This window comes from Pseudomonas sp. B2M1-30, assembly GCF_025447575.1.
GTDB lineage: Bacteria > Pseudomonadota > Gammaproteobacteria > Pseudomonadales > Pseudomonadaceae > Aquipseudomonas > Aquipseudomonas botevensis.
Genome location: NZ_JAOEJT010000004.1, coordinates 57,160 through 112,695 on the forward strand (window position 1 = coordinate 57,160; position 55,536 = coordinate 112,695).

Genomic DNA, 55,536 nt, shown 5'->3' on the forward strand with positions numbered 1-55,536 from the left:
CCTTGCGGCCGAGCCCGGCCAGTACATCGGCATGAAACTGACCCTCGACGGCGAAGAAATCCGCCGCAATTACTCGCTGTCGGCGCTGACCAACAACGGCCAGTACCGTATCAGCGTCAAGCGCGAGCCGAATGGCCGTGCGTCCAATCACCTGCACGACCAACTGCATGTCGGCAGCCGTATCGATCTGTTTCCGCCATCGGGCGAATTCACCCTGACAGAAAGCGACAAACCGCTGGTGCTGATCAGCGGCGGGGTCGGCATCACTCCGACCCTGCCGATGCTCGAAGCGGCGCTGGAAAGCAAACGCCCGGTGCATTTCATCCACTGCGCCCGTAACGGCAGCGTCCATGCCTTCCGCGACTGGATCGACGGTTTGGCCGAGCGTCATCCGCAACTCAAGCGTTTCTACTGCTACGCCGAAGATGACGGCGTGAGCCCGGCGGCGGACAAAGTGGGCCTGCTGAGCCAGGAACAACTGGCGCAATGGCTGCCGGAGCAGCGTGATGTCGATGCGTATTTCCTGGGGCCAAAAGGCTTCATGGGCGCGATCAAGCGTCATCTGAAAGCGCTGGGTGTGCCGGAAACGCAAAGCCGCTACGAGTTCTTCGGCCCGGCCGCTGCGCTGGAATGATCTGAAACCGAGTCGTCCGTTTCGCGAGCAGGCCCGCTCCCACAGCTGTTTTGTGGCAGCGGGCCTGCTCGCGAATGGCTCCCCGCCCTTGCGATTATTAAAAAGTGTTTAAAGGTTAATCGTTTCTTAACCGATTTATCGTTTATTCCCCGATGCTGATGATAGGCGCTCGTTCGTTTACATGATCAGGATCGCCCCCATGTCGCACTTCATCTTCTCCCGTCATTTCAGCCTCGCTGCCCTGGGCCTGTCGGCCACGTTGCTGGTCAGTCCGTTCGCCCATGCCGAATCCGCCCTGATTGAACCGCAGACCCTGATCGTCGATCAGAGCCTGCCCAAGGCGCAGCAGCAAGCGATGGAACTGGCGGCACGGCGCTACGGCAGTTTCTGGAATTCGGGTGAAGAGGCGTTGGCCAACGCTGCCTTGTCGCCGCAATTTGTCGACAAGACGCCGCCCGAAGGACGGGTGCAGGGACCGACCGGGCCGTTGCTGGCATCGAAGTTCTTTCGCACGGCGGTGCCGGACTTGAGTTGCGAGATCGAGCAAATGATCGTCGCCGGGGATCGCGTGGTGGTGCATCTGCACTTTCGCGGGCATTTCACCGGTACGTTCAAGGCTCTCAAAGGGCAGGGCCAGCGTGTAGACTTCCGGGCAACCGATATCTATCAGATCGACAACGGTCGCATCGCGGCCAATTGGCATATCGAAGACAACATCAGCCTGATGGCGCAACTGCAAGCGCAGCCGCCGGCCAGCTGAACCATGGACATGAAAGGGAAACGCGATGAGCGAGGAAACGATTCGATTGGGACGTGAGCGACGCTATCTGGTGCTGCTGGGGATCATCTGCCTGGCATTGATCGGTGGCGCGCTGTACATGCAGATCGTGCTGGGCGAGGCGCCATGCCCGCTGTGCATCCTGCAGCGTTATGCGTTGCTGCTGATCGCGCTGTTCGCGTTCATCGGCGCGGCCATGCGCACCCGCCGCAGCATCACTGTGTTCGAGGTGCTGGTGGTGATTTGTGCGATTGCCGGAGCCGGCGTTGCCGGGCATCACGTCTACACCCAGTTCTATCCGGCGGTGAGTTGCGGCATCGATGTGCTGCAGCCGATCGTCGATGATCTGCCACTGGCGAAGATCTTCCCGCTGGGCTTCCAGGTCGACGGTTTCTGCTCGACGCCGTACCCGCCGATCCTCGGCCTGTCGCTGGCACAGTGGGCGCTGGTGGCGTTCGTGCTGGTGGTGATCCTCGTGCCGATGCTGACCTCGCGCAACCGCAAGGCATTGCGCTGAATCAACTTTGCGGCGCTCGCGCCGATACAACGAAACGCCCCGATTTCCGGGTTCGGAAATCGGGGCGTTTCGCATTTCACAGGGCGTGTGAAAAGAACATGACGAAAGACAAGGAAGGGTGTGGCAGGTGTGCGACATGTTGTCACACACGGGGTGTCGCAGATGATTTCAGGGACGCGGATTGGTGCTCTGTTACACAAAAACATTGGTCTGTTTCAGCGTTTGTCTGCCTTTAGGCACAGTTGTCGGAACAGGCAGTTTCAACAAACTCTGGCAGATGGCCAGAACCCTTTGAAAATCGGGGTTTAGCAGGATCAGCCTGGAGGAAAAAGCCTTCGGAGCTGTCTGAAGTGACGCAGGTAGACCTACATTTTTTGGTGTTTTTGTTGAGAATCAATTTCGATAACATGCGGAACTTTTGCAAAAACGGTGATGGATTGTTGCTGTACCGGATAAAAATTATTTCGGGATAAGACATGGTGTATAGGGCGCTACCTATCTACAATCGCCCGCACTGAATTCCCGGCACTGCTCAGCCTTTAATAAGGAACTGATCAGGAAGTCGGGTGTCGAGCGGTCGGGAGGCTGCAAGACACCCTGGTGTCGGTGCCTTCCAACTTTCCGCGCCAAATGGAATTGGTCTGTAACAGGGCCTTTGACCACGAAATCGAATAAGAACTCACCGCTGTCCGAGGATTTGTCGAGCGTCTGACGCGCGACGGGCGGCCCTTATTCAATCCAAAGAAAATGCCAACCCTTGGCAGGGTGAAGTGTTGGCGATCAAAACCCAACTGCATTGCGCAAGCTGCTTTAGAGGTCGTGAGATGAGTAAAAACAGGTATCCCAGATTACTAGGCCTAGTGCCGCTGCTCGGCACGTTGTTGCTGGGAGGCTGCAACATGACCTTGCTCAATCCAACGGGCCAGGTCGGCCTGGAACAGCGCAACCTGATCATCACCGCCACGCTGCTGATGCTGTTGGTCGTGGTGCCGGTCATCGTGATGACTTTCCTGTTTGCCTGGAAATACCGCGCCTCGAACAAGAACGCCGTCTACACGCCGAAATGGTCGCACTCGACCAAGATCGAAGTAGCCGTCTGGACCATCCCGGTCCTGATCATCATTGCCCTGGGTTACATCACCTACATTTCGACCCACGAACTGGACCCGTATCGTCCGATTGAATCCGACGTCAAGCCGGTGACCATCGAAGTGGTCGCGCTGGACTGGAAATGGCTGTTCATCTACCCGGAACAAGGCATTGCCACGGTCAACAAGATCGTGTTCCCGGCGCACACGCCAATCAACTTCAAGATCACCTCCGACGCTGTGATGAACTCGTTCTTCATCCCGGGTCTGGGCGGCCAGATCTACGCGATGGCGGGCATGCAGACCAAGCTGCACCTGATCGCTGACCGCAACGCTGAAATGGACGGTATCTCCGCCAACTACAGCGGCGCGGGTTTCACCGGCATGAAGTTCAAAGCCATCTCAACGACTCAGGAAGATTTCGACGCCTGGGTAAGTGAAGTCAAGAAGTCACCTAAACAGCTTGATCAAGCTGAATACGCAGCCCTTGCCAAGCCAAGCCAGAACAACCCAGTCGAGCTCTACTCCTCGGTCACGCCGAACCAGTTCCAGATCATCGTCGACAAGTACGAAGGTATGAAGCCGGGCAAGCCGCTGAAGCACGAGAAGAAAGAGAAAGAAGTGGCGGCCACGGAAATTGACTCGAGTTCGCATTCAGCTGCCGGGGCAGAGGAGTAAACGATGTTTGGTAAATTAAGTTGGGAAGCAGTCCCATTCCACGAGCCGATCGTGATGGTGACCATCGCCATGATCGCCCTCGGTGGTCTGGCGCTGTTCGCTGCAATCACCTACTTCAAGAAGTGGACCTACTTGTGGACCGAGTGGCTGACGTCGGTCGACCACAAGAAAATCGGCGTGATGTACATCATCGTTGCCATGGTCATGCTGCTGCGTGGCTTTGCCGACGCCATCATGATGCGTACCCAGCTGGCCATGGCCACCGAGGGTTCGCCTGGCTACCTGCCGCCTGAACACTATGACCAGATCTTCACCGCTCACGGTGTGATCATGATCATCTTCATGGCGATGCCATTCTTCACCGGCCTGATGAACCTTGCAGTGCCGCTGCAGATCGGCGCGCGTGACGTTGCCTTCCCGTTCCTGAACTCCCTGAGCTTCTGGCTGCTGGTGTCCGGCGTCGTGCTGATCAACCTGTCCCTGGGCGTCGGCGAATTTGCCAAGACCGGCTGGGTTGCGTATCCACCGCTGTCGGGTCTGCAATACAGCCCTGGCGTAGGTATGGACTACTACATCTGGGCGCTACAGCTATCGGGTCTGGGTACGACGCTGACGGGGGTCAACTTCCTCGCCACCGTGCTGAAAATGCGTACCCCTGGCATGAAGCTGATGGACATGCCTATCTTCACCTGGACCTGCACCTGGGCAAACGTTCTGATCGTGGCTTCGTTCCCGATCCTGACCGCTACCCTGGCACTGCTGACGCTTGACCGTTACATGGATTTCCACATTTTCACCAACGAACTTGGTGGCAATCCAATGATGTACGTCAACCTGTTCTGGGCCTGGGGTCACCCTGAGGTGTACATCCTGATCCTGCCGGCCTTCGGCATCTTCTCGGAAGTCATCTCGGCGTTCACCGGCAAGAAACTGTTCGGCCACCACTCGATGATCTACGCTTCGGGCGCGATCTCGGTACTGGGCTTCATGGTTTGGCTGCACCACTTCTTCACCATGGGTTCGGGCGCCAGCGTCAACGCCTTCTTCGGTCTGGCGACGATGCTGATTTCCATCCCGACGGGTGTGAAACTGTTCAACTGGCTGTTCACCATCTACCAGGGCCGTCTGCGCTTCACCAGCCAGGTTCTGTGGACCCTGGGCTTCATGGTGACCTTCGCCATCGGCGGCATGACCGGCGTACTGCTGGCCATCCCGGGTGCTGACTTCGTTCTGCACAACAGCCTGTTCGTGATCGCGCACTTCCACAACGTGATCATCGGCGGCGCGGTATTCGGCTACATCGCAGGCTTCGGCTTCTACTTCCCGAAAGCGTTCGGCTTCAAGCTGCACGAAGGCTGGGGTAAAGCAGCGTTCTGGTTCTGGATCTCGGGCTTCTTCGTCGCGTTCATGCCGCTCTATGCACTGGGCTTCATGGGCATGACCCGTCGTCTGAACGCCACCACCAACCCTGAGTGGGTGCCGTACCTGTACGTCGCCATGTTCGGTGCGGTGATGATCGCTGTCGGTATCGCCTGCCAGCTGATCCAGCTGTACGTGTCGGTACGTGACCGCAAGAACCCAGAAAACATGTGCGAACACGGTGACCCGTGGAATGCCCACACTCTGGAATGGTCGACCTCGTCGCCACCACCGTTCTACAACTTCGCCGTGCTGCCAAAAGCAGACTGCATCGACCCGTTCACCGAGGCCAAGGAAAACGGCACCGCGTACAAGGCTCCGGCCAAGTACGAGCCGATCCACATGCCGAACAACACCGCCACTGGCGTGGTGATGGGCGCGCTGCTGACCGTGTTCGGTTTCGCGATGATCTGGCACATCTGGTGGCTGGCGATCGCGAGCCTGGCCGGTACTGTCATCTACTTCGTGATCCACGCTGCACGTGACGACCAGGGCTATATGGTGCCGGTCGACGTGATCGAGCGCATCGAAGCCGAGCAGCACAAGCGTCTGGTTGCGGCAGGGAAAATCCCGGCCACCGCCACCCGTGTTGAAACCTCGTTGGAACAGGCTTAAACCATGTCGAATTTAGTGACCAATGCTGGACACGCCCATGGTCATGACCACGGGCACGATGACCATCACCACGACTCGGGCGAGATGACCGTATACGGTTTCTGGCTCTACCTGATGACCGACTGCATTCTGTTTGCGTCGATCTTCGCGGTGTACGCGGTACTGGTAAACAACGTCGCCGGTGGCCCGTCGGGCCACGACATCTTCGAACTGCCTTACGTGCTGGGCGAAACCGCTCTGCTGCTGTTCAGTTCGATCACCTACGGCTTCGCCATGCTGGCGCTGTTCAAGGGTAAAAAGAATCAGGTCCTGGGCTGGCTGGCCATGACCTTCCTGTTCGGCGCCGGCTTTATCGCCATGGAGATCAACGAGTTCCACCTGCTGATCTCCGAAGGCTTCGGCCCTAGCCGTTCTGGCTTCCTGTCCGGGTTCTTCACCCTGGTCGGCACTCACGGTCTGCACGTGACCAGCGGTCTGATCTGGATGGCGATCATGATGTACCAGGTGCAGAAAAACGGCCTGACGGCGACCAACAAGACCCGTCTGAGCTGCCTGAGCCTGTTCTGGCACTTCCTGGACGTGGTGTGGATCTGCGTATTCACCGTTGTTTATCTGATGGGGACTATGTAAATGGCTAACGCTCATTCCCACGACAGCCACGACGCCAACCACGGTAGCGTCAAGTCGTACGCGATCGGCTTCATCCTGTCGGTGATCCTGACCGTCATCCCGTTCGGGCTGGTGATGTACCCGACGCTGCCGAAGTCGATCACCCTGATGATCGTCCTGGCATTCGCCGTGATCCAGGTGCTGGTGCACCTGGTGTACTTCCTGCACCTGGACCGTTCGGCTGCGCAACGTAACAACGTGATTGCGTTCGTCTTCGCCGCGATCGTGATCGTGCTGCTGGTCGGCCTGTCGCTGTGGATCATGTTCAGCATCCACACGTTCATGATGGCGAAGTGAGGTAGACCCGATGTCGCTCAAGCACTTTATCCAAATCACCAAACCGGGGATCATTTTCGGTAACGTGCTTTCTGTGGCAGGCGGGTTCTTCCTGGCCTCGAAAGGGCATGTCGATCTGGCGGTGTTTCTGGCTGCCATGATCGGCACGTCCCTGGTCGTGGCCTCCGGTTGCGTGTTCAACAACTGCATCGACCGTGACATCGACTACAAGATGGAGCGCACCAAGAACCGTGTGCTGGTTCAGGGCCTGATCTCCCTGAAACTGGCGCTGGTCTACGCGACCGTCCTCGGTGTCGCCGGCGTTGCGTTGCTGTACAAGGTGGCCAACCCGTTGGCTGCATTGTTCGCCGTGATCGGCTTCATCATCTACGTCGGCTTCTACAGCCTGTACCTCAAGCGCAAGTCGGTTCACGGCACGCTGGTGGGCAGTCTGTCGGGCGCCATGCCGCCGGTGATCGGTTACGTTGCCGTGACCAACACCTTCGACATGGCCGCGCTGACCCTGCTGGTGATGTTCAGCCTGTGGCAGATGCCGCATTCCTACGCCATCGCGATTTTCCGTTTCAAGGATTACCAGGCTGCATCGATTCCGGTGCTGCCAGTTGAACGCGGGATCGAAGTGGCCAAGAAGCACATCCTGTATTACATCCTGGCATTCGTCGGGGCAACCTTGATGCTGACCATCAGCGGTTACGCTGGCATCAGCTACTTCGCCGTCGCCGCGGCCATGGGCATGTACTGGCTGTACATGGCCTGGACCGGCAACAAGGCAGCGGACGACACGGTCTGGGCACGCAAGCTGTTCGTGTTCTCGATTTTCACCATCACCGCGCTGAGCGTGATGATGTCCGTGGACTTCAAAGTGCCGGGCGACCTGCTGATGACGTACGCGCAGTAAGGTTTACAGCTGTATGAAAAACCCGCCCATCGAGAGATGAGTGGGTTTTTTTTTGACGACTGTTTAACTGAAGCCGAAATTGTTGATGGTGTGTCTATAGGCAAGTTGCCTATAGTTTTTCGATGCGAACTGTATTCTTTGAAACCACATTATTCACCGCGAATGTTGGTCGTTATCTGACCGACGATGAGTATCGTGAGCTGCAGACCCACATGCAGAACAACCCACTGGCAGGCGATGTCATGCCTCGAACCGGAGGCTTTCGTAAACTGCGTTGGGCTGACGTTCGGCGCGGCAAAGGCAGGCGAGGCGGCTTGCGAGTTATCTATTATTGGCTTATGAATGATGGCCAGTTTTGGATGTTTGCCATTTATGACAAAGATGAGCTTGAGAATCTGACTGCCGAGCAAGAGAAGGCGCTCAAAAAAGCCATAGAGAAAGAGTTGAAAATACGAGGTACCCCATGAAAAAACGCGACCTGTTTGCAGAGTTGATGCAGGGCGTTGATGAGATGGCGGCTCAACGCGAAGGCAAAATAACGCTGCGTAATACGACGATCGAGGACAGGCCCGTCCCTGAGGTTGCTGCTCAGGAAATCGTAGCGTTACGGGAGAAGCTCCATATGTCCCAAGCGGTTTTTGCCAGACGCATCAGAACCAGTCCCAGCACGCTGAGAAATTGGGAGCAGGAGAAATCCAAACCCAATGCTCAGGCTGCTTTATTGATTCGGTTGGTAGAAAAGTTTCCCGATATGGTTGAGCGGCTAAGCGCCGTGTAAAAGCTTTTTCATGCACATCCAAAGCCTCGCACTTCAGAAAGATAGCGGGGCTTTTTCAGTTTTTCAGCTGCCGGTTGCGGCAACCCGGCAAAAGCCCTAGATTTGGATCCAACCATATCGGTGATAGCGCCAGGCCACTTTCGCGGCGCTCAACGTATTCTTCAAGCATCGAACAAGAGGCTGGGCGAAATGACTGAGAGGATGACCTGCGACGAACGCTTCATTGCCCTGGCGCAGGAGCTGAACTACGACATCTATGGCGAGAACAGGGCGGGCGGCAATTACGCTCCGCTGATCCGCCATCATGATGAGTTGTACATCAGCGGTATGGTGCCACGCGTCGACGGCAAGATTCTGTATCCCGGCCGGATTGGTCTGGAGCTGGACCTCAAGGACGCCCAGGCCGCTGCCAGTATCAGTGCGATGCGCTGTCTGGCACTGATCGTCGATGCGGTCGGTTCGCTGGACAAGATCCGTGCGCTGTTGCGGGTGACGGTCTACGTCAAGTCGACGCCGGATTTCGTTGATCTGAGTGAAGTCTCCAACGGTGCCTCGGACGTATTCAGCCATGTGCTGGGCGATGCCGGCCGCCACACGCGCACCACCGTCGGGGTCTATCAGTTGCCGAAGAACGCGGCGGTTGAAGTGGACATGATTGCCGCCCTGCACCCATCGGCCTGAACGCCGTTCGCCGGACAACAAAAAGCCCCGCCTGAATTTCAGAGCGGGGCTTTTTCGTCTGCGTCGGGTTTATTGCATCGCGATGCTGTAGCCATCGAACGCGGTCTGCTGTTGCAGGGCGGTGATGATGTTCTTGCGGTTGATCGCGTGTTCGGTGCCTGAGTTGTCGAGGAAGGTTTCGCCTTCGATTTCGGCTTCTTCGCCTTCACCGGTGAAGGTGAAACCGAGGAATTCCAGCGCCTCGCGATCCACGCTCAGGCGCGAACGCGGTGTGCGCAGCGGCAGGGTCACGCTGATGCCGTCCTTGCTGATGCTGAACACTTCGGCATCTTTCTTCGGGCGTGCGGCCTTGCTTTTGCCGCCACTCGGGCTGGTCATCGCCTGGTGGGTCTGGTTCAGCACTTTCAGCGCCAGACCGTAGACGATTTCCTGGAACGCCGGGTCGTCCTTGAAGCTGGACAGAATGCGGCTGATCGGGAACTTGCTGCTCAGGTCTTCAAGGGCGGCGGTGTCGGCGGCTTCGGCGTCCTTCAGGGCTTTGAGCTGACCCATCAGCTCGTAGGCCTGGTCGTCATCGAAGCGGTCGTGGGCCTGACGGATCGCGGTGCGCAGCTCGCGGATCTGCTCGCTTTCACGGGTCGACTGGAAAGCATCCAGCACCATCTCGCTGATGGTTTTGGCTTGAGGAAGGTGTTGTGAAAGATTGATGGAGTTTTCGTATTCCGCTTTGGACGACAGGGTGACTACGGATTCAGCGGTGTTGAAATCGGACATTGAAATTTCACTACTTCTTTAGCTTGAGTTGAGACGAGAAAGCTCGGGGGGGCTTTTTCAGGCCGACTAATTTAGGGGAGCGGGGCGGTGTTGTCACGGTGCAACGGGCCAGTGGCGTCGATTATTTGTCCGCTGGATTCAGGTTCATCGAGCGCACCAGCCCCTGTTCGGCGCTCTGCTGATCCACCGGCAGCGAAAAGCGAAAGGTCGCGCCGCGCCCCGGAACGTCGACCAGCCGGATCTCGCGCCCATGCAGTTGCAGGATCCGGTGCACGATACGCAGCCCCAGTCCGCCGTCACGTCGCGCGCCGCCGATGTTGAACGGGCGCAGGAAAAGACTTTCGCGCAGTTCCGCCGCGATACCCGGCCCGGTGTCACTGACGGTGATTTCGACCCGTTTGCCCTGGGCGGCCAGGTCGAACTGAATTTCGCCATCCTGAGGCGTATGGCGCAAAGCGTTGTCGACCAGATTGGTCAGCACGCGCTCGATCAGCCCGAGGTCGGCCCAGACGCCGGGCAGATTGGCAGAGAAGTTCGCCTTGAGTTCAATCCGTCGTGCCTCGGCGCCGAGCTCGAATTTCTGAAAGATGTCCTGCACCAGATCGGTCAGGGCAAAGCGCTCCAGCACCGGTTGCACGAAGCCATGTTCAAGGCGCACCAGTTCCAGCAGCGATTGCGCCAGCCCGCCCACCTTGCGGCTCTGATCGAGGGCGATGCCCAGGTAGCGACGTCGCTCGGGTGCAGTCAGCGTTGCATCCTTGAGTGACAGGGTTTCCAGATAACCGTGCAGGGAGGCCAGTGGTGTGCGCAAATCGTGGGAAATGTTCGCCACCAGTTCGCGGCGCTCCTGATCCTGGCGGGTCAGCGAGCGCCACTGTTCGCCGAGGCGGTTCTGCATTTGCCGGAAGGCGACGTCGAGCACGGCGATTTCATCCGGGTCGGCGGTGTTATCCACAACGGTCGGTACGACAGGCGACGGTTGTGGAGCACCATCGATATCGAAGCGACTCACGGTTTCGGTCAGGCGCCGCAGCGGTCGGGTAATCAGGTTGAATGCTGTCAGACCAGCAATCAGACACAACAGCGCAACCAGTCCGATCGACATCAGCGCGGTATTGAGCGCCGCGCTGGTGGCGCCGCGCTCGGCAAAGCGGTCATGCGCTTCGCTGAGCAGCACCACATACAGATAGCCGGCGGCCTTGCCGTTGACCTGCAACGGCGCAGCGCTGAATACCTTGCGTCCGTCGACGCTGCGCGGGTCGTCGCCGAGGATCGGCAGCGGCTGATCGTCGAGCAGGCGCCGGACCGGTGCGAGGTCGACCGTCTGCCGACGCAGGCGCCCTTCGGGAGCGGCGTTGCCGACAATCCGGCCCTCGGTGTCGAGCAGGTACACCTCGACACTCGGGTTGACCAGCATCAACTGGCTGAACAGCTCACGCACGGCGCCGGGCATCAGACCGTTGCTGTCCATCAGCACCGTGTCGTGGGCGATGTGCGTCGCCAGATCCCGGGACAGACCTTGCACGACTTCCAGCTCATGCATCTGACTGGAGCGCACCTGCAACCATGCGGAAGTGCCGCAGCAGATCAGCAGCAACACGGCAAACACCAGAGACAGGCGCTGTGTCAGGGTCAGTTTCATGATGGCTCTGTACCTGTGCCGAACTTATACCCCCGCCCCCATACCGTGAGAATGCGCACGGGTTGTGTCGGGTCGGTTTCGATTTTCGCCCGCAGGCGATTGATGTGGGTGTTGACCGTGTGTTCGTAGCCTTCGTGGCTGTAGCCCCACACGGCATTGAGCAGGTCCATTCGCGAGAACACCTTGCCCGGCTGGCGGGCGAAGAAATACAGCAGGTCGAACTCCCGTGGTGTCAGGTCAAGTCGCTGGCCGGCGAGGGCGACGTCGCGGGTGATCGGATCGATGGTCAGGCCATCGATACTCAGGCTGCCGGCATCCATTTTCAGGTTGCGCGCCATGGCGTCGACCCGGCGCAGCAACGCCTTGACCCGGGCCACCAGTTCCAGCATCGAAAACGGTTTGGCGAGGTAGTCGTCGGCCCCCAGTTCGAGGCCAAGGATGCGGTGCAGTTCGCTGGAGCGGGCACTGGTGATGATGATCGGCGTGTAGCGGGCCATGGCGCGGGCACGGCGGCAGATTTCCAGGCCGTCGACGCCCGGCAGCATGAGGTCGAGGATCAGGGCATCCCAGTGACCTTGTTGCAGCAGGCGCATGCCTTCGTCGCCATCGGCGCTGTGCACGACCTCGAATTGCTCGTCCCGCAGGTGCAGGCAAATCAGGTCGGCGATGTGCAGGTCGTCCTCGACCACCAGGACGCGTTTGGTGTGTTCCATGGAGCTGAATCCTTGCGGCGCAATGAGCGCATTGTGCGGGTTTTCCCTCCGGCGAGTTATCACGAATTGTTTAACTTCCCGTGAGGATTTGGCGATCAACCCAAGCCTAGGCTGTGATCCACGACAGGCATCTGGAATTTTTGGAGAAGGCCATGTTTTCACGACGACAGATTCTGGCAGCGGGCGGCGGGCTGGGCGTTGCAGCGCTGGTGAGCGGTGTATTGCCAAAATTTTCCACGGCCACCGCGCTGGTCAGCGAGGCCCATGCCGAAGAGGTATTCGAAGTGACGCACAGCGACAGTGAATGGCGTTCGCTGCTGACCGACGAGCAGTACCGGATCCTTCGCGAGGAGGGCACCGAACGGGCCTACAGCAGCGCGCTGAACAACGAGCATCGGGCCGGTCACTTCGCCTGTGCCGGATGCGACCTGGCGCTGTTTTCGTCCGAGACCAAATTTGACAGCCGCACCGGCTGGCCGAGTTTCTGGGCGCCGCTGGAGCATGCCGTGGCCACGCGCCAGGATCGCTCCTTCGGCATGTCGAGGGAGGAGGTTCACTGTCGCCGCTGCGGCGGACATCTGGGGCATGTCTTCGATGACGGGCCAAAACCCACCGGCCTGCGCTACTGCATGAATGGCCTGGCAATGACGTTCAAGCCGGCAGCGGTGTGAGTCATGGCCCGCTTGCGATCTTCACTTTCTACAGGACGACATTATGTGGCTCTTGGTTCTCGCTTATCTCGGTGGTGTGCTGACGATCGTCAGCCCGTGCATCTTGCCGGTCCTGCCCTTTGTCTTCGCTCGCACCGGGCAGCCGTTTATCAAGAGTGGCTTGCCGCTGCTGGCGGGGATGGCGCTGGCCTTCGCGCTCGTCGCCTCGTTGGCGGCGGTGGGCGGCGGTTGGGTGGTGCAAGTCAATCAGTACGGTCGCTGGCTCGCGTTGCTGTTCGTAGCGCTGTTCGGGCTGACACTGCTGCTGCCGCGTCTGGCCGAGCGCCTGACCCGGCCTCTGGTCTCGGCCGGCAGTCGTCTGTCGGAAGCCGCCGGTCAAGACAATCGTCCGCGTCCCGGCGCTTCGTTTCTGATCGGCGTCGCCACGGGGCTGCTCTGGGCTCCCTGCGCCGGCCCCATTCTGGGGCTGATTCTGACCGGTGCCGCGCTGCAAGGGGCAAGCATCGCCACCACTTTGTTGCTGCTGGCCTACGCCGCCGGTGCCGCGACATCGCTCGCCGCCGCGCTGCTGCTGGGCGGTAAAGTCTTCGCCCTGATGAAGCGCTCGATCGGCACGGGGGAGTGGATTCGGCGCGGGTTGGGTGCGGCCATGCTGGCCGGTGTCGCGGCAATTGCGCTGGGCCTCGATACCGGGATTCTGGCCCGGGTCTCGACGGCCTCGACCGGCGGTCTGGAACAGGCATTGGTGGGCAAGCTGTCCGGAAAATCACCCCAGGCCAACGGCACGATGATGGCGCAGATTCCTGCGGCGGGTGATGCAGCGAACGGCAGCATGATGGCTGCGGGTGGCGCGATGAAAATGGCGGCCAAAGCGCCGGCCTCGCTGCCGGTCGAGGGCCAGTTGCCGCCGCTCGCGGGGGCGGTGCAATGGCTCAACTCGCCACCGCTGGATGCGCAGGCACTCAAGGGCAAGGTCGTGCTGGTGGATTTCTGGACCTACTCCTGCATCAACTGCCTGCGCACCTTGCCCTACGTCAAGGCCTGGGCGGAGAAGTACCGCGATCAGGGGCTGGTGGTGATCGGTGTGCATGCACCGGAGTTCGCCTTCGAACGGGATGTGGGCAACGTCACCAAAGCCATGAAAGAGCTGGGGATCAACTACCCGGTGGCCATCGACAACGACTACCGGATCTGGCGCGCCTTCAACAACGAATACTGGCCGGCGCATTACTTTGCCGACGCCCAGGGGCGCATTCGTTACCACCATTTTGGCGAAGGAGAATACGCCGAATCGGAACGGGTCATTCAGCAATTGTTGCGCGAAGCCGGTGCGAAAACGGTGGCCGACGGCTTGATCAATGCCGATGCCCAGGGCGTGCAACTCGCACCGGACATGAATCAGGTGCAATCGCCGGAAACCTATGTCGGCTACCAGCGCGCGGAACATTTCATACCGGAAACCAGCCTGGTGCCTGACAAGGTTGCGGCCTACAACCCGCCGTCCGATCTCGCACTGAATGACTGGAGCCTAGGTGGGCAGTGGTCGGTGGGCGCCGAACACGCCACCGCCAGCGCGCCGGCCAGTCGCATCGTTTATCGCTTTCATGCCCGTGATCTGCACTTGGTATTGGGACCTGGCGCGGACGGTAAACCGGTGCGCTTCAAGGTGCTGATCGACGGCCAAGCGCCAGGCGATGCCCACGGTGTCGATGTCGCCCCCGATGGCAGTGGCCGGGTGACGGAACAACGCTTGTATCAATTGGTGCGGCAAACCGCCGAGGTGAAGGATCGAACCTTCAGCATCGAATTTCTGGACCCGGGCGTGTCGGCTTACGCCTTTACCTTCGGCTGATCAGGAGTACCCAGCATGAAAACTCGAAATATCTGGCGACGTGTCCTGTTGGGCGTCGCGACCGTTGGCGTGATCGGGCAGTGCTCGGCGTTTTCCTTCGGTGCCGGGGACGGCGTCGTTATTCCGCCACCCACCCTCGATGAAAACACCCAGGCGCACAGCGAAACGGCGGTATTTGCCGGAGGTTGCTTCTGGGGTGTGCAGGGTGTTTTCCAGCACGTCAAAGGGGTGCAGAACGCTGTCTCGGGCTACGCCGGTGGTGCGGCCAATACGGCGGACTACGAGCAGGTCAGCGAAGGCGATACGGGGCATGCCGAGTCGGTGCAGGTTACTTTTGACCCGACGCAGGTGAGCTACGGCAGCCTGCTGCAGATCTACTTCTCGGTGGCTCACAACCCGACCGAACTCAACCGTCAGGGGCCGGACAGCGGCACGCAGTATCGTTCGGCGCTATTCCCGGTCAATGCCGATCAGCAACGTGTGGCACAGGCCTACATTGCGCAACTGGACGCCACGCATGTCTTCGGCAAACCGATTGTCACGCGGCTGGAGACCTACAACGGTTTCTACCCGGCGGAGGACTATCACCAGGACTTCCTCACCGAACACCCGAGTTATCCGTACATCGTGATCAACGATTTGCCGAAAGTGGCGCAGTTGAAGCAGTTGTTTGCCCAGCGCTATCAGGAAAAACCTGCGTTGGTGAAGAATGGGTCGTGATTTATTGCGCACTTACTCGTGAGGGCTGAGTCAGAAGGGTACGCAGTAGCCGGTAATGCTTCAGCGAGCGAGCGCCGATCAACCCGCAGACAAAGCCCGATGCGGCAGTCTTGAACAGCAGTGTATCCGGGGCAGAGGCCTGTTCCGGATGCACGGCATCCTGATAACCGAAGTAATAGTTCACCGCGAAAAACAGCAGGTACAACACAAGCATTTTCCAGGTGCCGGGCACGACCAGACCGTTTTGCGAATCGTCGAGCACCACTCCTTGAGGCGAAAACAACAGCCATGCCGAGCCACCGCCCAGCAACATCGTGCCGAACCAATAACTCAGTGAAAGGGCTGGATTGAACGTCAGGTCCATTGAAAGCAGCGACCACGCAATCAATGCAGGGGGCGTCACCAGCATCGCGAGCCGGCTCTCATGGCTGGACGTGCGTGCCTTGAGGCCAAAGTAGACAAGAAGCAGAAAAATTGCATAAACCCAGAGCGGGGTGTTTTGCAAAATGGCGAGCATCGCGCAGCATCCGTGCTGAAAAGGAAGCTGGATCATAGCCGTTGTCAGGGTGATCGGCGGTTATTTCAATCTGGGGCGTTCCATCGCAATCACCGATGTTTCAAAACCCAAGCTGGCGAAGAAGGCTTCCGCACCTTCACGTCCGGCGCGCAGCACCCAGGTAATACCGGGGTTGTCGCCCATGACATGCTCAACCAATGCGCGGCCAACGCCTTTTCGCCGGTGCTGGCCGTGAACCACGACCATAGACAAATACCCGTTGGATAAACCGTCGGTAATGCCGCGGGCGAAACCGATGATTTGCTCGCCATTCAGGGCGACGGCGGTTCGTTGAGAGTTGTGGACCAACTGCGAAAAGTATTCGGCAGATCCGATTCGGTGCGCCCAGCCGTGTTGCCCGAGAAAGATCCTCACCGATTCCACTTCGCAGGGCAGAACGTCGCGTATGGTCAGATTGCTGTTCATGGTTGATCAAGTCCTTGAAGGCTGTTTTTGAGCGTAGCTGATGCCTCACGGCAATCAGCTTTTCCCCATGTCTGCACGGCGAACTCAACGAACCGACGCAGTTTCGGCAACCGATAGCGATCCGGTGCGTAAAGCAGATGCATCGGGCGGCTGGGTGGCTGGAAGTCGGGGATTACCTTTACCAGATGGCCTTCGCGCAGATCCTGCTCCACCAGCGCATCGGGCAACATCACGATGCCCATGCCGGTACGTGCCGCCTGATGGAGGCCGGCGGAGCTGTTGATCAGCATCGGCCCGCTGACGTCGACCATGATTTCGCCGTCCGGGCCACTGAGGCGCCACTGCTTTTCCACCGATTGCCAGTCATCGCCGGCGGGGTAGGCGAATGACAGGCAGTCATGCTGTTGCAGGTCCTGCGGCGTATGCGGCATACCGCGCCGGGCGACGTAGGCGGGAGAGGCGCAGACGGTCAGGGTGTAATCGATCAGGGGCCGGGCAATCAGATTGGATTGCTCGAAATTGCCCAGACGGAACGCCACGTCGAGGCCACTTTCCAGCAGATCCGGCCGGCGATTGGTCAGCGCCACATCAAGCTTGAGTTGTGGGCATTGCAGGGAAAATTCACTGAGCGCCGGCGCCAGGCGCTCGACGCCAAAGGTCAGCGGCGCGGTGATGCGCAGGACGCCGCGCGGTTCATCGAGAGCCTGTTCGGCGAGACGTTCGGAGTCGGCCACCAGACCCAGCACTTCGAGGCAACGCTGGTAGTAAACCGAACCGAACTCGGTCAAGCGCTGCCGGCGGGTGGTGCGTTGCAGCAGTTGTACACCGAGTCGTTGCTCCAGCGCCCGCAGGTGGTTGCCGACCATGGTCGTGGACATTTCGCATTGCAGGGCGGCGGCGGTCATGCTGCCGGTTTCCACGACTTTGACGTAGACGCCCATCGACTGAAACAAGTCCATTATCAAGCTCTGCTTTTAAATGATTGAAGTTTTGCCGAGTTTATCCAGTTCAGGTGGCTAACCATACTGCCCGTACACCGACCTTCACTGGAGTTTGACGTCATGACCGCCGCCCTGATGAACACCTACCAACCGCTGGCCCTGAGTTTCACCAAGGGGCTGGGCACCCGACTGTGGGATCAGGCGGGGCGCGAATACCTGGATGCAGTCGCCGGCGTGGCGGTGACCAACGTCGGCCACTCGCACCCACGGATCGTTTCGGCGATCAGCGAGCAGGCCGGTTTGCTGCTGCACACCTCCAACCTCTACAGCATCGACTGGCAACGGCGGCTGGCGCAGAAACTGACCGAACTGTCGGGGATGGGGCGGGCGTTCTTCAACAACTCCGGCGCCGAGGCCAACGAAACCGCGCTGAAACTGGCGCGCCTGTACGGCTGGCGCAAGGGTATCGAACAGCCGTTGGTGGTGGTGATGACCAATGCGTTTCATGGCCGAACGCTGGGTACGTTGTCTGCCAGTGACGGCCCGGCGGTGCGCCTGGGTTTCAACGAATTGCCGGGGGATTTCGTCAAAGTGCCATTTGGCGATCTGGCGGCGCTGGAGCAGGTGCGGCAAAAGCATGGCGAGCGCATCGTGGCGATTCTGGTCGAGCCGATCCAGGGCGAAAGCGGCGTGCAACTGGCGCCGCCCGGTTACCTCAAGGCCCTGCGCGAACAGTGCAACCGCCACGCCTGGCTGCTGATGCTCGACGAGATCCAGACCGGGATCGGCCGCACCGGGCGCTGGTTTGCTTTCCAGCACGAAGGCATCGTCCCTGACGTGATGACCCTCGCCAAAGGCCTGGGCAATGGCGTGCCGATCGGTGCCTGCCTGGCGCGGGGCCGGGCGGCGGATCTGTTCACCCCCGGCAGCCATGGCAGCACGTTTGGCGGCAATCCGCTGGCCTGCCGGGTCGGCTGCACCGTTCTCGACATCATCGAAGACCAAGGCCTGCTGGAAAATGCCCGGCTTCAGGGCGAATGCTTGCTGACCCGGCTGCAGGCGGAACTGGCGGACAACCCCAATGTGCTGGCGATTCGTGGACAAGGGTTGATGATCGGGATCGAACTGAAACAGCCGATTCGCGATCTCACGCTCATCGCTGCGCGGGATCATGGGTTGTTGATCAACGTGACGCGGGGCAAGACCATACGGCTGCTGCCACCGCTGACGATTGATGAGCGGGAGGTGGGGATGATTGCCAGAGGTGTGGCGCGGGCGTTGGGTCGTGATTGACTTTTGTTCAGTAGTGATACTTGCACGAAATGATGCAGACTTCTGGGCCATCGACTGCATAGACCAAACGATGCTCTGCAGTTATTCGCCGTGACCATAAGCCGCTCATGTTGTGCTTGAGCGGCTCAGGTTTGCCTACCCCCTCGAATGGTTGGCGTTGGATCGCCTTGATCAATAGATTGATGCGCTTAAGACCGGTTTTATCGTTTTGCTGAAACCATAAGTAGTCTTCCCAGGCCGTTGGCGTGAACTCGATATTCATTCTTCGATCAATTGCCTGGCTTTGGCTTTTCCAGCACGCATTTCGCCAATCGACTTGATTAACCGTTCGGCATTGGCTGGAGAGCGCAGCAGATACGCCGTCTCTTCGAGTGCGTTGTATTCAGCCAGAGACATCATCACAACAGGCTCGCCTTTTTGGCGCGTTACCAATAGAGGTGCTTGATCCTCATTGACCCGATCCATGGTTTCAGCCAGATGTGCACGGGCTGTGGTGTAGTTGATGGTGTGCATATTGTAGTCCTCGCCTGATGCGAAGAACGTACAGAAATGAGTACATGATGACAAGACGATACCTACCAGTGGTTGTGTCACAGACGGGCTATCTACGATGCACTGAGTATCACCGAAGTCTCTTCGAGACGTTTCTGCGACTTTTGTAAGCTCTTTCCGGCAAGTCTGCCATCCAATACAGGCTGATGTAGGACTTGTGCCTAATCTGGATAATCCGTCAAATCCGGCGCCAGCATCCGTGTCTTCGGCGTGCCGTTCGCGTTGTGCTGGATGATGTCCTGCGGCTGCCCCCGATCATTGAAAAAAACCTGGCCGATACCCGCCGAATTCCACAGCCGTTCGCCTGCTTCGGCATGCTCGGGAGTGTACGGCACGATGCGCATGCGTCGGCGTTTGGTCAGCCAGTTGAGTGGCGAACGAGGCGAGTAGAGCCAGCGGTTGAGGCGGTCGAACCACTCCAGCAGGGTCGGCGGGAATTCGTTCTTGATCCCGCTGCTGGTGATCTGCCAGATCCGTGGGCCGGCCTTGCGGTGTCGGATAAGCACTTCGTAAACAAAGGAATAATGCACATCGCCTGACAGCACCACGTAACTGCCGGGTGTACGCGAGTGTCGGAAAATGTTCAGGATGACCTGGGCGGCGCCACGATGGGCCATCCAGTTTTCCGCATCCACCAGCAGCGGATAACCGCACCAACTGAAGACCCGTTGCACGGTCTCAATCAACTTCACACCGAAGATTGGCGCTGGCGAGACGATGATCGCCGAAGGGTGATCGAGCAGTTCCTGTTGCAGCTCACACAGGGCTTCCCAATCCAGCAGGCCTGACGGTTGCTTGAGCGCCATCTCACTGCGCCAGCGGCGGGTGCGGGTGTCGAGCACCACCAGCGCCGGGCTGGTGGGCAACACGAAATGCCAGTGTTGAAAGCGCAGCAGGTCATCGATCAGTTCATTCTGCAGCGGGTTGTCGAGGTATTGGTCGTCGCCGCTGGCACTCAGTTGACGGGTTTTCTCCAGCACCTCGCTGAAAGCCTCCGGGTTATTGCCCCAACCCTGGCACAACATATAGGCGATCAACGCATTACCGATGATCCGCCGGGAGAACGGATGGCTGTAGGCCGTTTCCTCCCATTGCGCGGAAAGATTCCAGTCATCGGTGATGTCGTGGTCGTCAAAAATCATCAGGCTGGGCAAATGCGCCAATGCGCGGGCGACGTTGCCCAGGCCAGCCTTGAACCCGTCGAGCCGGGTCTGTTCGAGGCGATAGCGCTTGTGCCGCTCTGGCGTCAGCACTGGCGCTTGCGGATTGATCAGTGTCCACGCGGTCGGCGACCACACCAGCAGGTACATCGCCACGACTTCGGCAAACGTCACCAGATGATTGTCGGCGCTGCTGCTGGTGAAGATCGGCTTACGCGCGCCACCGAAAAATCGCTCGCGCAATGTCTCGTTGCTCTCGAGCGCCGGTAACAAATCCGCGCGGTGGTAGTAACTGGCCGGGTGTTCGTAGAGTCGGGCGCTGTCGCTGACCACTGCGCCTTCGAGGTGTTCGTCGAACAAACCCAGGCGCTCGATCAGCGCGTGAATGGCCCGCAGCATCGGACCGGCCACATCGTCGGCGTAGATCTGATCACCGCTCATCATCAGCAGGGCGGGGCGTTGTTGCGGATCGGATTCAGCGGCGAGCAATTGATCGACGCATAACAGACCGTCCGCCGCCGGGTGATGGGGCTTGCGGCAAGAGCCATGGAGCAACTGGTCGATCCGCGAACGCAGAACGAAGTTCGGACTTGCGGTCTCCCCGTAGAGCAGGTGTGGCGCCCAATCGGCGATGGGGGTCTGGCCGTCAATCAGCAGGTCATAGTCGATGCGGGTGTCGCAGGGCAGGGCGTTTTCGAGACGGACATCAATCAGATGGATGAACGCTTGAGTGCCTACGGGAATGACCGTGCATGTCGTCGTGTCGAGAGGGAACTCTCCTGCACCTTGCAGGCGCAAGGTCAGCGCCAGCGGTCGCGTGCCGACCAGCCACAGCACCAGTCGTGTTGGCTCCAGCCGTCGCAACAGCGGGCCGGCCAATACGGCTGGCAACGGATGGAGGTCAGGGGAGGGTCGAGACATCAGCGGGCAAGGCTCAAGGCGCACAGGCCGGCGATGATAGCGCAGCCGGCGCCTTCAACCCTTAAACGAGGCTTAAGAACCGGCTTTTTCCAGTTTCAACCCCAGCAGGCGCCATTCGGCATAACCGGAATCGTTGGCCGGCAGTCGCTGAATCGAGCAATCGAAGCGGTAGAGTTCGTCGTCACCGAGCATGTTGCGGGCGGTGACTGTGTTGCTGATGGTGTAGGTCTGATCCTTGAACCGCGTGCTGTTGGTCTTGGCTTGAGGTGTCACGACCGCCGCTGCCGGAAAACGCATGGCGCCCTGGATGAACGGCAGGCACATGACCGAGGCCAGTATCGCTTTGTCGCCATTCGGATCGCTGCCGATCGCCTTGCGCAGGGCGACGAAATTGGCGCCGACAGTCTCCTCGACCTTCTTTTCCGACACCGAGGCTGTCAGACGTTTACTGAAGTTGGGCAGGAGAGCGGAGTCGGGCGGTGAAGGCTGATTCTGCGCTGCGCTGGCGACAAATACCGGCAGGTTGTCGGATGCCACAGCGGGAGCGGACTCGGAAGGTGGGATCAGTACAGGAGCAGGCTCGACCTTCGTCACGGCTGGCCGGGCTTCCGAGGTCACCGCCCTCTCTGGTTGCTGTTGTTCCGTTTTATGCGCAGACGGAAACAGCGACAGGGTAATGGACAACACCACGACACCGACAATGAAACCGCCCACCGCACCGATCAGGTTGCCGATGAACAGATTCCAGCTGCCGCGATTCTTCACCACCCAGCGCCACATGAAACCCCAGGCCGCGACAAATGCCAGAAAACGCAGAAACTCCATTCGATCCTTTCCTTTAACCTTCAAAATTGCTCAAGTCAGCACGCGTCGAGCCCGCTGCAATAGTGGCCAGCAAGATAGCAAAAACCCGCTAAAAATTGAGAGAAATGAAAAGCAGAGTCGAACAGGATCGACTCCACCATGATCGTGACCAGACCGGCACCCGCCTCGGCGAGATTGGCGAGAAACAGATTCCGGTCGTCACAGGGTTTTCATCGAGCACTTTCCTTAATCCGGCGCGAGTGCGGAGCAACCGTCCAGGCACTCCGTTCTATTGGACGGCCAGATGACAAAATAGTAGCGTCGCGCCATTCCTCATCACCGTAACGGATTACACATGCCCATTTTCACCGCGGCCTTTCGCCTGCTCTGCGCGACCACCCTCGCTGTCGTGATGACCCCGGCGTATGCCGACGACTGGGAAGAAACGCCGGAGTACGCCTGGAAGACCTACCTCTCCGATTGCCAGCACCTGCAGCGGGCGATAACCAATCTGCAGAACGGTAGCCAGTCCGCAAGGAATTCCATGCTCTATATCGAGAGTCCGCTGCGAACCGTTTCGGTACACCGTAAACACCTCGCCCCGTCAAAACTCGGTTCCCCCGATTACGCACGCTGCGAAAAACTCATCACCCGGGCGCAAGATATCGTCACCAAGGAGCGCGCGGTATACGACGACGAGATCGATCAACATCTCCGACAAGCCCAAGCCGCTCACCTGAGCTCCCCGGAGTACAAACGCGCTCGGGCTCTGGGTTTCAGCGACGTCGGCGAGATCGGCCAGCTCGACCAGCACGCAGAGCTGGATGGCGAAGCGAATCTGAAGACGTTGATGATCACCGTCGATTTCGGATGCGGCCGACATTTTCGCGCCGCGCAATACGTCAAACCCTATGTGATCTACACCGTCGGTGCGTCGGATGGCGCTTGTGCCGTCCATAAAAACGTCGCGGTACTGAACGGAAAAATGGTGGAAAGAGGCGACAACATTGACCGGGACGGGATCTTTCAGTATGTCGGGTGGAAGACGCTGGCGGGAGCGGGTGGGTTTCCCGTCGACATTCGAGTCGTCAAGGCGCTCGACTGAGCATCAAATATTGTTCTTTATCCGGAGGATGCTCAGATGATCGACTTCAACAATAAAGGCTTCTTCAAACTCAAGCAGAACGACGAGTACGCCGAACGCGTGACCGCGCTGTTACTGGATGGCGAAGAGGTGATCGACTCCTACAAGGCCATGCGCGATGGCGTGGTGTTCACCAACAAACGCATCATTGCGGTCAACGTCCAGGGCATTACCGGTAGCAAAAAGGATTTCACCTCCTTGCCGTACAAGAACATCGTCGCGTACTCCGTCGAAACGTCCGGGACGTTTGATCTGGACTCGGAACTGGAAATTTACTTTTCGTCGCTGGGGAAGGTGAAGTTCGAATTCACCGGGAAGACGTCGATGGTGGAGATTTCGAAGCACATCTCCCGGCATCTTCTGTGAGGTCTTACAGCACGTCTTTCAAATAACGCTTGAGGGCGAGGAGCGGCGCATCCAGCAGCTCCATCGACCCTGCCTGGCTGAAGTCGATGGACAGTTTGTGCAGCTCACGCCCCAATGGTTTGTCCACGCCGCCCAAGGCATCCAGCGCCAGAGTCAGACACTCTTTCATCTTGAGCTGAATCGTCTCGACATCTCCCCGGCGCACCAGCAGTTCGAACACGTCTCTCTCGTAATCGCCCATGACCAGATCGTCCCGCAGGATCGGGCTCAGGCCTTCTTCCTCATAAGCGAGTTTGAGGGAGAAAAGAGCGACTGTTTCCAGGGACGATTCCATGGGGTGAACCTTTGTGAGATCTCGCCGGATGGCCATCGGCACTTTCCGGCAGACGAAAAAAAAGGCCTTGCAAAGCAAGACCTTTCTTGATTTTGGTGCCCGAGGGAGACTCGAGTGTTCCATAAGGGCCGTGATTTGCAGAGCTATTTTAAACGAAGGGATACAAGTCGGGATACAAAATGCTTGTTTCTGCATGAAGACATGCCCTTCGATACCTTGCATATACTACGGGAGCTTCGCATCAGCACGGCTCGTTTCTGCTCTGCGACATGTACTTTTTTCTCTAGGGAGCGGTTCGATGACGGGCGAGGAATACCTTACGCAGCAACTGGAGGATGAGCCGCAACTTCCTCCCAGTCACGAGCACCATGCAGCGCTGGACGCCTTCGAGAAAGCAATGGCTCCTACCCGCAAGTATCAGGCAGCACTGGACGCTTTCGAGAAAGCGATGGCTCCTACGCGCAAGTATCAGGCAGCACTGGACGCTTTCGAGAAAGCGGTGGCTCCTACCCGCAAGTATCAGGCAGCGCTGGACGCCTTCGAGAAAGCGATGGCTCCTACCCGCAAGTATCAGGCAGCGCTGGACGCCCTCGAGAAAGCGATGGCTCCTACGCGCAAGTATCAAGCAGCACTGACAGCTGTAGAGAGGTTGCTACAACCGTCAGACTCGCTCAAAGCGATGATGGCGGTGGTAGACCAAACCCACTCTTCAATCTCTTTGAGGTCAATTTTAGGTAGCTTTGAGACCCTCCAGACATCTCCAATATTCAATTTACTGGTAACAACGGACCCGAAAAAAATTGAGTCCCTGATTGAGGAGTATGAGGGCGAAGGTATAACTACATTCGATGGTCTCAGCCAAGCGGAATATGGTGGTGCTGGTACTCTTTCTGCTTCAAAGGACGTTGAGGCTGAAATTGTTCAGTCGCTGCAGAGCGAAGGTAGTAATCAAAAACTTACCGTCAAAGCAATGGCATTTTTGATTTTGTTTTTTGCTGCTCTACATACGCTCTACTCTGAAATGGCAAAGTGGAATGATTTTCGCGAATCAGTATGCGATATGCAGCAACGGCTCCAGGCGTTCCAATCATTAGCGCAGGCACGCAAGGTTGTGCGCAGTGCAATGTGCGATATGCCTGCAGACTTGAAGCGCAGCTTTCGTCTGACAAAGGTACAAGGGGTAAATCTCCGTGAGGCGCCTGGCATCAAAGCCGATGTAATTTTAGCCCTTCCGAAGTTTGCTACTCTCGAGGTAGTCGATTCGAATAACCGGGACTGGTTGCTCGTTACCTACAAGCATGAGGGGCTAGAAATCGAAGGGTGGGTCTCAAGGAAATTTGTCCGGCCGGCCTCAAGGTGATGTGCCGGGAGCATTTGAACCAGATGGGTGTAGCGCTTTTTTTATTAGCGTTAAAGAAATTTTTTATTTATTGGAATACAGTAGTGATACATAAAAGGAATGCTTGCAAGCTTTCGCGAATAAAGCGCTCTCTGCTCAAGGTTGTTGTGCAGAAAAAATATTTCAGCTGCGTATCTAAAATTTTGTTTGGTGTTCACTTGCGTGGGGTGATATCAAAACTTTATGAAAGACAACGCCTTTGCTGGTTATGCGGATGAAAAATAAAATTTTGTAGAATGAAATGTTTATACAATTTATACAATAAAGAATTAAAAAATGACAAAAACAATGGAAATTAAGAATATTCAGGAATCTATAGCTAAAGATGAGCTGGTAGTTATTGTTGGGACTGGGGTTAGCATCTCTTTAACAAATAATGAATATAAGCAATTGTCTTGGGCTGGGCTAGTTGAAAGTGGCTTTTCTTTTGGCGGTACAAAAGGGAAAATTTCTACTAATCAAATTGACTTCTGGAAAAATCAGCTGCAATCCGATGACATAGATGACCTTTTAAGCGCTGCTGAATTTGTTGGGAGAAAGCTGGGAGCTCCTAACGGTGATCTTTATGCTCGCTGGTTGAGCGAGTCCTTCGCGGGTGTCGTACCAAAAAACGCGGAGGTAGTTAATTCTATAGAATCTATAGCGCGCATGGGCATTCCCATATGCACTTTGAATTATGATTCGCTGCTGGAAAGTGTAACTGGCCTGCCTTCAATTGCCCTTACCGATACGCGAAAAACTACAGCGTGGATGAGGAGGGAGGAAACAGGTATATTGCATTTACATGGGTGTTGGCAACAGCCTGATACTTGTGTTCTTGGGATTAGGGATTACGATGGAGCATTGAATAGCGAGGCTCGTGATCTTTTTCAAAGGCATTTGAGCTCGTTTAAGCGTCTTCTTTTTATAGGGTGCGGAGACACCTTTGCAGATCCAAATTTTTCAGCCTTAATAGGTTGGCTGAGAAGCCATATGGGAGCTTCAGCTCTTCAGCATTATGCGTTGGTATCTGAGCATCAATGCGAGCTAAGACACGCTGATCCAGCTTGGATAGGCTTTGTTGATCCTCTGAGTTTTGGAGCTAAATATACTGATCTTCCAATTTTTCTTAATCATATTTTTGGTGGGGGGATTAGGCCAGCCACCTCCTCATCAAAAACGAAAAGACCTCCAAAAGTAGATAGGAGCAGTAAGCTACTAGAAAACTATCGAGAATTTCTCGTAAGAGATTGTGGGCAGATGACTATTGAAGGCGTTAGAGCTGATATGGATACAGCTCAACGTCGATTCGACCTTGAACGCTTATTTGTTCCACTCGAGTTAGTTCCATGTCCTCCCGACGTTTCTTTAGATGATCCTTCCCGCCTGGCAAAGTTAACTTACTGGAAAAGGAAGAAGAGTGAGGACCCACAGTCATTCGGGAATATCTTTAGTAAGACTAAAGGCTTGGCTCTTCTAGCATTACCTGGTGGAGGGAAAAGCTTGCTTTTGAAGAGGCTTGCGGTTGCATATGCTAGTCCCGATAGACGATCAAAAAGTGATGATAATCTGCCTGATATTGATCTGACCCCTGTTTTGATAAGATGCCGAGAATGGCGCGCATATATAAAACTTCCGATTGCGACTCTCTTAAAGAGTTTACCAGACATTACAGGTCAGCCAGATCTAGCAGGGTTGAACTCAGCATTAATTCCTCTTTTTAAACAAGGGAAGGTCTTACTTTTAGTCGACGGGTTGGACGAGATTCATGATGATGCTGATCGAACAGTTTTCGTAGAAAATCTTCGGGCGTTCTTAGATCAATACCAAAGAACGAAGCTTGTGGTGACGAGTCGCGAGGCGGGGTTCAACTTAGTGGCGCCATACTTAGCTGAGTATTGTGAACAATGGCGAGTAGCTCCATTGAGTTCCGATGCAATACGGTCGCTCAGCAGTCATTGGCACAAACTTATGGTTGGAGGCTCTCCAGAGGCAATAGAGGAGGCTCATTCACTCTCGCAGGTGCTGACTTCAAATGATGCCTTGAGAAGACTGGCAGAAAATCCACTGCTCCTCACGATGCTTCTGGTAGTTAAACATGGTGCGGGTAGGCTTCCGCCTGATAGGGTTAGTCTATACGGTCGCGCCGTTGAAGTTCTTTTAGATACTTGGAATATTAAAGGGCACGAGGCGCTTAATACTAAAGAGGCTATTCCCCAGCTTTCATATATCGCCTATGAGCTTATGAAGGAGGGTAAGCAGACAGCAACCGAAAGGGAGCTTCTCTTACTTTTAGAAAAGGCGAGAGAAAATGTTCCCCAGATTAGTCGCTATGCGAAAGACACCCCATTTCAGTTTCTCAAGAGAGTAGAGCTTCGCTCCAGCCTCTTGTTAGAGGCTGGCCATCAGGTTGAAAATGGACGGGCAGTTCCATTTTATCAGTTTAGGCATTTAACATTTCAAGAGTATTTGGCAGCGCTTGCAATTGTTGAAGGGCATTACGACGGATATGATTCCAAATCATCAATTCTAAAAGTTATAAAACCACGGCTTGTTTCCGACGAATGGAAGGAAGTTGTACCTATGACCGCTGTGTTGGCGCGTAAGCGCGCGGATCCTTTAATAAGAGAACTGGTTAATAAAGGAGCGGTGTTAAAACGAAAGATGGATTCTGGTAAGGGATTTTCAGGTAAAAAGGAGTGGCTAAGTCATCCTAATTCTCTGCCTGCCGCCATTGCTAGATTAGTTCAGAGTTTGATTGAGGAGGCGGAAGCAAGCCCTGAGACTTTAACGGAGGCATTGAGTCTCGTAACTTATTTTGCGAAAGGTTGTAAGTCTGCGGTTGATTGGAAGGCCTTGTGTCGAGGTCCATATGCGGGTGAGCTATTACACCAGGCTTGGCTGCTTTACAAAAATCTAGACACCCCTGTAGATGCGTGGGTGAGAAATAGCTATGCGTGCTTCGCGGCCTTTAGAAATATTCGGGACTATTGGTTCTCATCTGCTGGGCAGAAGGAAATTAATGATTTGTTGGTCGATACTAGTGAAGAAAAAGTTTGTCTTGGACTAATGACCGCGGTTGGCGTGTTGTGGAATAGCGGTGTGCGTAGGTCTAATAATAATATCGTAGGCAAACAAATGGCTGCCCAGTTGGAGGTTTTATTATTTAGTGATAGTAAAGCTATTGCGCATGTCGCCTTGTGGACGTGGGGTCTTAATGTTCATTATAAAGGCGTAGCTGAAGGCGTTTCTGAAAAAGTTCTGAATTTTTTGCTGGATAGTTATTTAAAGTTGGATTTGAGTGTAAGGCACAGTTTGTTCTCTTTCGCGTTACATGGCTGCATAGGTTTGCAGCGAAATTCTTGGAGTCCTATTCTTTCAGATGAGGAGGTGGCACGCATTAGAAGTATCTCTAGTCCTCTTGTCTTAGATGGTAGAAGCCAGCATGCCAGCGCTGCTCTCACTGTCGCTTTTCACTCTGGCCGTATTTGGTCCGACTCTGAGCTTGTTTCTAGAATTATTGATTTTAGAGATCTTTCCGTGAAGTTCAATATTAAGAGGGATTGGGAGCGTTTTGATAACATGCTGGCTCAAATACATCCATTTGGTACGGACTACTTATTAAGACTTGCTGAAAAAGAGGCTTTGGAAGATGAATCGACAATGGACGAGTTAGTAGACGATTTGGAAAGTTTCGAAGAGTCTTCAGACAGCCAAGCAATCGCTATATAGATAGCCTCGGCTAGCATGGGATGCCACTTCTCCTTTGCTAGCCAACTTCAGTTTTAGGCTAAGAGTGGAATCGAGATGTTGATTTGGCGGGGCGACGCGAGACAAATGATAGTAAATTTTCTAAGTCCTGGCGAACCGCGCCAATAAAAGCAAATAATCCGACTGGCGTAATTTGAATTAAGCGAGAATCCTCCTCAATGAGCTCTGTAAGTACTAGTCGACAAATTTTTAGCCAGCCAGGGTGTTCCTTCTTTGCCTCTTCACGGATTTCAATCGCAATGTTCTCCCGTTCTAAAAGTGTTACTAAAGCCATCTGTGATATATATACATTGTCGCTTAGTGTTAGTTTATAGTGTGCAGCGCCTGCAGGGCTGATACGTACCAAAGTTTCATCGCTGAGATTTTTTTCTGATGGGTCGTAACATTCAAGTAGTCCTTTTGCAAATAGCCTATCCATAAAGTGTCTGAAAGTTTCTCTTGGGATGAGCAGTGCCGAGAAAATAGACCAAAGTTCTGAGATTCTAACAAATTTGTCTCTGGTGTTAGATGCGTGCTCGTCAATATTCATCAAGTAGCGAAGAATGTAGAGAGCCATAAAAGGAGATGAGGCAGTTCCAGGTGGGCGTGCGAATATGTTGAGCAGGAAACTGTGTTTGTCTTCATCAAATAAGGTTCCTTTCTGTAAGATTAATGCGTTTAGCAATCCGGTTCGACGTAATGTGGTTTCCCCTTTGGCTACATATAATCTCAGAAGTTCTTCTAGTCCGATCCATGGGGATGCTAGCAGCGAACCAGCTAGCTCTAAGCTTCTCCTGACATCATAGTTGCAAAGTTTTCCGATGAGTGTAGTAACTTCCGAGCTAGATACGAATATTGCTTCAACAGATGTGCAGAATGATTCAAGGTCCGTAATTTCGAGTTTCCATCCTTGTCCTACTACGCCGCTCACTTTCTTTCCTGCCGCCCCAGCGAGCGAAGGTGTTGCCCTCAATATGTCGAGGCGCTTAGAAAATACCTCCCTTAAGCTCGGGACAGGAAGGAAAAATGCTCTTGAGTGGAGACTTTGTAGTGGACCAGCTTTAGTCAGAGACCATACCGTGGTGTCCGTAACAGGACAAACTATAAAAGATGCAACGCTGCTGGATATTCCGATAGCGTATTGAAATACGGAGTCTTGTATAAGCCTGGGGAGATGATCGACATTGTCTATAATGAGGACGGGCAAGCGCTTTCGGCCCGCTAAGGAATTTTTAAGCAATGACAGAAGGTATTCACGAGGGTGCGTCAGTCTTAGACTTCTAAGTTCTTCTCCGAAACGTTGTCTGAAGGCATCTCTGTCTCGTTCATATAAGGGCGCTAGTTCTCCAACCCTCATGCGTTGGTACCGATTCCAAAATGCACCTCTTAAATCGTCAAAGCTCGGTGTAGAGGTACCGAATAATGCGCGCTCCGCTTGGTCGATTAAGTTATTTGATAGCCAGTCGGTTAGGCGATCTAGTGAACCTTCAATTTTTAATAGGTTTGCACTAAGTATCGTTGTTTGGTCTTTAGTGGCTTTGGGGATTTTTTTTTGAAAAAAACGCTGTAGAAAGGTTGTTTTTCCAGATCCTTTGTTCCCAACTAACAAAACGAACTCACCCGTTTTTAGCTCTACAGATGTTTCTAATAGGGCTTGTAGTTCTTCCGGTTCTGCACTATCGATTTGTTGAACTCGTCTTACCTGACCCAAGAGCTCTTCAAGTATCTTCTCGAAAGCAATATCTGTTTCCTCGCTTGCTTTGGTTTCAACAAAGCAATCTACCAAAATATCCATGGAGTGATTGTTCATCTTTATAAATGAATTTCTGAAGATTTCTTCAAGTGCATAGCCCAGATCGCTGACCGATGGGATGCGCTTGTAACTCCTGTCAAAAGCTTTGAAATAATTGACGGAAATTGGAGAGGCGCCTATTTCTTTTTCTCTTATATAGGAAGAAAGACGTTCTTCCTCCAGTCCGATGTCAGAAAAAAACTCATAAAATCTTGACCAGTTATTTACTAGCGAATCGATGGTTGGAAAAACTACCGCCAATCCTTGCTGAGGAGACAGCCCATCAGCTCGAGATGCGAGAAATCCGATCCACTGATTACCATTCGTGACTATGCCAATCGGTGCTCCTAGCTTAGCCGCATAGCGTAGTGCCTGCTCAATTCCTTCTTGTGCGCCGTTCAATGCGATACTTGTTAATGGTAATACGGAAAGCTCTGTCTGATTTGATGAAACTAGGCTAATAGTGTCGCGTTTTGCTTCTAAAATCGCTCTGCAACGCAGTCCCTTTACTAGAGCATAATCGGCGTACCCTGCTCTTGGTATATATGGCTCTACCCTTATCGAATCTTTTTTCCAATCTAATTCGTTGTTTAATAAAGAATCTATAACGTGAAATCTAGTTTGGGCTTCGTTGTCATCATTATCTAATGCGGTTCGGTAATTATTCAAACGAGCGCCTAAGCCAGATTCCTTTAAGGCGGATTGTGCAAGAATGTCCATAATCTGGTCTCTATCATTAAGGCTGGGAGGGCGTGGTTAAGCTTGAACTTAAAGCGGTCGCGATTTTCTAGTTTTTCGTTTTCTTATAGTCATATTAATACGGGTGGTCTTAAACCTGTCTATTTGGAGTTATAGGCTAGGACAAGCGGCTGTCAACGCAACATCGAAACTAGGATAAAAAGACGGACATTCCTGCAGAAAGCTCAGCTGGAGGAAAACCGCGAGTCTGATAACCCGTGTAGGGGGCCCCCTTTAGGGAGGACCCATAAAATCTGAACGTACGACTCCTTCGCCTGGGAGGAGTCGGACACATCAGATCGGCGGATCTGGAGCGATCCGTCGCGTCCGTTCGCGCTGAAGGTTCACGCCGTGAAAAGGGGCGAGGGGAACGCCAAATCCGTAGGTAGCGAAAACGCGGTGTTCCATGTGTTCCATGTGTTCCAGAAACACTAGACGCCAAGTAAATAAAGGCTTTCAGAGGTGGAACACCAAATGCGATAAACCGGAACACCAGTTACGCGGAACACCTTTGGTGTTCCGCGAGTGATGTTCCGGTTTAGGGGGAGGAGCGTCACGACTGATAGTCGCGACGCGGGCAATCAAGCGGCGATCAGTTGCTCAATGGAGATTGCACCTGCCTTCGCAGTGACCGTATCTACATTGATTGACCTCGGTCCGAACGGTACATGCAGTGGCACGTAGAGGTCAGTCAGAGAGCTCGAACGCCCCATCGCCTTTTCCGTCGCGTGCAGGTGTGCTGCGATGGCGGCGAAGTCCTGAGCTGCCTTGTCTAGGCGATCGGCCCACATGAACCGTGCTGCACGTAGCTGCTGGTGTCGCAGATCTTTCAAGGTCTGGTTACTCTCTGCAATGGCTGCTTCGAGCTTCTCCACTTCATCTTTCAAAGCTTGCGTTGCAGTTGCAATGCCCCGCTTGTCACGGGTTGCCTCTGCAAGCGCCTCTGAAGCTTGTCTGAGCGCCTTTTCCGCTCGTTGTTCTTCCGCGTCATCCCCATCGCTCAGCGCTACGGAGTAGCTCGCAGCCGCTTGTTTTTCGACATATTGAGCCTTTTCAATTTCAGTACGTTTCTCTTCTTCCAGTCTTTCGAGTTTGTTCGAAAGCTTGGCGCGTTTGTCTTGCTGCTTTCGCAGATCGTTTTGCACCTGGCTGATTTCTTTCTGTGCCTTTTTAATGTTGCTACTGGCAGATCGAATTCCGTCTTCCCAATCGACCAACGTTTGCAGGCGTCTGATCTCGGAAGCATGGCGAGCTATTTCGGATTTCGCGTTGCTGAGAGCATTGATCACATCATGTGGGTATGGCGCACGATTGTGGCGCGTATGTTCATACAAGCTCTTTGCTTCTTTGGCCGCTGTAGTGAGTTTCGGCAGCTGCTTTTCGAGTTGTTCCATCTCGATTTGATGTTGCTTGATTTGCTTTTGGTAGTCGCTCATTTGAAGTCTTCCATTTCAGTTTTTGATATTCATTCGATTGGATTCCGGGCGGGCCAGACCCGAGGCGGCCGGCAGCTCTCCTCGATCCGCCTACTTCACGCGGCTTCGGTTTCAGAGGAGAGGAGGGCGTTGGCATGCACCACGTACGCTCTCGTTTTGGCGAGCCCGGGGAGCCGCACCGATTGCGCAGCACGACCTTCCGCGCTGGCTTCCAGAATCCCGCGCTCGATCAGTTCCCGGTTGACCAAGGTGAGGCTCATGCCCTTGAACACTTCCGCCCTCCACGCGGTGGGCAAGAAGTAGTAGGTGACTAACGTGTAAACGCCATCGCCCATGCCGTGTTCAACTGTGCGCCGGAAGCCGAGGCGGTCGGTGGTCCGTGGTGCGTGATCGTCGGTTTTGGCGGCAAGACCGTCCCAGCGGGTGAAGCGGCTTTCACCGAATCGCTCGATGACCTGCTGCAATCGACTCACAATGGCGTCGCCTTCCATGTTCCCGGCACCGCCGCGCTCTTCGAGCCAAGCATTGAGGCAAACCTGCGCCGCTGTGGTCGCAGTACCTTCCGGCCAGCCAGTAACACCAAGTGCCGTCGCCAGTTCACCGGCTGCAGCGGCGAGACCGAAGCGAGCAGCGGCTCGATGCGCCTGTCCGCTGGCGGATGCAGGAAGCGCTTTGGCGATAAAGCGCTCTACCGTGCGCCGCAACATGGCTGTCCAGCCGAGCATTTCACCGGGCTTGCACAGCGCTGACAGGAATGCGGTAAGCGGCGTACCGTAGTATTTGCCTACTCGTGCTTTGAGTGCGTCCGACAGGGCGGCGGCGTCTTCGAACCCGTTCAGCACGTCGAACATGCCCAGGCCTTTGCTCGCATCCGCAGGCACCGCCAGCATGCGGATTTCCATCCCTGCCTTTAGCTCTTTGTTCGCGTCGGCCATGTGCTGCGCCAGTGTCTTTTCGCCGGTCGAAAGAAACAGCAAACGCCACTCTTGCACTTGACGGCCCGCTAGCCCTCGATCATTGGCGCGAGCTTTGCCCGTGCCGTTGCCGAGCATGTACACCGTTTCACCGATGATGCGCGGATCACACATACCGATTTCGTCGAGTACCAAGACGCCGTCCGAATGCGCGGCGGCAATAGACTCCAACGCGTTGTCGGTAGAGCGCCACGACCGGACCAATCTCGGCCCGCCGTAGACCGACGCGGCAACCTGTAGGTGAGTCGTCTTGCCGCCGGAGCTGTCGCCATACAGATGGAAGCCACCTGATTCATGCCCTAACAAGTGCAGCAGCGGCCCGGCAAAGGCCACGCTCACAACAAACGCTAAGCGGTGATTGCCAGCACACAGCGCACCGATTTGCTGCTGCCATTGCTCTAGCGTCCCTGCCTCGCTGATAGGTGGCAGCTGCGCCCCGGAATCGCAAAAGAACAGATGCTCATGACTGTTGCCAATTTGCTGATCAGGTAGCAGGTATGCAGGCCCGTGCCATCCAAGGCGATTGACCAACCGTGCCCGCTCGTTGCTATCGAACCCTTGCAGGTAGCTTTGAAGATCGTTGCGCGCATTGCGACCGGAGCGCGTTCCAGGCAAGCGCAATCCCATATCCACCAGCGGCCCTAATACGTCTTTGCCGAAGTCGCCGGTCATGTTGCGAGCAGGAATGTTCCAACGTTTTTTAGCACCGTCCGGGTCGTCGAACTCAACTAGAAGACCCCAGTTGTGGCCTTTGTCGTCCCGAGTACGGGCGAGGATCTCCAAGGAGGAACACACAGGCCGTGATTCACCATCATCGCCGGTATAGAACACACCTTCGGGGGCCAACCGAAAACCACCGGGAAGCAAATCGGTTTTCGATTTTGCAGGTTGTTCGGCTGCTGCTTTCGGCTCTGCAGGTTCGTCGGACTGCTCGTGGTTGAGGGAGACGAAAAGCTCACCGCTGCGCTCCAGCTCGGCGACGTGTGCTGCCGTCCAACCTTTGGCCAGCGCGTCGGCGGCATCGTCGCCGTCGTCCCACTTGCCACCTTTGGCAAAGGCTGCTTGATCGTCCTTCAAAGTGGGCTTGCGTTTGAACACAGTGAGCGCGACGAACCGGACCGATTCGACGCCGATTTCGTGCAGTTTTTTGGCGACTTCTTCCATACACGACTTGCCGCTGCTGTCGTTGTCCGGCCAAAGCACAACCGAGCGCCCTTTGAGTGTTGTCAGGTCGGCCTTGTGCCAAGAGTTAGATCCGTTCGGCCAGCACGTTGCCACGTAGTCCAGCATCAATTCGCCTGCCGCGTCGGCGGCTTTTTCGCCTTCGCACAACACGACAGGTGCGGCATCGCGCAGTGCCAACTCTTCCAAGCGCAGGAGCGGGCGCGGGTCAGGCAATCCCTGCCATCGCCATTGCGTGGTTTCGCTGTTGGAGCGCTGGCACCAAGTCAGTGGCGCGAAGACTTTTTTGGGCTTGCCGTCTTCATCTGGACCGAGATCAAAACGGTAAAGCGCCATGAGTGGCTGACCGTTGGCGTCACGGTAGATCCAGACTTTCGACGGAGCGCCGTGATCTCGATGGCGGACAGGGCAACGTTTCATCGCCTCGGCCGGGATCGGCTGTATGGCAGTCCATGTTGGCGCTTTGGCTTTTCCTTGAGCGGGAGCCGATTGCGCGGCACCGACGCTTACGTTCAGCAGTTCGGTCAGCTTCGCGCACGCCTCGACATCGGTGCCGCCGTCCAAGTAGCGCACCAAGTCGATAAGGTCTCCGCCCTTGTCGCCGGTGGCGAAGTCAGCCCAGGTGCCTTTGTTTAAATTGACCTTGAGCGAACCCGCTCGTTTGTCAGTGCGAGTCGGATTGGGAGCGGTGTATTCCTTGCCGCCGTCGACACGCTTTCCGTTGGGCAGACAGTGCGCGAGGACACGTTCAATGTGCTTCAGTGAGGCGGCTTTTACGTCGGCGAAGCTTGGACGTTTCACTTTACTGTTCTGGCGCTGGCTCATGTGTTGGCCCTCGGCACGAACAGGGTGTGAGTCACGTCATCGAGCAGTGCTTTTGCCATTTCACCCAAGTACAGGGCAGGCCAACTAAAGCGCTCGCCTTGATCGTTCATTGCAGCATCGCGGATAAGCTGGTTAACGTGCTCTTGGAGTTGCGAAGCGATCTCCAGCGCGTCTTCGACGGGGATCCCTGCGTTTACCCGGAACAGTTTCAAACCGCGTGCGTTTGCGAGCGAAAAATCCGTGCGGCCAATTGTGGTCAATGCGCTCATAGCGCACCGCCTTTCAGATCTGCTGGTACAGAAGTGTTATCGCCGTGCATCGCTAGGGTTTTGATCAGACCGAGAGTGCCCCGAACATCCCAAATGACGGCGGCGATCACACGGTTAGAGAGGCGCGACTCACCTTCAAAATGGTCTTCGAGCAATGTCAGCACCGAGTCGGCGCGCTCGATTGCGCAGGCGATAGCGTCAATCGGTACACCGGCTCCGGCGCGCTGGCTTACGCTAAGAATATCTTCGGGCAGGGCAAAGCTGAGGGCGTTGTTCATTGGGCACCGCCTGCGGCTTCGAGAGCGCGAGCTTTGGCCATGTGTGCGTTGTAGCGTGCGAGACGAGTAGCAAGACTGGAGTTGGCGTGTAGAGCGGCGAGAGCCATTGCACGGTGTGCAGCGGCGCGATTTTTGGACGGAATGAGGGCGTGCATGGGTGAGGCTCCTACTTTCTGACTGGAGCCGCCACCGTCCTTCCTACGGGATTGGGTGGCAGCTGTGCGCGGGGTAGGAATACCGGGATAGTAGGCACCCGGCCAGGCCGAAGCCTGCCCACACACAGCCGCCATAACACGATACTGCGGGCGAAAAAAAACGCCTGCAGTTGTGATCTGGGCGCTGATGCGCCTACTAATTCTCGGGTTCCTACGCCCGGTCGCTGAATTTGCAGCGACGGCGGCAGGATAACTCCGAGTTTTTACAAGCGCAACCGGCACGAAGCCTTGCGCATTTTTTTGATGCGACATAAATTGACCGGGCATAAAGATTGATCTCAAACGCCCCCGGTTGCCGCCGGGGGCGTTTTCGTTTCAGGCGTGGGCTTCCCAGCGCAGATTGAGCAGGGGCAGGAAGCCGTCATCGAGCATCGAACGGGCATCTTCGTAGGCATCTATTTGCTGGCCTTCGTCGACGATCACCGCACCGATTTTTTCGCAGTTGAGCGTGAGGGCGCACCAGGTGCCATCGGCCCAGCTTAGTACGCTGACTAAGCGGCCCTGTTTGTCCTGTCGGCTGCGATAGCGCTCAAGGCGCTTCATCGTGGCGGATGAAAAACCGATTTGGTGCAGCACTGAAAAGGGATGCATCAAGGCTTGATTGGCAATTGAACGGCTCATGCTGCCTCCTGTACGTTGGCGAACAACGGGGGCGGAGTTTCACCTTTGAGCCACGCGGCGATCTTGCTGTCTTCTGCGCAGCGGCGGCGGTGCTGCTCGGCGAGCACATTGCGCCGTTCGTTCAGGCACGTTTCCATGTATTGGGTGAGATCGGACGTGATGCGTAGGTCTGCATAGAGCCGTTCGTTGATGATCTTTTCTTGCTCGATGTCCTTCTCCACGATGTGGCTCCAGACGTGAGGATCATTCGAGTAGCCGTCCTTCTGATCGATCAGCCAGTAGGTGACCCAGTTGTTCAGTGCTGATTGACTCAGCCCAGCGCGGCGGCCTTCTTTCATCGCGAAATGACCGTGACCGTGAACGCTTGAAAACTCGCGGCGAACAGCGTGTTTGCGGATGATGTCTGGCAGTTCCCAGGCATTGGGAGTGAGCGGCATAACGAGGCCGTCAGGATTGAAAAAGAACGCCTCTTTTTCTTCACCGTTCCAGCTCACGCCGGCGATGGTGCGATGCCGCCAATTGATGCCGCCTTGAGTGTAGAGCTGAAAGCCAACGCTGTAGGAGTCGTGGAAGGGACCTTTGAATGGGCAGTAATTACGCTTCATGCGGCCACCTCATCACGGGCTTCAATGCGACCACGTGCCCACGCTTGGACTTCGGACAAAACCCAGGCGACCGGGGCGCCGCGAGCGTTGCTGTTTGTGAGCTTTACGGTTTTTGGAAAACCACTTTCAGGCTCATTCATCAGCTTGTAGATAGTCGGGCGGGCGAGACCGACGATACTCATGACCTCGCCAATACGGATGAGCGTCAGCGATGGGGCGATTGGCGTGGAGTCGTTTGCAGAGGAGTGGAGGCGAGAGGTTTTCATTTCTCGTTCCTCACACTTGCGGCAGAGCGGTGTGTGCGGCTTTCGAGCCACGTGGAAACATCTTTAGGCCGATAACGCACTCGGCTTCCGACTTTCACATACGGCAGCGGATTGCGGCGAGAACTGCGCCAGGCGGCGAGCGTGCGGTGTGACAGACCGAGAGTGGCCGCGACTTGATCGGGAGTAAGCAGATCAGTAGTGGAGGTTGAAAGTGGGGTGATAAATTGGAGCGTTGTCGCAGTCATTCAGCGTTTCCTGTAGTCGTGGAGAGTTACAGGGCTAACGCTAAGGTGGGAAAGGGAAGTTAACGGTGGCTCACTTCCCTTTTAGCAATGGAGACCAAGCATTCGCGCTGACCCGATCAGCAGGCGTCTTGGTCGAGTGGACGGTAGGTAGGAGCAGCAATCGGTCGGAGACGGACGTTGCTCGCAGTTATTAGAGTCCCATAACCTGCCATTTTTTTGAGGCAATAAGACTGAGCGTCGTTATTAATTGCCTGTTGAATCTAGGGATTAACCTTTTTTAACCAGTAGCGAATTAAAGTAAGCTAATACTGTACTTGCGTTGTGGTTATGTATCGGCATGTGCCCTTTATATGTGATGCGGTTATTCATGCTGATTTTTTATAGGGTATTCTTCTCCTGTGATCTGCTCATAAATGGCTGAGATCATCTTGTAAGCCTCTGTTCGGTCGGGGACCTCATAATTCGCTTTCGGTTCTATGTGTTTAGTTTCTCCGGTAGCTTGCAAAATAAATGTCAATAAAGCCATTACCGAGCGTCTGAATTTAGCCCCAGGGGTGCTTTTTTCATTGATTCCGTGAAAATTTAGTTTGTCACACAATTTCTTAATAGCAGTATCTTCAAATTGCAACGGTAAGGCGCTATGTGCAAAAATATTTCTGATGTTGCGAATGTTGTGCAAGTCTGTTCTTGCATTTACAGGCAGAAGACCTAGTAAGTATGAAAAATTAATTCGTGACGAGAATGTGCCGAGCGCACCGTTGAAGTCAAATACTGGCGTGACAATGGTATTGTTATTTACCAGTTTTGCTTTCAATAATCCCTTGAGGCGATCATCAAGGAAGGCCGCAGCCATTAGCACTGAGCCTCTGGCGGTCTCTTCAGTGATGGATCTTCGAAAGTCCAAAATTTCTTGTGCGCGTCTGGCCACCTCCGGATCGAGTACCGATAGCATCTCGTCAGTAATTAATTTTACTTGCTCTTGTACTGCCTCGAGCTTTTTTTCTTTAGTGATTTTATCCATTTATTATGAGGTCCTTTCGAAGTTTAATGTCTGATTTTTATTTTAAATCAGCGAGTGCGAGATGCGCTTCGGGTTGATGCTGCCTCTGCTGATCGGCAGCGGCGTGATATCATAAGTCTTGTCGCATCGATTTACGGTTAGTCAAACCATTTGCATCTTAGTGAGGCTGTAAAAATGGATACTCAAGTCGATATCAAATACATGGTTTATTGAGATGCTACTTCGCGAAGCACTCCTCCCGCTACAAGAATGTTGCGGATTTGTTTTGTGGATAGCTTAACTGCACCACCGGAAGTTTTAAGGGCGGAATCAGTGCCGCTAATGATGCCAACGATCTCCCTTTCTGACCGTCCACCACCGAGCAGCCTTCTAGCGTGCGCGCAAATGCTTTGATTTCGATCTATCGTGGCTTCACGGCGTATGGCTGCCGAGCTGTTGCCCGCTTTGCGCGCAGTTGCACTAATCCGGATCTTATCTGCGCTGCTCAAAAGCGGAGAGGCGTAGACGTTCGCCAAGGTCATGTAATACCGGGCTGTACCCATCAAGTCAGCGGCCGCCTCACGTGCTTCGATTTCCAGATGAGGTTGCTCGTGACGTACCTCTTCCACAAGCTCCATAAAGTCGTCTGACGCATCTGCAATGAGAGCCGCTAGATTCTCAAAGTTTCCCGCACATAGATCCTTGTCGAAGCCACTCAACCATCTCTCTAGTGTCTCAATGACACGACAAGCTCGATCAATCGCCAGCGCGGCAATATATTGGCTATCAGTAGTAGCTGGGTGTGATGATTCCCCTATTGTCCAGCGGATGCATCGTGGTAAGTCGTCTCTGGAACGCTCAAATTGTTTGCGTATGTGGTAGGAGAGCCGTCTGACATCCGCCATCACTCGGATGGACTCAGCAGACCATTCACCATCTGAAAGATGGCTCGCCCAATGCTCTTGGCCCTCTTGTATGAGTTCGAGAGCAGCATCGATGCGTTCTGCAAATTCGTCGTATAGCGTGAATCGCTCAAACGTTTCGACAATTTCCCATCCCTCAATGTTGAGGGGAGAGCTCAAGTAAAATTCTCTATCCAATATTCACCCCTCGCCCCATTTCGTGATTGAAAAAAAGCGGGCGCTTGCGCTTGGCGAAGCTGTGAGGCCACCAGTGAAGAGCGGGGGAGTCCTGCTTGCCGGTGTCACCGATTCTGGAACACCTTTTGTGTTCCATCGCCCATGTGTTCCACCTGCAGGCCATTTGTGTTCCACCGCTGAGATCCCCGAAATTAAAGGCTTTCAGCCGTTTCGGAACACATGGAACACGCGGAACACCGCTTTTTTGAGGGTTCGAAGTTTGCACGGTCAAATCGCCTTTCCAAACTGGCCTGGTACAACGTTCCCTGTCTGTAGTTTGTCCAGATGATCGGCATACCACTGCATCATTGCTGTCCGTTGCTCGAGGTACTGAGCTTTGTTGTAGACCCCCGAAATACCCTCTTCTTTGTGGGCCAATTGGGCCTCCACATGTTCCTTTGGCCATCCGTGTTCACGGAGCAGGGTGCTCGCCGTATGCCGTGTGCCGTGGCCAACAAGACGTCCTTTATAGCCAATGGTCGCGAATACCTTATTTATCGTGTTTTCACTGATCGTAGGATTCTTCGCGCCCACTCCAGGAAATAGCCAGCGGCTGCGCCCTGTTAAAGAGTGCAGCTCTCTAAGGGCGATCAGCGCTTGGCGCGGAAGGGGACACACAAAGTCTCGGCGCATCTTCATCTTCGATGCAGGTGTAGTCCAAAGAGCTCTATCGAGATCAAACTCTTTCCACTCCGCTAGACGAACCATTCCCGGCCTTGAGGCTGTCCATATGCAAAGCCATGCCGCCGTTCGGGCGGTCAGTCTGCTGGGGGTGTTCTTTAAGGCGGTCAGAAACTCGCCAATTTCGGGCTCTAGCAAATGAGGGTGTTGTTGAGTCTTCGGTGCTTGAGCTGCGATGTCGCGTAGACGGCTACCGGGATCGTTTTCTGTCAGTCCTAAGCCGATTGCTCTGCCGAAAATCTGATTGACCCATGTCCGACATTTTTCAGCAACGTTATGCGCCTCCCGAGCTTCTATTGAGGCCTGGAGATTTGCACAGTCGGTTCGGGTTATTTCGTCCAGAGGTTTATCACCAAGCGCTGGAAGAATGTCTTTGTCGAGGTAGGTGCGGATTTTATTGAGAGTGGAGGAGGCGAGACCTTTTTCCTCCTTTGCCTTAAGCCAAGCTTCCGCAGCCGCTCTGAAAGTTCGGGTTCGAGCGGCATCGATTGCCGCTTTTGCCGAGCGTTTTTGTTCCAGAGGGTCCGCACCGCTGCTGACGACCTTTCGTAGCTCAGCTGCTTTTTCGCGGGCAAGTGCGCCGCTGACTTCTGGATAGCCTCCAAGGCCCATCCATGCCCAATTGCCTGCAGGACGCTTGTACCGGAGTTGCCATGATTTGCCCCCGTCCGGTTTGACCCGGAAATATAAGCCGTTTCCATCCAGCTCCCGGTATTCCTTTGTTTCGGGCTCAAGTCCTGCAAGGGTGGTATCGGCGAGGGGGCGGCGCTTGATGTCTGCGCGTTTCATCCTTGTATCCCAAAGTTCGGTATTTTTCTCAGGATACAAGTAGGGATACAGGGATACAACTGATAAGGGGAGACAGGGATAAACACGTAGGCACAAAAAAACCGGCCAAGTGGCCGGTTTCTCTGGGTCTGAGAGGCTGGTAGAGACTCTCAGATACTGCTATGTGGTGCCCCGAGGGAGACTCGAACTCCCACTCCTTTCGAAAACGGATTTTGAATCCGCCGCGTCTACCAATTCCGCCATCAGGGCTCAATGGCGGCGAAGTATAGAGAGGTGCCTACCGTTGGTCAATCACGTTTCATGGTCAATTTTCGATATTTCCGCTAGACTTTCCGGCCCTGCTAGACGAACCCCATCATGCGCGTTGCTGACTTTACCTTCGAGCTTCCTGATTCGCTGATCGCCCGCCATCCACTGGCCGAGCGTCGCGGTAGTCGCCTGTTAACCCTTGATGGGCTCAGCGGCGCCCTGGCACACCGTCAATTCACTGATTTGCTTGAGCATTTGCGCCCGGGCGATCTGATGGTGTTCAACAATACCCGGGTGATTCCGGCACGGCTGTTCGGCCAGAAAGCATCCGGCGGCAAGCTGGAAATTCTCATCGAACGGGTGCTCGACACGCATCGCGTGCTGGCCCATGTGCGCTCCAGCAAGTCGCCGAAACCGGGTTCGAAGATCCTCATCGACGGCGGCGGCGAAGCCGAGATGCTGGCGCGTCACGACGCGCTGTTCGAACTGGGGTTTGCCGAAGAAGTGCTGCCGTTGCTCGATAGCGTCGGGCACATGCCGCTGCCTCCTTATATAGATCGCCCGGACGAGGGCTCGGATCGCGAGCGCTATCAGACCGTGTACGCCGAGCGCCTGGGCGCGGTGGCGGCGCCGACGGCGGGGCTGCATTTCGACCAGACGCTGATGGAAGCGATTGCCGCCAAGGGCGTCGAGACCGCTTTCGTCACGCTGCACGTGGGCGCGGGGACGTTCCAGCCGGTGCGTGTCGACAAGATCGAAGATCACCACATGCACAGCGAATGGCTGGAAGTCGGCCAGGATGTGGTCGATGCGGTCGCTGCGTGCCGTGCGCGCGGTGGTCGGGTGATCGCGGTGGGCACCACCAGTGTGCGTTCGCTGGAAAGCGCCGCTCGCGATGGCGTGCTCAAGCCGTTCAGCGGTGACACCGACATCTTTATCTACCCGGGCCGGCCGTTTCATGTGGTCGACGCTCTGGTCACCAATTTCCATTTGCCTGAATCCACGCTGTTGATGCTGGTTTCGGCATTCGCCGGTTATCCGGAGACCATGGCGGCCTACAAGGCAGCGGTCGACAACGGATACCGCTTTTTCAGCTACGGTGATGCGATGTTCATTACCCGTAACCCCGCACCACGTGGCCCTGAGGAAACAGTATGAGTCGCCAATGCCGTATGTCGTTTGAGCTGCTTGCCACCGATGGCAAGGCTCGTCGTGGTCGCCTGACCTTTCCCCGTGGCACCGTCGAGACCCCGGCCTTCATGCCGGTCGGCACCTACGGCACGGTCAAGGGCATGCTGCCACGGGATATCGAGGCGATTGGCGCGGAAATCATTCTGGGCAACACCTTCCACCTGTGGCTGCGTCCTGGCACGGAAGTGATCAAGGCCCACGGCGACCTGCACGATTTCATGCAGTGGAAAGGCCCGATCCTGACCGACTCCGGTGGTTTCCAGGTGTTCAGCCTCGGCGCGATGCGCAAGATCAAGGAAGAGGGCGTGACCTTCGCTTCCCCGGTCGACGGCTCGAAGGTGTTCATGGGCCCGGAAGAGTCGATGCAGGTCCAGCGTGACCTGGGCTCGGACATCGTGATGATCTTCGACGAATGCACCCCGTACCCGGCCGACGAAGACGTCGCCCGTGTATCGATGGAGCTGTCGTTGCGCTGGGCCCAGCGTTCGAAAAACGCCCATGGCGACAACACGGCGGCGCTGTTCGGTATCGTCCAGGGCGGCATGCACCAGGACCTGCGCATGCGTTCGCTGGAAGGCCTGGACAAGATCGGCTTCGACGGCCTGGCCATCGGCGGTTTGTCGGTGGGCGAGCCGAAGCACGAAATGATCAAGGTGCTGGATTATCTGCCTGGGATGATGCCCGCTGACAAACCTCGTTACCTTATGGGCGTTGGCAAACCGGAAGATCTGGTTGAGGGTGTGCGCCGCGGTGTGGACATGTTCGATTGCGTGATGCCAACCCGTAATGCCCGCAATGGGCATCTGTTCATTGATACAGGCGTGCTGAAGATCCGTAACGCGTTCCATCGCCATGATGATTCGCCGCTGGATCCGACCTGCGATTGCTATACCTGCCAGAACTTCTCCCGCGCTTATCTGCATCATCTGGACAAGTGCGGCGAAATGCTCGGCAGCATGCTCAATACCATCCACAATTTGCGCCATTATCAGGTGCTGATGGCTGGTTTGCGCGAGGCTATTCAACAGGGTACATTGGCCGCCTTTGTCGATGCCTTCTACGCCAAACGCGGGCTCCCCGTTCCGCCTTTGGACTGAGTTTTCTGACCCCAAGATTCAACATTTGCAACTGGAGTGCTAAATGAGCTTTTTTATCTCTAATGCCATGGCTGACGCGGCTGCACCGGCTGCAGCGCCTATGGGCGGCGGTTTTGAGTGGATTTTCCTGGTCGGCTTCCTGGTCATCTTCTACCTGATGATCTGGCGTCCGCAGGCCAAGCGCGCCAAAGAGCAGAAGAACCTGCTGAGCAGCCTGCAAAAGGGTGACGAAGTGGTCACCACCGGCGGTATCGCCGGCAAGATCACCAAAGTGGCCGATGACTTCGTGGTTCTGGAAGTTTCCGACACCGTGGAAATGAAGTTCCAGAAGGGCGCCATCGCCGCCACGCTGCCAAAAGGCACGCTGAAAGCGATCTAAGTTTCAACTTCTACTCAATCGACGGGGCGCGCAAGGCGCCCCGCGTCATAAACGGGCGGCGTGATGCTGAACAAATATCCTCTGTGGAAATACATTCTGATCCTGGCGGTGCTGGCGATCGGTCTGATTTATTCCGCTCCCAATCTATACCCCGATGACCCGGCCATTCAGATCAGCGGTGCCAGCACGGCTCTGCAGGTCAATCAGGCCGACCTGGATCGTGCAAGCACCGCGCTGCGTGAGTCCGGGATCAACGTCAAGGCGTCGAGTCTGGCGGCCAACGGCAAGGGCGGCCTGATCCGTCTGGTCAAGGCTGAAGACCAGTTGCCGGCCAAGGACGTTGTGCGCAAGGCATTGGGTGATGACTACGTCGTCGCGCTGAACCTGGCGCAAACCACCCCGCAATGGCTGCGCAGCCTGGCCGCGCACCCGATGAAGCTGGGTCTGGACTTGTCCGGTGGTGTGCACTTCCTGCTCGAAGTGGACATGGACAAAGCCCTCGACGCACGTCTGAAAGTCTACGAGGGTGACGTCAAGAGCCTGTTGCGCAAAGAGAAACTGCGTTATCGCAGCCTGCCGCAACTCAACGGTGCCATTCAGTTGGGCTTCAGCGACGCTGACTCCCGCGAACAGGCCCGTGCGCTGATCCGCAAGAATTTCAACGATTTCGACATTGTTCCGGCCGACCTCAACGGTCAACCGGTGCTGCGTCTGGCGATGACCCCGGCCAAGCTGGCGGAAATCCGTGAGTACTCCATCAAGCAGAACTTGACCACGGTACGTAACCGCGTCAACGAACTGGGTGTTGCCGAACCGATCGTCCAGCGTCAGGGCGCCAACCGCATCGTGGTTGAGCTGCCGGGCGTGCAGGACACTGCCGAAGCCAAGCGAATCCTCGGCAAGACCGCCAACCTGGAATTCCGTCTGGCCGCCGAGCCGGGTGCTTCGAAAGCCACTTCCGAAACTTTCGAGTTCCGTGAAGGCAAGCGTCCGCCAGCACAGATCGAGCGTGGCCTGATCATCACCGGTGACCAGGTGACTGACGCCAAGGCCGGTTTCGGCGAGCACGGCACACCTGAAGTGAACATCCGCCTGGATGGTCACGGTGGCGAGTTGATGAGCCGCGCGACCCGCAGCAACGTCGGTCGCAGCATGGCGGTGATCTTCATTGAACAGCGTCCGGTCACCACTTACGTCAAGCAAGTGGTCGACGGTGTCGAGAAAGACGTCGCCGTTCAGAGCTTCAAGGAAGAGAAGAAAATCATCAGCCTGGCGACCATCCAGTCGCCGCTGGGCGCGCAGTTCCGTATCACCGGTCTGAACGGCCAGGGCGAGTCGTCCGAACTGGCGCTGCTGCTGCGTGCCGGTGGTCTGGCCGCTCCGATGTACTTCGCTGAAGAACGTACCATCGGCCCGAGCCTGGGTGCCGACAACATCACCAAAGGTATCGATGCATCGCTGTGGGGCATGCTGTTCGTCTCGCTGTTCATCATCGCCATCTACCGTTTCTTCGGTCTGATCGCTACCGTCGCACTGGCGGTGAACATGGTCTTGCTGCTGGCGCTGATGTCGCTGCTGGGGGCAACGCTGACCCTGCCGGGTATCGCCGGTATCGTGTTGACCATGGGTATGGCGGTCGACGCCAACGTGCTGATCTTCTCGCGGATCCGTGAAGAGATCGCCGCTGGCATGACTGTGCAACGTGCAATCAACGAAGGCTTCGGCCGGGCATTCACTGCGATTCTCGACGCCAACCTGACCACCTTGCTGGTCGGCGGGATTCTGTTCGCCATGGGCACCGGCCCGGTGAAAGGCTTCGCAGTCACCATGTCCCTCGGGGTTCTGACTTCGATGTTCACGGCCATCATGGTCACCCGCGCGATGGTCAACCTGATCTTCGGCGGTCGTGACTTCAAGAAGTTGTGGATTTAAGGGGCTGCCATGTTACGTACAATCAATTTCATGGGCGTCCGCAACTTTGCGTTCGGCGTCACCGTGTTCCTTACGCTGCTGGCCGTTTTCAGCGTGTTCCACAAGGGCATGAACTGGGGTCTGGACTTCACCGGCGGTACGCTCATCGAGCTGACCTACGAGCGTCCGGCCGACGTCACCAAGGTGCGTGAGCAACTGACCACGGCCGGTTATCACGAAGCCATCGTGCAGAACTTCGGTGCGACTACCGATTTGCTGGTGCGTATGCCGGGTGAGGATCCGCAGTTGGGCCATCAGGTGGCTGATGCGCTGCAGAAGGTCGGCGGCGACAACCCGGCGACCGTCAAGCGCGTAGAGTTCGTCGGCCCGCAGGTCGGTGAAGAACTGCGCGACCAGGGTGGCATGGGCATGCTGCTGGCACTGGGCGGCATCCTGATCTACCTGGCGTTCCGCTTTCAGTGGAAATTTGCCGTCGGCGCCATTGTTTCGCTGATTCACGACGTGATCGTGACCGTGGGTATCCTGTCGTTCTTCCAGATCACCTTCGACCTGACGGTGCTGGCGGCGGTACTGGCGATCATCGGTTACTCGCTGAACGACACCATCGTGGTATTCGACCGGGTTCGTGAGAACTTCCGCGTGCTGCGCAAGGCTTCGCTGATCGAGAACATCAACATCTCGACCACCCAGACGCTGCTGCGGACCATTGCGACCTCGGTGTCCACCTTGCTGGCGATCGCGGCACTGCTGTTCTTCGGCGGTGATAACCTGTACGGATTCTCCCTGGCACTGCTGGTGGGTGTTCTGGCGGGTACTTACTCGTCGATCTACATCGCCAACGTGGTGTTGATCTGGCTGAACCTGTCGACCGAAGACTTGATTCCGCCGGCCAATACCGAGAAGGAAATCGACGACCGTCCTTGAGGTAAAACTTTTGAACGGTGTCACATGAAAAGGGCGCGAGTTGAACTCGCGCCCTTTTTTTTGCTCCAAGGCTGGGAGAAGCGCGGGCGCGTCCCGCATGTGATGGTCAGGAGGTTCATGTGAACAAGTCGTTACTGGTTGGTGCGGTATTGGGTGCTGTCGGTGTGACTGCCGGGGGTGCTGTTGCCACCTACAGCCTGGTTAAAAGCGGCCCTGAGTATGCGCAGGTTTTGGCCGTCGAGCCGGTCAAGACACAGATCAAGACTCCACGTGAAGTGTGCAAGGATGTCACCGTGACCCGGCAGGCGCCGGTCAAGGATCAACACCAGATTCTCGGTACGGCCATCGGTGCCGTGGCGGGTGGCTTGCTGGGTAACCAGATCGGCGGCGGCACCGGCAAGAAGATTGCCACGGTGGCCGGTGCGGTCGGTGGCGGCTATGCCGGTAACAAGGTGCAGGAAGGCATGCAGAATCGCGATACCTACACCACCACGCAGACTCGTTGTAACACGGTGAATGACATCAGCGACAAGGTAGTCGGTTACGACGTGCGTTATTCGCTGGATGGCAAGGAAGGCAAGGTGCGGATGGATCGTGATCCGGGCAACCAGATTCCGGTCGACAAGGAGGGCAAGCTGATCCTGTCGCAGAATGAGCCGGGTCAGTAATCGGTTGATTGCTGGAAGAAAAGCACTCTTCGGAGTGCTTTTTTTATGCCTGCGATTTCTGTTTTGCCAAACGAGGGCTTTTCTTCAGGCATAAAAAAACACCCCGAAGGGTGTTTTTTGGACTCGCGGGACGCTTAACGCTTAACGCTTCAGCGAGGCCGGCAGGTGCGGCTGGATTGCGGTCAGCACAGCCTTGAAGCATTTGGTGTTGCCGGCAACGACGTGGCCTTTTTCAAGGAAGTCGTGACCACCGGTGAAGTCGCTGACCAGGCCGCCTGCTTCCTGGATCAGCAGGGCGCCGGCAGCCATGTCCCACTCGGACAGGCCCGATTCCCAGAAGGCGTCGAAACGACCGGCGGCGACGTAAGCCAGGTCCAGGCTCGCCGAGCCGGCGCGACGGATGCCGGCGGTCTGGCCGACCAGGGCGCGGAACATGCCCAGGTAGTTGTCGAGGTTGTCCATCTGGTCGTCGCGGAACGGGAAACCGGTGCCGAGCAGGGCGCCGTCGAGGCTGGTGCGACCGCTGACGCGCAGGCGGCGACCGTTCAGTTGAGCGCCGCGACCACGGCTGGCGGTGAATTCTTCCTGGCGAACCGGGTCCAGAACAACGGCGTGCTCCAGGCGGCCACGGTATTTGCAGGCGATGCTGACAGCGAAGTGAGGAATGCCGCGCAGGAAGTTGGTGGTGCCGTCCAGCGGATCGATGATCCACAGGTATTCTTCGCCTTCGATGCCGGAGCCAGCGTGCATGCCGGTCTCTTCACCCATGATCGAGTGATTCGGGTAAGCCTTGCGCAGGGCGTCGATGATTTTCTGTTCGGCGGCGCGATCCACCTCGGATACGTAATCCTTGGCGTCTTTTTCGTCGACCTTGATGGTATCCAGGCGCTCGATGGAGCGGAAGATCAGTTCACTGGCGCTGCGGGCGGCGCGCAGCGCGATATTCAGCATGGGCTGCATGGATGTGTCACCTAAGGTTGTTAAAGAAAGCCGCGCATTCTATCAGAACTTTTCTTCAGGTGAAGGACGCTGTTCGCTTTCATAGCTTAACGGTAGGCTGTTCTGTAAGATTTGCGCCCCATTTCCGTGTTCGAGAGCCCGTGCCGTGCTGCAAAACATTCGTGTCGTCCTGGTCAATACCAGTCACCCGGGGAACATCGGCGGGACTGCGCGCGCCATGAAAAACATGGGGTTGTCGCGGCTGGTGCTGGTCGATCCACGGGTGTTTCCGCACCATGAAGCGGATGCGCGCGCCTCTGGCGCCAACGATATCCTTGAAAAAGCGCAAGTCGTCGCCACCTTGGAAGAGGCTTTGGTCGGGTGCAATCTGGTGCTTGGCACCAGTGCCCGTGACCGACGCATTCCCTGGCCGCTGCTGGATCCCCGCGAATGCGGCAGCAAAGTGGTCGAGGAAGCCGGGCAGGGTGCGGAAATCGCCCTGGTGTTCGGGCGCGAAGATTCGGGCCTGACCAACGACGAGTTGCAACGATGTCACTTTCACGTACACATCCCTTCCGACCCTGAATTCAGTTCGCTGAACCTGGGGGCGGCGGTGCAGGTGTTGAGCTACGAAGTGCGCATGGCCTGGCTGGCCGCACAGGGTCAGCCGACCAAGTTCGAAAAGGAAGAAGTGGCCTCGGTGAAAAGTACCGAGCTGGCGACCATGGATGAGTTGGAGCGATTCTATGAGCACCTGGAGCAGACTCTGGTGGCCATCGAATTCCTCGACCCGGAAAAGCCACGGCACTTGATGGCGCGCCTGCGCCGGTTGTACGGACGCAGCTCGGTCAGCCGGGCGGAAATGAATATTTTGCGTGGCATCCTCACGGAAACCCAAAAAGCGGCCCGTGGTGAGCTTCTTAACCGGAAGGACTAATGATGTTCGAGCGTTTGCGTGAAGATATCCAAAGCGTATTCCACCGAGACCCGGCGGCGCGTAACGCTTTTGAAGTTCTGACTTGCTATCCCGGCATGCATGCGATCTGGCTCCATCGATTGTCGGCCATGTTGTGGCGCGCCGACCTGAAATGGCTGGCGCGGCTGGTGTCGAACTTCGGTCGCTGGCTGACCGGGATCGAGATTCACCCCGGTGCGAAAGTCGGGCGGCGGTTCTTCATCGACCACGGCATGGGCATCGTCATTGGTGAAACCGCTGAAATCGGCGATGACGTCACGATCTATCAGGGCGTGACCCTGGGGGGGACGAGCTGGAACAAGGGCAAGCGTCACCCGACTCTGGGGGATGGCGTTGTGGTCGGCGCCGGCGCCAAAGTGCTCGGGCCGTTTACTGTCGGTGCCGGTGCCAAGGTCGGCTCCAATGCCGTAGTGACCAAAGAAGTGCCGCCCGGTGCCACGGTGGTGGGCATTCCGGGGCGGATCATCGTCAAATCCGACGAAGGGCAGGACGCCAAGCGCAAGGCCATGGCGGAAAAGATCGGTTTCGATGCCTACGGCGTCAGCGAAGACATGCCTGACCCGGTGGCGCGCGCCATTGGTCAGTTGCTCGATCATCTGCAAGCGGTGGACGGGCGTCTGGAAGGGATGTGCGGCGCGCTGAAGGATCTGGGCAGCAATTACTGTGCGAAAGATCTGCCTGAGCTGCGTGAAGAGGACTTCGCCTGCGTCAAGGGCAAGGAAGAGCCCAAGGTTCACTGATACCTGTAGAAGTGCCTGGCAGGGCTGCGTGCTGACCGGTATGCCATTAAGTTGCAGACCCTGCTATCATTCGCGCGCTCTTTTGCGGGTAAACCTGACTAAAGTACTAGGTCTTAAAGTTGACTTAAATACTCGGGAATTGCATACTCGCACCCATTCCGAACTCCGTGGTAATTGTCCATGCGACTGACTACAAAAGGCCGATACGCCGTGACCGCCATGCTTGACCTGGCGTTGCACGCGCAGCACGGGCCGGTGTCCCTGGCCGATATCTCCGAGCGCCAAGGCATCTCCCTGTCCTATCTCGAACAGCTTTTCGCCAAGCTGCGCCGCAGCAACCTGGTTTCCAGCGTTCGCGGTCCGGGCGGTGGCTACCAGTTGTCCCGCGACATGCAGGGCATCCAGGTCGCTCAGGTGATCGATGCGGTGAACGAATCGGTCGATGCAACCAAATGCCAGGGCCAGGGCGATTGCCACTCCGGCGACACCTGCCTGACCCATCACCTGTGGTGCGACCTGAGCCTGCAGATTCACGAATTTCTCAGCGGTATCAGCTTGGCCGACCTCGTAACTCGCCGTGAGGTGCAGGAAGTGGCCCAGCGTCAGGATCAGCGTCGTTGCAATGGCAAGGCGCCGCGCCTGGACAAGATTGAAGCGTCCGCCGTCGAATGACAGCCAGAGAGCTAGCGGCACGCCAGCCAGCCTGATTTAGGAGATAGTCCATGAAATTGCCGATTTACCTTGATTACTCTGCGACCACCCCGGTCGACCCGCGCGTTGCGCAAAAAATGAGTGAATGCCTGCTGGTCGACGGAAACTTCGGTAACCCGGCGTCCCGCTCCCACGTGTTCGGCTGGAAGGCCGAAGAGTCCGTCGAGAACGCCCGCCGTCAGGTGGCCGACCTGGTCAATGCCGATCCGCGTGAAATCGTCTGGACCTCCGGTGCCACCGAGTCCGACAACCTGGCAATCAAGGGTGCGGCACATTTCTATGCCTCCAAGGGCAAGCACCTGATCACCTCCAAGATCGAGCACAAGGCTGTCCTCGACACCATGCGCCAACTGGAGCGCGAAGGTTTCGAAGTGACCTACCTTGAGCCGACCGAAGACGGTCTGATCACGCCGGCCATGATCGAAGCCGCGCTGCGCGAAGACACCATCCTGGTGTCGGTGATGCACGTGAACAACGAAATCGGCACCGTCAACGACATCGCAGCGATCGGCGAACTGACCCGTTCCAAGGGCATCCTGTTCCACGTCGACGCCGCTCAGTCCACCGGCAAGGTCGACATCGACCTGCAGAAGCTGAAAGTCGACATGATGTCGTTCTCCGCCCACAAGACCTATGGCCCTAAAGGCATCGGTGCGCTGTACGTCAGCCGCAAGCCGCGTGTGCGCATCGAAGCGACCATGCACGGCGGCGGTCACGAGCGCGGCATGCGCTCGGGCACCCTGGCGACCCACCAGATCGTCGGCATGGGCGAAGCGTTCCGTGTGGCCAAGGAAGACATGGCGGCCGAGAACGTTCGCATCAAGGCCCTGAGCGACCGCTTCTACAAGCAGGTCGAACACCTGGAAGAGCTGTACGTCAACGGCAGCCTGACCGCCCGCGTTCCGCACAACCTGAACCTGAGCTTCAACTACGTTGAAGGCGAGTCGCTGATCATGGCGCTCAAGGATCTGGCGGTTTCGTCCGGTTCGGCCTGCACATCGGCGTCCCTCGAGCCTTCGTACGTGCTGCGCGCCCTGGGCCGCAACGACGAGCTGGCACACAGCTCGATCCGTTTCACCTTCGGTCGTTTCACCACCGAAGAAGAAATCGACTACGCCGCGCAGAAAGTCTGCGAGGCCGTTACCAAGCTGCGCGCTCTGTCGCCGCTGTGGGACATGTACAAAGACGGCGTCGATATCTCGAAGATCGAGTGGGCGGCACACTAAATATAGAAGCCGCCGAATACAGATCCTGTAGCGACGCGGTGTTTGACGCAGCTGCAGGGTCTCAAGAGCGGCCCTGATGAGTGAGGATTGAGAATCATGGCTTACAGCGAAAAGGTCATCGACCACTACGAAAACCCGCGTAACGTCGGCAAGATGAATGCCGAAGACCCGGATGTCGGCACCGGCATGGTCGGCGCGCCGGCATGCGGCGACGTGATGCGTCTGCAAATCAAGGTCAACGAGCAGGGCGTGATCGAAGACGCCAAGTTCAAGACTTACGGCTGCGGTTCGGCCATCGCTTCCAGCTCCCTCGCCACCGAGTGGATGAAGGGCAAGACCCTGGACGAAGCTGAAACCATCAAGAACACCCAGTTGGCCGAAGAACTGGCGCTGCCGCCAGTGAAAATCCACTGCTCGGTACTCGCCGAAGACGCTATCAAGGCGGCCGTTCGCGATTACAAGCAGAAGAAAGGCTTGATCTGACTTTCAAGATTTGGCGACGAGTAAGGAGTCAACGATGGCTATCAGCATGACAGAAGCGGCTGCTCGACACATTCGCCGCTCCCTCGACGGGCGCGGCAAGGGTGAAGGGATCCGTCTGGGTGTTCGCACCACAGGCTGTTCCGGCCTTGCCTACGTGCTGGAGTTTGTCGATCAGGTGGATACCGAGGATCAGGTGTTCGAGAGTCACGGCGAAAAAGTGATCATCGACCCGAAAAGCCTGGCCTACCTGGACGGCACCGAGCTCGATTTCGTCAAGGAAGGGTTGAACGAAGGCTTCAAGTTCAACAACCCCAACGTGCGCGGTGAGTGTGGCTGCGGCGAAAGCTTCAACATCTGAGGCTGCTCGTGGGTATTCCTTGTCATTTCGCTTTGTTCGAGCTGCAACCGAGCTTCCGCCTGGATCTCGAGCAGTTGGGCGCACGCTACCGTGAGTTGGCGCGCGGTGTTCATCCCGACCGTTTTGCCGACGCTTCCGAGCGTGAGCAGCGGTTGGCGCTCGAACAGTCTGCGCGACTGAACGAGGCCTACCAGACACTCAAGAGTCCCCCGCAGCGCGCACGTTATCTGCTCGCTATGGGCGGGCGTGAGCTGCCGCTGGAAGTCACGGTGCATGATCCCGAGTTCCTGCTGCAACAGATGGCGTTGCGCGAAGAACTCGAAGACTTGCAGGACAGCGCCGATCTGGCTGGTGTCGCGACCTTCAAGCGTCGTCTGAAAACCGCCCAGGACGAGCTGAACGAAAGCTTCGCAGCCTGTTGGGATGATGCAGCGCAACGCGAACAGGCCGAACGCCTGATGCGGCGCATGCAGTTCCTCGACAAGCTCACCTACGAAGTGCGCCAGTTAGAAGAGCGCCTCGACGATTAACCCAGTGCCGCTCCGGTCGCACGCCTGATATACAGATAAGTCCTGATCACGATGGCCCTACTGCAGATCGCCGAACCCGGCCAAAGTCCTCAACCACACCAGCGTCGTCTGGCTGTGGGGATCGACTTGGGCACTACCAATTCGCTGGTCGCTGCGTTGCGCAGTGGTCTTTCCGAGCCGCTGGCCGATGCCCAGGGGCAGGTCATTCTGCCGTCCGCCGTGCGTTATCACGCCGACCGCGTCGAGGTTGGCGAGTCGGCCAAACTGGCGGCTTCCGCCGATCCCCTGAATACCGTGCTGTCGGTCAAGCGCCTGATGGGTCGCGGTCTGTCCGACGTCAAGCAATTGGGCGAGCAACTGCCATACCGCTTTGTCGGCGGTGAATCGCACATGCCGTTCATCGAAACCGTACAAGGCCCGAAAAGCCCGGTTGAAGTGTCCGCCGACATCCTGAAAGTGCTGCGCCAGCGCGCTGAAGCGACATTGGGTGGTGAGCTGGTCGGCGCGGTGATCACCGTGCCTGCGTACTTCGACGATGCCCAGCGCCAGGCCACCAAAGATGCGGCAAAGCTCGCCGGCCTGAACGTATTGCGCCTGCTCAACGAACCGACCGCTGCGGCGGTGGCGTATGGTCTGGATCAGCATGCCGAAGGTCTGGTGGCGATCTATGACCTGGGCGGCGGCACTTTCGATATTTCTATTCTGCGTCTGACCGGCGGTGTCTTTGAGGTTCTGGCGACCGGTGGCGACAGCGCCCTGGGCGGCGATGACTTCGATCACGCCATTGCCGGCTGGATCATCGAGAGCGCCGGTTTGTCCGCCGACCTCGATCCGGGTGCGCAACGCAATCTGCTGCAGACCGCCTGCGCGGCCAAGGAAGCGCTGACCGATTCCGCTGCTGTTGAAGTCGTCTACGGCGACTGGAAAGCGCAGTTGACCCGGGACGCCTTCAATGCGCTGATCGAGCCAATGGTCGCGCGCAGCCTGAAAGCCTGTCGCCGCGCCGTTCGCGATTCCGGTATCGAGCTG

The 55,536-nt window shown here is 56.4% G+C and carries 57 protein-coding genes and 1 tRNA gene (2 of these 58 cut by a window edge); 33 read left to right on the top strand and 25 right to left on the bottom strand.

Translation table 11 applies throughout. The features are described from left to right. The 11 genes from hmpA to N8H74_RS09830 all read left to right on the top strand — a co-directional run. Positions 1 to 634, top strand: the 3' portion of a protein-coding gene (gene hmpA, locus N8H74_RS09780) for an NO-inducible flavohemoprotein (protein ID WP_262147209.1). It extends 548 nt beyond the left edge of the window; only the last 634 of its 1,182 coding nucleotides appear in the window; its start codon lies off the left edge, out of view; its stop codon occupies positions 632 to 634. Positions 635 to 833: 199 nt separating this feature from the next. Continuing rightward, positions 834 to 1,394, top strand: a complete 561-nt coding sequence (locus N8H74_RS09785; RefSeq protein WP_262147211.1) for an ester cyclase — start codon at positions 834 to 836, stop codon at positions 1,392 to 1,394. A gap of 25 nt (positions 1,395 to 1,419) precedes the next feature. Continuing rightward, positions 1,420 to 1,929 carry a disulfide bond formation protein B gene (locus N8H74_RS09790; RefSeq protein ID WP_262147213.1) on the top strand — a complete coding sequence of 170 codons (510 nt, stop codon included), beginning with the start codon at positions 1,420 to 1,422 and terminating at the stop codon, positions 1,927 to 1,929. 824 nt (positions 1,930 to 2,753) lie between these two features. Further along, positions 2,754 to 3,695: a ubiquinol oxidase subunit II gene (gene cyoA / locus N8H74_RS09795; protein ID WP_008084799.1), complete on the top strand. Its 942-nt coding sequence runs from the start codon at positions 2,754 to 2,756 to the stop codon at positions 3,693 to 3,695. Positions 3,696 to 3,698: 3 nt separating this feature from the next. Next, positions 3,699 to 5,729 (top strand): cytochrome o ubiquinol oxidase subunit I, encoded by a 2,031-nt coding sequence (cyoB, locus tag N8H74_RS09800; RefSeq protein WP_217833974.1) that lies wholly within the window; start codon positions 3,699 to 3,701, stop codon positions 5,727 to 5,729. Positions 5,730 to 5,732: 3 nt separating this feature from the next. After that, on the top strand, positions 5,733 to 6,359 hold the full coding sequence (locus tag N8H74_RS09805; protein WP_217833973.1) for a cytochrome o ubiquinol oxidase subunit III: 627 nt from the start codon (positions 5,733 to 5,735) through the stop codon (positions 6,357 to 6,359). After that, entirely contained in the window at positions 6,360 to 6,695 is a 336-nt protein-coding gene (cyoD, locus tag N8H74_RS09810) for a cytochrome o ubiquinol oxidase subunit IV (protein ID WP_262147216.1), read from the top strand. It begins immediately after the preceding gene. 10 nt (positions 6,696 to 6,705) lie between these two features. Further along, positions 6,706 to 7,593 carry a heme o synthase gene (gene cyoE, locus N8H74_RS09815; RefSeq protein ID WP_217833971.1) on the top strand — a complete coding sequence of 296 codons (888 nt, stop codon included), beginning with the start codon at positions 6,706 to 6,708 and terminating at the stop codon, positions 7,591 to 7,593. A gap of 122 nt (positions 7,594 to 7,715) precedes the next feature. After that, entirely contained in the window at positions 7,716 to 8,060 is a 345-nt protein-coding gene (locus tag N8H74_RS09820; protein ID WP_262147218.1) for a toxin, read from the top strand. Continuing rightward, positions 8,057 to 8,371: a helix-turn-helix domain-containing protein gene (locus N8H74_RS09825; RefSeq protein WP_217833969.1), complete on the top strand. Its 315-nt coding sequence runs from the start codon at positions 8,057 to 8,059 to the stop codon at positions 8,369 to 8,371. The genes N8H74_RS09820 and N8H74_RS09825 overlap by 4 nt, the downstream gene beginning before the upstream one ends. Positions 8,372 to 8,560: 189 nt before the next feature. Continuing rightward, positions 8,561 to 9,052 carry a RidA family protein gene (locus N8H74_RS09830; RefSeq protein ID WP_217833968.1) on the top strand — a complete coding sequence of 164 codons (492 nt, stop codon included), beginning with the start codon at positions 8,561 to 8,563 and terminating at the stop codon, positions 9,050 to 9,052. Positions 9,053 to 9,121: 69 nt separating this feature from the next. On the opposite strand, the gene N8H74_RS09835 is transcribed toward N8H74_RS09830, so the two are convergent. The 3 genes from N8H74_RS09835 to N8H74_RS09845 form a co-directional block, all read right to left on the bottom strand. Then, positions 9,122 to 9,826 carry a hypothetical protein gene (locus N8H74_RS09835; protein WP_262147220.1) on the bottom strand — a complete coding sequence of 235 codons (705 nt, stop codon included), beginning with the start codon at positions 9,824 to 9,826 and terminating at the stop codon, positions 9,122 to 9,124. A gap of 121 nt (positions 9,827 to 9,947) precedes the next feature. Continuing rightward, positions 9,948 to 11,468 (bottom strand): HAMP domain-containing sensor histidine kinase, encoded by a 1,521-nt coding sequence (locus tag N8H74_RS09840; RefSeq protein WP_217833966.1) that lies wholly within the window; start codon positions 11,466 to 11,468, stop codon positions 9,948 to 9,950. Next, on the bottom strand, positions 11,465 to 12,181 hold the full coding sequence (locus N8H74_RS09845; protein WP_262147222.1) for a response regulator transcription factor: 717 nt from the start codon (positions 12,179 to 12,181) through the stop codon (positions 11,465 to 11,467). The genes N8H74_RS09840 and N8H74_RS09845 overlap by 4 nt, the downstream gene beginning before the upstream one ends. A 152-nt stretch (positions 12,182 to 12,333) precedes the next feature. On the opposite strand from N8H74_RS09845, the gene msrB reads away from it, so the two are divergent. From msrB to msrA, 3 genes are read left to right on the top strand one after another with little or no spacing between them, the layout of a single operon-like run. Then, positions 12,334 to 12,852, top strand: a complete 519-nt coding sequence (gene msrB, locus N8H74_RS09850; RefSeq protein ID WP_262147224.1) for a peptide-methionine (R)-S-oxide reductase MsrB — start codon at positions 12,334 to 12,336, stop codon at positions 12,850 to 12,852. 43 nt (positions 12,853 to 12,895) lie between these two features. Then, positions 12,896 to 14,704 carry a cytochrome c biogenesis protein DipZ gene (locus N8H74_RS09855; protein WP_262147226.1) on the top strand — a complete coding sequence of 603 codons (1,809 nt, stop codon included), beginning with the start codon at positions 12,896 to 12,898 and terminating at the stop codon, positions 14,702 to 14,704. Between the two features lie 15 nt (positions 14,705 to 14,719). Continuing rightward, on the top strand, positions 14,720 to 15,424 hold the full coding sequence (gene msrA, locus N8H74_RS09860; RefSeq protein WP_262147228.1) for a peptide-methionine (S)-S-oxide reductase MsrA: 705 nt from the start codon (positions 14,720 to 14,722) through the stop codon (positions 15,422 to 15,424). Between the two features lies 1 nt (position 15,425). Here msrA and N8H74_RS09865 read toward each other — a convergent pair whose 3' ends face one another. The 3 genes from N8H74_RS09865 to N8H74_RS09875 are packed head-to-tail and all read right to left on the bottom strand — an operon-like array spanning position 15,426 to position 17,365. Next, positions 15,426 to 15,941, bottom strand: a complete 516-nt coding sequence (locus N8H74_RS09865) for a hypothetical protein (RefSeq protein ID WP_262147230.1) — start codon at positions 15,939 to 15,941, stop codon at positions 15,426 to 15,428. A gap of 60 nt (positions 15,942 to 16,001) precedes the next feature. Further along, complete coding sequence (locus N8H74_RS09870) at positions 16,002 to 16,406, bottom strand: GNAT family N-acetyltransferase (protein WP_262147232.1); 405 nt, start codon at positions 16,404 to 16,406, stop codon at positions 16,002 to 16,004. Continuing rightward, entirely contained in the window at positions 16,403 to 17,365 is a 963-nt protein-coding gene (locus N8H74_RS09875) for a LysR family transcriptional regulator (RefSeq protein WP_262147234.1), read from the bottom strand. The genes N8H74_RS09870 and N8H74_RS09875 overlap by 4 nt, the downstream gene beginning before the upstream one ends. Before the next feature lie 102 nt (positions 17,366 to 17,467). Here N8H74_RS09875 and N8H74_RS09880 point away from each other — a divergent pair, with 102 nt between their 5' ends. Then, the gene (locus N8H74_RS09880; protein ID WP_262147236.1) at positions 17,468 to 18,640 is read left to right on the top strand and encodes an aspartate aminotransferase family protein; all 1,173 of its coding nucleotides are present in this window, start codon (positions 17,468 to 17,470) and stop codon (positions 18,638 to 18,640) included. A 7-nt stretch (positions 18,641 to 18,647) separates the two neighbouring features. On the opposite strand, the gene N8H74_RS09885 is transcribed toward N8H74_RS09880, so the two are convergent. The 4 genes from N8H74_RS09885 to N8H74_RS09900 form a co-directional block, all read right to left on the bottom strand. Next, positions 18,648 to 18,902, bottom strand: coding sequence for a Txe/YoeB family addiction module toxin (locus tag N8H74_RS09885; RefSeq protein ID WP_217833957.1), 255 nt, complete (start codon positions 18,900 to 18,902; stop codon positions 18,648 to 18,650). Beyond that, complete coding sequence (locus N8H74_RS09890; RefSeq protein WP_217833956.1) at positions 18,899 to 19,153, bottom strand: type II toxin-antitoxin system prevent-host-death family antitoxin; 255 nt, start codon at positions 19,151 to 19,153, stop codon at positions 18,899 to 18,901. The genes N8H74_RS09885 and N8H74_RS09890 overlap by 4 nt, the downstream gene beginning before the upstream one ends. A 200-nt stretch (positions 19,154 to 19,353) precedes the next feature. Beyond that, a complete protein-coding gene (locus tag N8H74_RS09895) occupies positions 19,354 to 21,273 on the bottom strand; it encodes an alkaline phosphatase D family protein (protein WP_262147238.1) in 1,920 nt (639 codons plus the stop codon). A gap of 72 nt (positions 21,274 to 21,345) precedes the next feature. Next, positions 21,346 to 22,098, bottom strand: a complete 753-nt coding sequence (locus N8H74_RS09900) for a hypothetical protein (RefSeq protein WP_262147240.1) — start codon at positions 22,096 to 22,098, stop codon at positions 21,346 to 21,348. 334 nt (positions 22,099 to 22,432) lie between these two features. Here N8H74_RS09900 and N8H74_RS09905 point away from each other — a divergent pair, with 334 nt between their 5' ends. Both N8H74_RS09905 and N8H74_RS09910 read left to right on the top strand, forming a co-directional pair. Further along, complete coding sequence (locus N8H74_RS09905; RefSeq protein WP_262147242.1) at positions 22,433 to 23,182, top strand: hypothetical protein; 750 nt, start codon at positions 22,433 to 22,435, stop codon at positions 23,180 to 23,182. A 36-nt stretch (positions 23,183 to 23,218) separates the two neighbouring features. Continuing rightward, positions 23,219 to 23,587 carry a PH domain-containing protein gene (locus N8H74_RS09910; protein WP_217833952.1) on the top strand — a complete coding sequence of 123 codons (369 nt, stop codon included), beginning with the start codon at positions 23,219 to 23,221 and terminating at the stop codon, positions 23,585 to 23,587. A 4-nt stretch (positions 23,588 to 23,591) separates the two neighbouring features. On the opposite strand, the gene N8H74_RS09915 is transcribed toward N8H74_RS09910, so the two are convergent. Further along, positions 23,592 to 23,921 (bottom strand): hypothetical protein, encoded by a 330-nt coding sequence (locus N8H74_RS09915; protein ID WP_262147244.1) that lies wholly within the window; start codon positions 23,919 to 23,921, stop codon positions 23,592 to 23,594. Between the two features lie 298 nt (positions 23,922 to 24,219). On the opposite strand from N8H74_RS09915, the gene N8H74_RS09920 reads away from it, so the two are divergent. Beyond that, positions 24,220 to 25,281 carry an SH3 domain-containing protein gene (locus tag N8H74_RS09920; RefSeq protein WP_262147246.1) on the top strand — a complete coding sequence of 354 codons (1,062 nt, stop codon included), beginning with the start codon at positions 24,220 to 24,222 and terminating at the stop codon, positions 25,279 to 25,281. A gap of 327 nt (positions 25,282 to 25,608) precedes the next feature. Further along, positions 25,609 to 29,031 carry an SIR2 family protein gene (locus tag N8H74_RS09925; protein WP_262147247.1) on the top strand — a complete coding sequence of 1,141 codons (3,423 nt, stop codon included), beginning with the start codon at positions 25,609 to 25,611 and terminating at the stop codon, positions 29,029 to 29,031. Between the two features lie 58 nt (positions 29,032 to 29,089). Here the strand turns inward: N8H74_RS09925 and N8H74_RS09930 are convergent, their stop codons facing one another. From N8H74_RS09930 to N8H74_RS09990, 13 genes are all read right to left on the bottom strand, one after another. After that, the gene (locus tag N8H74_RS09930; protein ID WP_262147250.1) at positions 29,090 to 31,561 is read right to left on the bottom strand and encodes an AAA family ATPase; all 2,472 of its coding nucleotides are present in this window, start codon (positions 31,559 to 31,561) and stop codon (positions 29,090 to 29,092) included. 599 nt (positions 31,562 to 32,160) lie between these two features. Beyond that, the gene (locus tag N8H74_RS09935; protein WP_262147251.1) at positions 32,161 to 33,015 is read right to left on the bottom strand and encodes a hypothetical protein; all 855 of its coding nucleotides are present in this window, start codon (positions 33,013 to 33,015) and stop codon (positions 32,161 to 32,163) included. A gap of 95 nt (positions 33,016 to 33,110) precedes the next feature. Then, positions 33,111 to 35,996: a DUF927 domain-containing protein gene (locus N8H74_RS09940; RefSeq protein WP_262147253.1), complete on the bottom strand. Its 2,886-nt coding sequence runs from the start codon at positions 35,994 to 35,996 to the stop codon at positions 33,111 to 33,113. Continuing rightward, a complete protein-coding gene (locus tag N8H74_RS09945) occupies positions 35,993 to 36,265 on the bottom strand; it encodes a DUF3077 domain-containing protein (protein ID WP_262147255.1) in 273 nt (90 codons plus the stop codon). Before N8H74_RS09945 ends, N8H74_RS09940 begins: the two co-directional genes overlap by 4 nt. After that, entirely contained in the window at positions 36,262 to 36,543 is a 282-nt protein-coding gene (locus N8H74_RS09950) for a hypothetical protein (protein WP_262147256.1), read from the bottom strand. Before N8H74_RS09950 ends, N8H74_RS09945 begins: the two co-directional genes overlap by 4 nt. 530 nt (positions 36,544 to 37,073) lie before the next feature. Further along, a complete protein-coding gene (locus N8H74_RS09955) occupies positions 37,074 to 37,379 on the bottom strand; it encodes a hypothetical protein (protein ID WP_262147258.1) in 306 nt (101 codons plus the stop codon). Next, complete coding sequence (locus N8H74_RS09960) at positions 37,376 to 37,984, bottom strand: hypothetical protein (protein ID WP_262147260.1); 609 nt, start codon at positions 37,982 to 37,984, stop codon at positions 37,376 to 37,378. Before N8H74_RS09960 ends, N8H74_RS09955 begins: the two co-directional genes overlap by 4 nt. Continuing rightward, on the bottom strand, positions 37,981 to 38,250 hold the full coding sequence (locus tag N8H74_RS09965; protein WP_262147262.1) for an AlpA family phage regulatory protein: 270 nt from the start codon (positions 38,248 to 38,250) through the stop codon (positions 37,981 to 37,983). The genes N8H74_RS09960 and N8H74_RS09965 overlap by 4 nt, the downstream gene beginning before the upstream one ends. Then, positions 38,247 to 38,495 (bottom strand): helix-turn-helix domain-containing protein, encoded by a 249-nt coding sequence (locus N8H74_RS09970; RefSeq protein ID WP_262147263.1) that lies wholly within the window; start codon positions 38,493 to 38,495, stop codon positions 38,247 to 38,249. The genes N8H74_RS09965 and N8H74_RS09970 overlap by 4 nt, the downstream gene beginning before the upstream one ends. 361 nt (positions 38,496 to 38,856) lie before the next feature. Further along, on the bottom strand, positions 38,857 to 39,516 hold the full coding sequence (locus N8H74_RS09975; RefSeq protein WP_262147265.1) for a hypothetical protein: 660 nt from the start codon (positions 39,514 to 39,516) through the stop codon (positions 38,857 to 38,859). 206 nt (positions 39,517 to 39,722) lie between these two features. Continuing rightward, a complete protein-coding gene (locus N8H74_RS09980) occupies positions 39,723 to 40,595 on the bottom strand; it encodes a hypothetical protein (RefSeq protein WP_262147267.1) in 873 nt (290 codons plus the stop codon). Positions 40,596 to 40,862: 267 nt separating this feature from the next. Beyond that, the gene (locus N8H74_RS09985; RefSeq protein WP_262147269.1) at positions 40,863 to 42,104 is read right to left on the bottom strand and encodes a tyrosine-type recombinase/integrase; all 1,242 of its coding nucleotides are present in this window, start codon (positions 42,102 to 42,104) and stop codon (positions 40,863 to 40,865) included. 164 nt (positions 42,105 to 42,268) lie between these two features. Then, positions 42,269 to 42,353 (bottom strand) — tRNA-Leu (locus tag N8H74_RS09990). A gap of 108 nt (positions 42,354 to 42,461) precedes the next feature. On the opposite strand from N8H74_RS09990, the gene queA reads away from it, so the two are divergent. The 6 genes from queA to N8H74_RS10020 all read left to right on the top strand — a co-directional run bounded on the left by queA (position 42,462) and on the right by N8H74_RS10020 (position 48,544). Beyond that, positions 42,462 to 43,511, top strand: coding sequence for a tRNA preQ1(34) S-adenosylmethionine ribosyltransferase-isomerase QueA (gene queA, locus N8H74_RS09995; RefSeq protein WP_262147271.1), 1,050 nt, complete (start codon positions 42,462 to 42,464; stop codon positions 43,509 to 43,511). A 14-nt stretch (positions 43,512 to 43,525) separates the two neighbouring features. Beyond that, on the top strand, positions 43,526 to 44,641 hold the full coding sequence (tgt, locus tag N8H74_RS10000) for a tRNA guanosine(34) transglycosylase Tgt (protein WP_162803510.1): 1,116 nt from the start codon (positions 43,526 to 43,528) through the stop codon (positions 44,639 to 44,641). A gap of 43 nt (positions 44,642 to 44,684) precedes the next feature. Continuing rightward, positions 44,685 to 45,020 (top strand): preprotein translocase subunit YajC, encoded by a 336-nt coding sequence (gene yajC, locus N8H74_RS10005; RefSeq protein ID WP_007956696.1) that lies wholly within the window; start codon positions 44,685 to 44,687, stop codon positions 45,018 to 45,020. A gap of 63 nt (positions 45,021 to 45,083) precedes the next feature. After that, a complete protein-coding gene (gene secD / locus N8H74_RS10010) occupies positions 45,084 to 46,952 on the top strand; it encodes a protein translocase subunit SecD (RefSeq protein WP_217833948.1) in 1,869 nt (622 codons plus the stop codon). Positions 46,953 to 46,961: 9 nt separating this feature from the next. Further along, positions 46,962 to 47,876 (top strand): protein translocase subunit SecF, encoded by a 915-nt coding sequence (secF, locus tag N8H74_RS10015; RefSeq protein WP_217833947.1) that lies wholly within the window; start codon positions 46,962 to 46,964, stop codon positions 47,874 to 47,876. Between the two features lie 119 nt (positions 47,877 to 47,995). Continuing rightward, on the top strand, positions 47,996 to 48,544 hold the full coding sequence (locus N8H74_RS10020) for a glycine zipper 2TM domain-containing protein (protein ID WP_217833946.1): 549 nt from the start codon (positions 47,996 to 47,998) through the stop codon (positions 48,542 to 48,544). A gap of 141 nt (positions 48,545 to 48,685) precedes the next feature. Here N8H74_RS10020 and suhB read toward each other — a convergent pair whose 3' ends face one another. Further along, positions 48,686 to 49,504: an inositol-phosphate phosphatase gene (gene suhB / locus N8H74_RS10025; RefSeq protein ID WP_085709393.1), complete on the bottom strand. Its 819-nt coding sequence runs from the start codon at positions 49,502 to 49,504 to the stop codon at positions 48,686 to 48,688. Between the two features lie 145 nt (positions 49,505 to 49,649). On the opposite strand from suhB, the gene trmJ reads away from it, so the two are divergent. The 8 genes from trmJ to hscA form a co-directional block, all read left to right on the top strand. Continuing rightward, positions 49,650 to 50,420: a tRNA (cytosine(32)/uridine(32)-2'-O)-methyltransferase TrmJ gene (gene trmJ, locus N8H74_RS10030; protein ID WP_217833945.1), complete on the top strand. Its 771-nt coding sequence runs from the start codon at positions 49,650 to 49,652 to the stop codon at positions 50,418 to 50,420. A gap of 2 nt (positions 50,421 to 50,422) precedes the next feature. After that, a complete protein-coding gene (cysE, locus tag N8H74_RS10035; RefSeq protein WP_217833944.1) occupies positions 50,423 to 51,199 on the top strand; it encodes a serine O-acetyltransferase in 777 nt (258 codons plus the stop codon). A gap of 180 nt (positions 51,200 to 51,379) precedes the next feature. Next, the gene (iscR, locus tag N8H74_RS10040; protein ID WP_007956690.1) at positions 51,380 to 51,871 is read left to right on the top strand and encodes a Fe-S cluster assembly transcriptional regulator IscR; all 492 of its coding nucleotides are present in this window, start codon (positions 51,380 to 51,382) and stop codon (positions 51,869 to 51,871) included. Positions 51,872 to 51,921: 50 nt separating this feature from the next. Further along, entirely contained in the window at positions 51,922 to 53,136 is a 1,215-nt protein-coding gene (locus N8H74_RS10045) for an IscS subfamily cysteine desulfurase (RefSeq protein WP_169431785.1), read from the top strand. 96 nt (positions 53,137 to 53,232) lie between these two features. Further along, positions 53,233 to 53,619, top strand: a complete 387-nt coding sequence (gene iscU / locus N8H74_RS10050) for a Fe-S cluster assembly scaffold IscU (protein WP_003248539.1) — start codon at positions 53,233 to 53,235, stop codon at positions 53,617 to 53,619. Positions 53,620 to 53,653: 34 nt separating this feature from the next. Next, positions 53,654 to 53,977, top strand: a complete 324-nt coding sequence (iscA, locus tag N8H74_RS10055) for an iron-sulfur cluster assembly protein IscA (protein WP_217833942.1) — start codon at positions 53,654 to 53,656, stop codon at positions 53,975 to 53,977. Between the two features lie 8 nt (positions 53,978 to 53,985). After that, the gene (hscB, locus tag N8H74_RS10060; protein WP_217833941.1) at positions 53,986 to 54,507 is read left to right on the top strand and encodes a co-chaperone HscB; all 522 of its coding nucleotides are present in this window, start codon (positions 53,986 to 53,988) and stop codon (positions 54,505 to 54,507) included. Between the two features lie 51 nt (positions 54,508 to 54,558). Further along, a protein-coding gene (gene hscA / locus N8H74_RS10065; RefSeq protein ID WP_262147282.1) for a Fe-S protein assembly chaperone HscA crosses the window boundary here: on the top strand, positions 54,559 to 55,536 show its 5' portion. 888 nt of this gene lie beyond the right edge of the window; 978 of the gene's 1,866 nt are visible here — the first part of the coding sequence; it begins with the start codon at positions 54,559 to 54,561; its stop codon lies off the right edge, out of view.

What these genes read in the sequence shown, in the direction of transcription:
- N8H74_RS09885 (WP_217833957.1), bottom strand. Translation starts at nt 18,902, where the DNA reads ATGAATATCGAGTTCACGCCAACGGCCTGGGAAGACTACTTATGGTTT.
- N8H74_RS09820 (WP_262147218.1), top strand. Translation starts at nt 7,716, where the DNA reads ATGCGAACTGTATTCTTTGAAACCACATTATTCACCGCGAATGTTGGT.
- N8H74_RS09790 (WP_262147213.1), top strand. Translation starts at nt 1,420, where the DNA reads ATGAGCGAGGAAACGATTCGATTGGGACGTGAGCGACGCTATCTGGTG.
- N8H74_RS09855 (WP_262147226.1), top strand. Translation starts at nt 12,896, where the DNA reads ATGTGGCTCTTGGTTCTCGCTTATCTCGGTGGTGTGCTGACGATCGTC.
- msrA (WP_262147228.1), top strand. Translation starts at nt 14,720, where the DNA reads ATGAAAACTCGAAATATCTGGCGACGTGTCCTGTTGGGCGTCGCGACC.
- N8H74_RS09915 (WP_262147244.1), bottom strand. Translation starts at nt 23,921, where the DNA reads ATGGAATCGTCCCTGGAAACAGTCGCTCTTTTCTCCCTCAAACTCGCT.
- N8H74_RS09895 (WP_262147238.1), bottom strand. Translation starts at nt 21,273, where the DNA reads ATGTCTCGACCCTCCCCTGACCTCCATCCGTTGCCAGCCGTATTGGCC.
- suhB (WP_085709393.1), bottom strand. Translation starts at nt 49,504, where the DNA reads ATGCAGCCCATGCTGAATATCGCGCTGCGCGCCGCCCGCAGCGCCAGT.
- N8H74_RS09905 (WP_262147242.1), top strand. Translation starts at nt 22,433, where the DNA reads ATGCCCATTTTCACCGCGGCCTTTCGCCTGCTCTGCGCGACCACCCTC.
- N8H74_RS09835 (WP_262147220.1), bottom strand. Translation starts at nt 9,826, where the DNA reads ATGTCCGATTTCAACACCGCTGAATCCGTAGTCACCCTGTCGTCCAAA.
- iscA (WP_217833942.1), top strand. Translation starts at nt 53,654, where the DNA reads ATGGCTATCAGCATGACAGAAGCGGCTGCTCGACACATTCGCCGCTCC.
- N8H74_RS09925 (WP_262147247.1), top strand. Translation starts at nt 25,609, where the DNA reads ATGGAAATTAAGAATATTCAGGAATCTATAGCTAAAGATGAGCTGGTA.
- secD (WP_217833948.1), top strand. Translation starts at nt 45,084, where the DNA reads ATGCTGAACAAATATCCTCTGTGGAAATACATTCTGATCCTGGCGGTG.
- N8H74_RS09960 (WP_262147260.1), bottom strand. Translation starts at nt 37,984, where the DNA reads ATGAAGCGTAATTACTGCCCATTCAAAGGTCCCTTCCACGACTCCTAC.
- iscU (WP_003248539.1), top strand. Translation starts at nt 53,233, where the DNA reads ATGGCTTACAGCGAAAAGGTCATCGACCACTACGAAAACCCGCGTAAC.
- N8H74_RS09900 (WP_262147240.1), bottom strand. Translation starts at nt 22,098, where the DNA reads ATGGAGTTTCTGCGTTTTCTGGCATTTGTCGCGGCCTGGGGTTTCATG.
- N8H74_RS09845 (WP_262147222.1), bottom strand. Translation starts at nt 12,181, where the DNA reads ATGGAACACACCAAACGCGTCCTGGTGGTCGAGGACGACCTGCACATC.
- cysE (WP_217833944.1), top strand. Translation starts at nt 50,423, where the DNA reads ATGTTCGAGCGTTTGCGTGAAGATATCCAAAGCGTATTCCACCGAGAC.
- queA (WP_262147271.1), top strand. Translation starts at nt 42,462, where the DNA reads ATGCGCGTTGCTGACTTTACCTTCGAGCTTCCTGATTCGCTGATCGCC.
- cyoB (WP_217833974.1), top strand. Translation starts at nt 3,699, where the DNA reads ATGTTTGGTAAATTAAGTTGGGAAGCAGTCCCATTCCACGAGCCGATC.
- secF (WP_217833947.1), top strand. Translation starts at nt 46,962, where the DNA reads ATGTTACGTACAATCAATTTCATGGGCGTCCGCAACTTTGCGTTCGGC.
- N8H74_RS09830 (WP_217833968.1), top strand. Translation starts at nt 8,561, where the DNA reads ATGACTGAGAGGATGACCTGCGACGAACGCTTCATTGCCCTGGCGCAG.
- N8H74_RS09970 (WP_262147263.1), bottom strand. Translation starts at nt 38,495, where the DNA reads ATGACTGCGACAACGCTCCAATTTATCACCCCACTTTCAACCTCCACT.
- N8H74_RS09965 (WP_262147262.1), bottom strand. Translation starts at nt 38,250, where the DNA reads ATGAAAACCTCTCGCCTCCACTCCTCTGCAAACGACTCCACGCCAATC.
- msrB (WP_262147224.1), top strand. Translation starts at nt 12,334, where the DNA reads ATGTTTTCACGACGACAGATTCTGGCAGCGGGCGGCGGGCTGGGCGTT.
- N8H74_RS09785 (WP_262147211.1), top strand. Translation starts at nt 834, where the DNA reads ATGTCGCACTTCATCTTCTCCCGTCATTTCAGCCTCGCTGCCCTGGGC.
- N8H74_RS09945 (WP_262147255.1), bottom strand. Translation starts at nt 36,265, where the DNA reads ATGAGCGCATTGACCACAATTGGCCGCACGGATTTTTCGCTCGCAAAC.
- N8H74_RS09920 (WP_262147246.1), top strand. Translation starts at nt 24,220, where the DNA reads ATGACGGGCGAGGAATACCTTACGCAGCAACTGGAGGATGAGCCGCAA.
- N8H74_RS09825 (WP_217833969.1), top strand. Translation starts at nt 8,057, where the DNA reads ATGAAAAAACGCGACCTGTTTGCAGAGTTGATGCAGGGCGTTGATGAG.
- N8H74_RS09840 (WP_217833966.1), bottom strand. Translation starts at nt 11,468, where the DNA reads ATGAAACTGACCCTGACACAGCGCCTGTCTCTGGTGTTTGCCGTGTTG.
- yajC (WP_007956696.1), top strand. Translation starts at nt 44,685, where the DNA reads ATGAGCTTTTTTATCTCTAATGCCATGGCTGACGCGGCTGCACCGGCT.
- N8H74_RS09955 (WP_262147258.1), bottom strand. Translation starts at nt 37,379, where the DNA reads ATGAGCCGTTCAATTGCCAATCAAGCCTTGATGCATCCCTTTTCAGTG.
- N8H74_RS09875 (WP_262147234.1), bottom strand. Translation starts at nt 17,365, where the DNA reads ATGGACTTGTTTCAGTCGATGGGCGTCTACGTCAAAGTCGTGGAAACC.
- cyoD (WP_262147216.1), top strand. Translation starts at nt 6,360, where the DNA reads ATGGCTAACGCTCATTCCCACGACAGCCACGACGCCAACCACGGTAGC.
- N8H74_RS09985 (WP_262147269.1), bottom strand. Translation starts at nt 42,104, where the DNA reads ATGAAACGCGCAGACATCAAGCGCCGCCCCCTCGCCGATACCACCCTT.
- iscR (WP_007956690.1), top strand. Translation starts at nt 51,380, where the DNA reads ATGCGACTGACTACAAAAGGCCGATACGCCGTGACCGCCATGCTTGAC.
- N8H74_RS09880 (WP_262147236.1), top strand. Translation starts at nt 17,468, where the DNA reads ATGACCGCCGCCCTGATGAACACCTACCAACCGCTGGCCCTGAGTTTC.
- cyoA (WP_008084799.1), top strand. Translation starts at nt 2,754, where the DNA reads ATGAGTAAAAACAGGTATCCCAGATTACTAGGCCTAGTGCCGCTGCTC.
- N8H74_RS09910 (WP_217833952.1), top strand. Translation starts at nt 23,219, where the DNA reads ATGATCGACTTCAACAATAAAGGCTTCTTCAAACTCAAGCAGAACGAC.
- N8H74_RS09805 (WP_217833973.1), top strand. Translation starts at nt 5,733, where the DNA reads ATGTCGAATTTAGTGACCAATGCTGGACACGCCCATGGTCATGACCAC.
- N8H74_RS09935 (WP_262147251.1), bottom strand. Translation starts at nt 33,015, where the DNA reads ATGAGCGACTACCAAAAGCAAATCAAGCAACATCAAATCGAGATGGAA.
- cyoE (WP_217833971.1), top strand. Translation starts at nt 6,706, where the DNA reads ATGTCGCTCAAGCACTTTATCCAAATCACCAAACCGGGGATCATTTTC.
- tgt (WP_162803510.1), top strand. Translation starts at nt 43,526, where the DNA reads ATGTCGTTTGAGCTGCTTGCCACCGATGGCAAGGCTCGTCGTGGTCGC.
- N8H74_RS09975 (WP_262147265.1), bottom strand. Translation starts at nt 39,516, where the DNA reads ATGGATAAAATCACTAAAGAAAAAAAGCTCGAGGCAGTACAAGAGCAA.
- N8H74_RS09950 (WP_262147256.1), bottom strand. Translation starts at nt 36,543, where the DNA reads ATGAACAACGCCCTCAGCTTTGCCCTGCCCGAAGATATTCTTAGCGTA.
- N8H74_RS09865 (WP_262147230.1), bottom strand. Translation starts at nt 15,941, where the DNA reads ATGCTCGCCATTTTGCAAAACACCCCGCTCTGGGTTTATGCAATTTTT.
- N8H74_RS09940 (WP_262147253.1), bottom strand. Translation starts at nt 35,996, where the DNA reads ATGAGCCAGCGCCAGAACAGTAAAGTGAAACGTCCAAGCTTCGCCGAC.
- N8H74_RS09890 (WP_217833956.1), bottom strand. Translation starts at nt 19,153, where the DNA reads ATGCACACCATCAACTACACCACAGCCCGTGCACATCTGGCTGAAACC.
- N8H74_RS09870 (WP_262147232.1), bottom strand. Translation starts at nt 16,406, where the DNA reads ATGAACAGCAATCTGACCATACGCGACGTTCTGCCCTGCGAAGTGGAA.
- N8H74_RS09930 (WP_262147250.1), bottom strand. Translation starts at nt 31,561, where the DNA reads ATGGACATTCTTGCACAATCCGCCTTAAAGGAATCTGGCTTAGGCGCT.
- N8H74_RS10045 (WP_169431785.1), top strand. Translation starts at nt 51,922, where the DNA reads ATGAAATTGCCGATTTACCTTGATTACTCTGCGACCACCCCGGTCGAC.